This window comes from Pseudomonas sp. Van50 (genome assembly GCF_055390755.1).
In genome coordinates, this window is sequence record NZ_AP024343.1 from 518554 (window position 1) to 576224 (window position 57671).

Sequence of the window (57671 nt, forward strand, 5' to 3'; positions counted from 1 at the left end):
GGAAATCCCTTACCAGGAAGCCAGCTCCAGCGGCGCCACCTCGGTGTCGTTCAAGGAGGCCTCGCTGTCGCTGGAGGTGACCCCGCAGATCACCCCGGACAACCGCATCATCATGGAGGTCAAGGTCACCAAGGATGAGCCGGACTACCTGAACAAGGTGCAGGAAGTGCCGCCGATCAAGAAAAACGAAGTCAACGCCAAGGTCCTGGTCAATGATGGCGAGACCATTGTGATTGGCGGAGTTTTCTCAAATACTCAGAGCAAGGTCGTAGATAAGGTGCCATTTCTTGGCGATGTGCCGTATCTTGGCCGCCTTTTCCGGCGTGATGTGGTTTCGGAGAAAAAATCCGAGCTGCTGGTGTTCCTCACTCCGCGTATCATGAATAACCAGGCGATTGCTGTGAGTCGTTGATTCTGTGCGAAATTTGATTCTTGTTGGGCCGATGGGCGCTGGAAAAAGCACCATCGGCCGTTTGCTGGCCAAAGAGCTGCGCCTGCCGTTCAAAGATTCCGACAAGGAAATTGAATTGCGCACGGGTGCCAATATCCCATGGATCTTCGATAAGGAAGGCGAGCCGGGCTTTCGTGACCGTGAGCAGGCGATGATCGCCGAGCTGTGCGCGTTCGAGGGCGTGGTGTTGGCCACCGGTGGTGGCGCGGTGATGCGCGAGGCCAATCGTCGGGCGCTGCATGCCGGCGGACGAGTGGTCTATCTGCACGCCTCTGTCGAACAGCAGGTCGGCCGCACCGCCCGGGATCGCAACCGGCCACTGTTGCGCACCGCGGACCCCGCCAAGACCCTGCGGGACCTGCTGGAACTGCGTGATCCGCTGTATCGGGAGATCGCCGACCTGGTGGTGGAAACCGACGAGCGGCCGCCGCGGATGGTGGTGCTGGACATTCTCGATCGCCTGCAGCAACTGCCGCCCCGTTAATGCGCCTGGCGAAATGCGCTATCCTCGACGTCCCGTCATGGCCCGCCTGGGGCGTGGCGGATGGCCATCCCGTGGTGTCATGGCAAGCACCGGGACCTGTGGCGAGGGGATTTATCCCCGTTGGGCACTTTCGTTAATTGCAGGCAGGACGCCTGATTCCATCTTCACTGTGGGGACACATGCAGACACTTAAGGTCGACCTGGGCGAGCGCAGCTACCCGATTCATATTGGCGAAGGCTTGCTGGACCAGCCCGAACTGCTGGCGCCGCATATCGCCGGGCGGCAAGTGGCGATCATTTCCAATGAAACCGTCGCGCCTCTGTATCTGGAACGTCTGACCCGCAGCCTGTCGGCTTTCTCGGTCATTTCCGTGGTGTTGCCCGACGGCGAAGCCTTCAAGAACTGGGAAACCCTGCAACTCATTTTCGACGGCCTGCTGACCGCACGGCATGATCGCCGCACCACGGTGGTTGCCCTGGGCGGTGGCGTGATCGGCGACATGGCCGGTTTTGCCGCCGCTTGTTATCAGCGCGGTGTCGACTTCATCCAGATCCCCACCACGCTGTTGTCGCAGGTCGACTCGTCGGTGGGCGGCAAGACCGGGATCAACCATCCGCTGGGCAAGAACATGGTCGGTGCGTTCTATCAGCCCAACGTGGTGCTGATCGACACCGCCACCCTCAATACCCTGCCGGCCCGCGAACTGTCTGCGGGGCTGGCGGAAGTCATCAAGTACGGGCTGATCTGCGACGAACCGTTCCTGGGCTGGCTCGAAGAGCACGTCGACCGCCTGCGTGCGCTGGATCAAGCGGCCCTGACCTACGCCATCGAGCGCTCCTGCGCCGCCAAGGCCGCGGTGGTCGGTGCCGATGAGCGTGAGTCGGGGGTGCGCGCCACGCTCAACCTGGGTCATACCTTCGGCCATGCCATCGAAACGCACATGGGCTATGGTGTCTGGCTGCACGGTGAAGCGGTTGCGGCCGGTACGGTCATGGCCCTGGAGATGTCCGCGCGCCTGGGCTGGATCAGCGAACAGGAACGCGATCGCGGTATTCGTCTGTTCCAGCGCGCCGGGCTGCCGGTGGTTCCGCCCGAGGAAATGAGCGAGGCGGATTTTCTTGAACACATGGCAATCGACAAAAAAGTGATCGACGGTCGTCTGCGCCTGGTGCTGCTGCGCCACATGGGCGAAGCGGTGGTGACCGACGATTATCCGAAAGAAGTTCTACAGGCCACGCTGGGAGCGGACTACCGCGCCCTGGCTCAGCTTAAAGGTTAATAAGATTCCGATGACTAGTTTGCATGCCGACGAGGCTTTCCTCGGCCATTTCCAATTGAGTCATGACCCTTTTGCCCCACGGGTCCCGGGCTTCAAGTTCTTCCCCGCCCAGCGCAAGCCGGTGCTGGGCCAGTTGCATCACCTGGCGCGCTACAGCCAGTTGCTGTTGGTGGTCACCGGTCCCCAGGGCAGCGGCAAGACCTTGCTGCGCCAGGCCCTGGTGGCCAGTACCAACAAACAGTCTGTGCAAAGCGTGGTGGTCTCGGCCCGTGGCGCCGGCGATGCCGCCGGTGTGTTGCGCCAGGTGGCCCAGGCGCTGAACGTCGCCCAGGCCGAAATCGGTGCAATCCTCGATCAGATCGTGCAACTGGCGCTGACCGGGCAGGAAGTCTATCTGCTGGTGGACGATGCCGAGCAACTCGACGAATCGGCCCTCGAAGCCCTGCTGGCCTTGGCGGCCGGTGCGCCGGAGGGCCGGCCCCACGTGTTCCTGTTCGGCGAGTCGTCGCTGATCGCCGACCTGGACCAGCTGAACCTCGAGGAAGAGCGCTTCCACGTCATCGAGCTGGCGCCCTACACCGAGGAAGAAACGCGTGAATACCTGGCCCAGCGTCTTGAGGGCGCGGGCCGGGGTATCGAACTTTTCACCGCCGATCAGATCTCTGAGATTCACGAAAGCTCCGAGGGTTGGCCTGGCAACATCAACCAGGTTGCCCGCGATGCTCTGATCGAAGTCATGATTGCCAGCCGCTCAGCGGTGAAGCGTCCAAGTATGGGGTTCAACATGCCGAAGAAACACGTATTGGCAATTTCCGCCGTCGTCGTGGTCGCGGTGGCCGCCGCCTGGCTGATGCCGGGTCGCACCAAGGCACCTGCCACGGGTGCCCCTGCCAACGAACAGGCGCAACTGCCCCTCGGCCAAGGTACGCCGCAACCCAACGGTGGCGCGCCGGCCGTGGAATTCGCCGGTAACACCCAACCGATGCCGCTGCCGCTGGTCGGCCAGTCGCAGCCGGTCATGCGCGGCCCGCTGGCCGAAGCGGCCGGCGGTATCACCGAAGGCGACGACGGCGCAGCGCCACCGATCGACGACAGCAGCGACACGCCGCCGACCGTGACCACCACCGCTCCGCCTGCGGGCGTGCCGGCCGGCCCGGCGCCAACGCCTGCCCCGACTGCCAAGCCGACCCCGGCGCCGACCCAGGTGGCCACCGCCAAGCCTGCACCGGTTCCGGCGCCTGCGGCCAAGCCAGCAGCACCGGCGGCCAAGCCTGCTGCTACCCCAGCCAAGGCCACCGGCGGTAGCTGGTACGCCGGCCAGGCGCCGGGCAACTACGTGGTGCAGATCCTCGGCACCAGTTCCGAAGCCGCGGCGCAGAACTTCGTCAAGGAGCAGGGCGGCGAGTACCGTTATTTCAAGAAAGTGCTCAACGGCAAGCCGCTGTATGTCATCACCTACGGCAGCTTTGCCAACCGTGATGCGGCTGTTTCCGCCATCAAGGCCTTGCCAGCGAAGGTTCAGGCTGGTAAACCTTGGCCTCGCACTGTCGCCAGCGTCCAACAGGAACTGGCAGCAACTCGCTGAAGATTCGGCGGCCTTACCCAGGCCGCCTCTCCCGGCAACCTCAAAATTTCCGCAAGGGCGGGCGACCTTTCAGGCCGCGCGCCTTGTGGTGTCTGCGTCACAGTAGCGTTTGAGTCGTAGCGGTCAAACCCAAAAAAGTTTTGACTAGCACAGCATATAGCTTTAAACCTTTCACAAATGCGACATGGATTTGCGACAATTCGTCGTCAAATTTGTGAGCCTCTGTGTCGGTGTGTACAATGACCTCCCTTTTGCCCCCGCAAAGCTGGCGTACGTTCGGCGCGGCATGCAACTGGTTGAATTGAAAAGAAATTTGCCTCGATTAGAGGCAGCCTGGTGAGAAAGTGTCTATGAAAGCAGGTCTGTACCAACCAGATGAATTCAAGGATAACTGCGGTTTCGGCCTGATAGCTCATATGCAGGGCGAGCCCAGCCATACCCTTTTGCAAACGGCCATTGAGGCCCTGACCTGCATGACCCACCGCGGTGGGATCAACGCCGACGGCAAGACCGGCGACGGTTGTGGCTTGCTGATTCAAAAGCCCGACGAGTTCCTGCGTGCCGTAGCCCAGGAAACGTTCGGCGTGACCCTGCCCAAGCAGTACGCCGTGGGCATGGTGTTCTTCAACCAGGACCCGGTGAAGGCTGAGGCGGCTCGCGAAAACATGAATCGCGAGATCCTGGCCGCCGGCCTGCAACTGGTTGGCTGGCGCAAAGTGCCGATCGACACCAGCGTCCTTGGCCGCCTGGCGCTCGAGCGCCTGCCGCAGATCGAACAGGTGTTCATCGCTGGCGAAGGCCTGAGCGACCAGGACATGTCGATCAAGCTGTTCAGTTCCCGTCGTCGTTCGTCCGTGGCCAACGCCGCCGACACCGATCACTACATCTGCAGCTTTTCCCACAAGACCATTATCTACAAAGGCCTGATGATGCCGGCGGACCTCACCGCCTTCTATCCGGACCTGAGCGACGAGCGCCTGAAAACCGCGATCTGCGTGTTCCACCAGCGCTTCTCCACCAACACCCTGCCGAAATGGCCGCTGGCCCAGCCATTCCGCTTCCTCGCCCACAACGGCGAGATCAACACCATCACCGGCAACCGCAACTGGGCCGTGGCCCGTCGCACCAAGTTCGCCAACGACCTGATGCCGGACCTCGAAGAACTCGGCCCGCTGGTCAACCGCGTGGGTTCGGACTCCTCGAGCATGGACAACATGCTGGAACTGATGGTGACCGGTGGCATCGACCTGTTCCGCGGCGTGCGCATGCTGGTGCCGCCGGCGTGGCAGAACGTCGAGACCATGGACCCGGACCTGCGTGCCTTCTACGAATACAACTCCATGCACATGGAACCGTGGGACGGCCCGGCCGGTATCGTCATGACCGACGGTCGCTACGCCGTGTGCCTGCTGGACCGTAACGGTCTGCGTCCGGCGCGCTGGGTCACCACCACCAATGGGTTCATCACCCTGGCGTCGGAAATCGGCGTCTGGAACTACCAGCCCGAAGACGTCATCGCCAAGGGCCGCGTAGGCCCGGGCCAGATCTTTGCCGTGGACACCGAAACCGGCCAGATCCTCGACACCGACGCCATCGACAACCGTCTCAAGTCCCGTCATCCGTACAAGCAATGGCTGCGCAAGAATGCCCTGCGCATCCAGGCGACCATGGAAGACAACGACCACGGCTCGGCTTTCTACGACGTCGACCAGCTCAAGCAGTACATGAAGATGTACCAGGTGACGTTCGAAGAACGTGACCAGGTGCTGCGTCCGCTGGGCGAGCAGGGCTACGAAGCGGTCGGCTCCATGGGCGACGACACGCCGATGGCCGTGCTGTCGCAGCGCGTGCGCACGCCGTACGACTATTTCCGCCAGCAGTTCGCCCAGGTGACCAACCCACCGATCGACCCGCTGCGTGAAGCGATCGTGATGTCCCTGGAAATCTGCCTGGGCGCCGAGCGCAACATTTTCCAGGAGTCGCCGGAGCATGCCTCGCGGGTGATCCTCAGCTCGCCGGTCATTTCCCCGGCCAAGTGGCGCTCGCTGACCAACCTCGACCGTCCGGGCTTCGCGCGCCAGGTCATCGACCTGAACTACGACGAAAGCGTCGGCCTGGAAGCGGCGATCCGCAACGTCGCCGATCAGGCTGAAGAAGCCGCGCGCGCCGGGCGTACCCAGATCGTCCTCAGCGACCGTCACATCGCCCCGGGCAAGCTGCCGATCCACGCCTCGCTGGCCACCGGTGCGGTGCACCATCGCCTGACCGAAAAAGGCCTGCGCTGCGATTCCAACATCCTGGTGGAAACCGCCACCGCCCGCGATCCGCATCACTTCGCGGTGCTGATCGGTTTCGGTGCCTCGGCGGTGTATCCGTTCCTGGCCTATGAAGTGCTGGGCGACCTGATCCGCACCGGTGAAGTACTGGGCGACCTCTACGAGGTGTTCAAGAACTACCGCAAGGGCATCACCAAGGGCCTGCTCAAGATCCTGTCGAAGATGGGCATCTCGACCATCGCCTCGTACCGTGGCGCGCAACTGTTCGAGGCCATCGGCCTGTCCGAGGAAGTCTGCGAGCTGAGCTTCCGTGGCGTGCCGAGCCGCATCAAGGGTGCGCGTTTCGTCGACATCGAAGCCGAGCAGAAAGCCCTGGCCGCCGAAGCCTGGAGCCCGCGCAAGCCGATCCAGCAGGGCGGCCTGCTGAAGTTCGTCCACGGTGGCGAATACCACGCCTACAACCCGGACGTGGTCAACACCTTGCAAGCGGCCGTGCAGCAGGGCGACTACAGCAAGTTCAAGGAATACACCTCGCTGGTGGACAACCGTCCGGTGTCGATGATCCGCGACCTGCTCAAGGTCAAGACCCTCGACACGCCGCTGGACATCAGTGAAGTGGAACCGCTGGAATCGGTGCTCAAGCGCTTCGATTCGGCCGGTATTTCCCTGGGCGCCTTGTCCCCGGAGGCCCACGAAGCCCTGGCCGAAGCCATGAACCGCCTCGGTGCGCGTTCCAACTCCGGCGAAGGCGGCGAAGACCCGGCGCGCTACGGCACCATCAAGAGTTCGAAAATCAAGCAGGTGGCCACCGGCCGCTTCGGTGTGACGCCGGAATACCTGGTCAACGCTGAAGTGCTGCAGATCAAGGTTGCCCAAGGCGCCAAGCCCGGCGAAGGCGGCCAGTTGCCCGGCGGCAAGGTCAACGGCCTGATCGCCAAGCTGCGTTATGCGGTCCCCGGCGTGACCCTGATCTCGCCGCCGCCGCACCACGACATCTACTCGATCGAAGACTTGTCGCAACTGATCTTCGACCTCAAGCAGGTGAACCCCAAGGCACTGGTCTCGGTGAAGCTGGTGGCGGAAGCCGGCGTCGGCACCATTGCGGCCGGCGTGGCCAAGGCCTATGCCGACCTGATCACCATCTCCGGCTACGACGGTGGCACCGGCGCATCGCCGCTGACCTCGATCAAGTACGCTGGCGCGCCGTGGGAACTGGGCCTGGCCGAAACCCACCAGACCCTGCGCGGCAACGATTTGCGCGGCAAGGTCCGCGTGCAGACCGACGGTGGCCTGAAAACCGGCCTGGACGTGATCAAGGCGGCCATCCTCGGCGCCGAGAGCTTCGGCTTCGGCACCGCGCCGATGATCGCCCTGGGCTGCAAATACCTGCGCATCTGCCACCTGAACAACTGCGCCACCGGCGTGGCGACCCAGAACGACAAGCTGCGCAAGGACCACTACATCGGTACCGTCGACATGGTGGTGAATTTCTTCACCTACGTGGCCGAAGAGACTCGTGAGTGGCTGGCCAAGCTGGGCGTGCGTTCCCTTGAAGAGCTGATCGGCCGTACCGATCTGCTGGACGTGATCGAGGGCCAGACCGCCAAGCAGCAGCACCTGGACCTGACTCCATTGCTGGGCAGCGATCTGATCCCGGCGGACAAGCCACAGTTCTGCCAGGTCGACCGCAACCCGCCATTCGACAAGGGCGAGCTGGCCGAGAAGATGGTCGACATGGCCGCTGCGGCGATCAACGACCTGAGCGGCGCCGAGTTCGACCTGGATATCTGCAACTGCGACCGTTCCATCGGCGCGCGGATCTCCGGCGAAATCGCCCGCAAGCACGGCAACCAGGGCATGGCCAAGGCGCCGGTGACCTTCCGCTTCAAGGGCACCGCAGGCCAGAGCTTCGGCGTCTGGAACGCCGGTGGCCTGAACATGTACCTGGAAGGCGATGCCAACGACTACGTGGGCAAGGGCATGACCGGCGGCAAGCTGGTCATCGTTCCGCCCAAGGGCAGCGTCTACAAGACCCAGGACAGTGCCATCATCGGCAACACCTGCCTTTATGGCGCCACGGGCGGCAAGCTGTTCGCCGCCGGCACCGCGGGCGAGCGTTTTGCCGTGCGTAACTCCGGGGCCCACACTGTGGTGGAAGGCACCGGCGATCACTGCTGCGAGTACATGACCGGTGGTTTTGTCTGCGTGCTGGGCAAGACCGGTTATAACTTCGGCTCTGGCATGACCGGCGGTTTCGCCTACGTGCTCGACCAGGACAACACCTTCGTTGACCGGGTCAACCACGAACTGGTGGAAATCCAGCGGATCAGCGGCGAGGCGATGGAAGCCTATCGCAGCCACCTGCAAAACGTGCTGAACGAGTACGTCGCGGAAACCGACAGCGAGTGGGGGCGTGAACTCGCCGAAAACCTCGATGACTACTTGCGCCGTTTCTGGCTGGTCAAGCCCAAGGCTGCCAACCTGAAATCGTTGCTTTCCAGCACTCGTGCCAACCCGCAGTGATATGCGCCTGAAGAGTTTGATGAGGTTTTAACAATGGCTGAACGTCTGAATAACGACTTCCAGTTCATCGATGTCGGGCGCAAGGATCCGAAGAAGAAACTGTTGCGTCAACGCAAGAAAGAGTTCGTGGAAATCTACGAGCCTTTCAAACCCCAGCAGTCGGCCGACCAGGCCCACCGCTGCCTGGGTTGCGGTAACCCGTACTGCGAATGGAAGTGCCCGGTGCACAACTTCATTCCCAACTGGCTGAAACTGGTGGCCGAGGGCAACATCCTCCAGGCCGCCGAGCTGTCCCACCAGACCAACACCCTGCCGGAAGTCTGCGGCCGTGTGTGCCCGCAGGATCGCCTGTGTGAAGGTGCCTGCACCCTCAACGACGGTTTTGGCGCGGTGACCATCGGTTCGGTGGAGAAGTACATCACCGACACCGCGTTCGCCATGGGCTGGCGCCCGGACATGTCCAAGGTCAAGCCGACCGGCAAGCGCGTGGCGATCATCGGTGCCGGCCCGGCGGGCCTGGGCTGTGCCGACGTGCTGGTACGCGGTGGCGTGACCCCGGTGGTGTTCGACAAGAACCCGGAAATCGGTGGCCTGCTGACCTTTGGCATCCCCGAGTTCAAGCTGGAAAAGACCGTGCTGAGCAATCGTCGCGAAGTCTTCACCGGCATGGGCATCGAGTTCCGCCTGAACACCGAGGTGGGCAAGGACGTGACCATGGAGCAACTGCTCGAGGAATACGATGCGGTCTTCATGGGCATGGGCACCTACACCTACATGAAGGGTGGCTTTGCCGGTGAGGACCTGCCGGGTGTCTACGATGCGCTCGACTTCCTGATCGCCAACGTCAACCGCAACCTGGGTTTTGAAAAGTCGCCGGAAGATTTCGTCGACATGAAAGGCAAGAAGGTCGTGGTGCTTGGCGGTGGCGACACGGCGATGGACTGCAACCGCACGTCGATTCGCCAGGGCGCCAAGTCGGTGACTTGCGCCTATCGTCGTGACGAAGCGAACATGCCCGGCTCGCGCAAAGAGGTGAAGAACGCCAAGGAAGAAGGCGTGAAATTCCTCTACAACCGCCAGCCGATCGCCATTGTCGGTGAAGACAAGGTCGAAGGCGTGAAGGTGGTCGAGACCCGTCTCGGCGAACCGGACGCCCGTGGCCGTCGCAGCCCCGAGCCGATCCCCGGTTCCGAAGAGATCATCCCGGCCGACGCCGTGGTCATCGCTTTCGGCTTCCGCCCGAGCCCGGCGCCGTGGTTCGAGCAGTTCAGCATCCAGACCGACAGCCAGGGCCGCGTCGTAGCGCCGGAGCAGGGCCAGTACAAGCACCAGACCAGCAACCCGAAGATCTTCGCCGGTGGCGACATGGTCCGGGGTTCCGACCTGGTGGTGACGGCGATCTTCGAAGGCCGCAATGCGGCGGAAGGGATCCTGGATTACCTGGGGGTCTGATCACTTCCTAACGCTGGAATGCGATCAAAATGTGGGAGCGAGCTTGCTCGCGATAGCGGTGGATCAGTCGACGAGCGTGTTGAATGTGACGCCCTCATCGCGAGCAAGCTCGCTCCCACAATTGTTTTGTGGGGTCGCTGAATATTGCATGGCACCGCGACAAATTGCCCCGATAGATAAAAGGCACGGCTCTTGCCGTGCCTTTTGCGTCGCGCTCTGAGAAAATGCCCGCACTTTTTTTCCGGATGCCGACATGACTGCCCTGAAGAACGACCGTTTCCTTCGCGCCCTGCTCAAGCAACCCGTGGACGTCACCCCTGTATGGATGATGCGCCAGGCCGGTCGCTATCTGCCGGAGTACCGCGCCAGCCGCGCCAAGGCCGGTGACTTCATGAGCCTGTGCATGAACCCCCAGTTCGCCTGCGAAGTCACGATGCAGCCGCTGGACCGTTATCCGCAGTTGGACGCGGCGATCCTGTTCTCCGACATCCTCACCATTCCCGACGCCATGGGGCAGGGCTTGTACTTCGAGACCGGCGAAGGCCCGCGCTTCAAGAAAGTCGTCAGCACCCTGGCCGACATCGAGGCCCTGCCGATTCCCGATCCGCAGAAGGACCTGGGCTACGTCATGGACGCGGTCAGCACCATTCGCCGTGAACTCAACGGGCGCGTGCCGCTGATCGGTTTCTCCGGCAGCCCCTGGACCCTGGCGACCTACATGGTCGAAGGCGGTTCGTCGAAGGACTTCCGCAAGACCAAGGCGATGCTCTACGACAACCCCCAAGCCATGCACCTGTTGCTGGACAAGCTGGCCCAGTCGGTCACGTCCTACCTCAACGGCCAGATCCTGGCCGGCGCGCAAGCGGTGCAGATCTTCGATACCTGGGGCGGCAACCTGTCGGCGGCGGCATACCAGGAGTTTTCCCTGGCCTACATGCGCAAGATCGTCAGCGGCCTGATCCGCGAGCACGAAGGTCGCACAGTCCCGGTGATCCTGTTCACCAAGAACGGCGGCCTGTGGCTGGAAAGCATCGCCGAGGCCGGCGCCGACGCCTTGGGCCTGGACTGGACCTGCGACATTGGCAACGCCCGCGAACGTGTCGGTCACAAGGTCGCCCTGCAAGGCAACATGGACCCGACCGTGCTCTACGCCAAGCCTGAAGCCATCCGCGCTGAAGTCGGACGCATCCTGGCCAGCTACGGCAGTGGCAGCGGGCATGTGTTCAATCTCGGCCATGGCATCACCCCGGAAGTCGACCCCGAACACGCCGGCGCCTTCCTGCGGGCGGTGCATGAGTTGTCGGCGCAATATCACGTCTGATTGCTGCCCCTGTCACCCAGCCTGTCCGGACCTGTGCCGGACAGGCTTTTTATTGCTCGCGTGTTTAACGATCCGCCATAAACCCAGCCGGTAGTTATGCCTGATGTGTTTGTTTGTGTTTATTTATCTTTTTTTTCGATAGTTATTTCTATTCGTAAGAAGTTTCTCAAGTTATGTAGGGGAAATTGATTCAGAGATCATTCCTTCTAAGTTGAGAGATTTGTCCTACACATGAAATATTCAACTTTCTATAAGGTTCCGGGCACTTGCAAGGGCAGGCGCTGAGCGGTCTGGCGCACCTTTCAAGAGGACGGTGATACGTCTTTCATTTTTGATGACTAGTCTGGAATTTTATATGAAGAACAACTTCAAAAAGAGCAATGTGTTAACGGGGTGTGCGTCCTCGCTAGTTCTGTTGTCGGCCATGGCGGCATCCCAAAGTGTGCTGGCCCACGGTTTCGTCGAAGTACCGCCTTCTCGTGCATTGTTGTGCCAGAGAGGTGTCAACCAGCACTGCGGCGACGCGCAATACGAGCCGCAGAGTACCGGCGAAACCTTCAAGGGTTTCCCGAATGGAGCCGGTGGCGGACCACTGCAAGGCCCTGTCGATGGCAAGATCGCCAGCGGCGGCAGCGCCCTGTTTTCTGCCCTTGATGCGCAATCGGCTTCGCGCTGGCACCTGACTGAAATCAAGGACCGCAACATTGTCTTCCAATGGCAATACTCCGCAGCGCACCCGGCGACCAAACATGAGTATTTCATTACCCGCGACGGTTGGAACCCGAACGAAGTGCTCAAGCGTGCCTCGTTCGACACCACGCCGTTCTGTACGGTGGATGGCGGTAATCAAGTTCCGGTAGCAGGTGCCCCGCACAACTGCGTCATTCCCGACAGCAAGACAGGTCATCACGTCGTCCTGGCGGTCTGGACGGTGGGCGATACCGACAACGCGTTCTACAACCCGATTGATGTGAACATCCTCGCCGAAGCCGCGTTGCCGGGCGGCTGGTCGGCGGTGGGCAGCATTGCGCCATCGACCCCGTTGCTGGTGGGCGACAAGGTCAAGGCCCGGGCATTCTCCGCCAGCGGCGAAAATGCCGAGTACAGCCTGGAAATCAGCATCGACAACGCTGAGGAAGGCAAGGCGGAAAACTGGTCGTTCAAACTGGCCGAGGCCCTCAACAAGGCTTATCCGCTCATTCGTGCCGGTGTTCGGGACGAGGACGGCAACATCGCGCCGGCCAAGGGCGCCAACAGTCTGTATGCCCAGAAAGAAAGCGCTGTGACGCGCTACGAAGTGCAACTGGACATGCGCGAAGACGCCAGCGCCAGCATGGAGATTTCCTCCCTGCAGCCCGAGTACGTCCTCGACAAAGGGCGGGTCAGCATGGCGTTCACTGCGCAGACAAACCGCAGCATGAATCTCGAAGCCACTCTGTTCGATGAAAAGAACAAGCAGGTGGGTGTCGTGAGCCAGACCGTGGGCGCAGGCAGCACCGGCCTGAACCTGGACGTGCGCAGCGCCCCAGGCGCGCACACCCTGACGCTGGTGGGGACTACCGTAGACGGCCGTACCACTCGCCAGGAGACCCAAGCGGTCACCCTGACCGGCGAGGGCGTAGGCATCGAGTACGACTTCGAATTCCCTAATGGCATCAGCGAGTACACCGCCGGCACGAAAGTGCTGCAGCGCGCGACTGACGAAGTCTTCGAATGCAAGCCGTTCCCAGCGTCCGGCTACTGCAAGCAATACGCCCCGACGTCGAACGGTTTCGAGCCAGGTGTCGGTGCGTCGTGGCAAAGCGCCTGGGACAAGCTGTAAGTCCTGACAGGCACGGCCCCGGGCGACTCGCAAGGTTGCCTGGGGCCTTCAGACGAGAACGCAGTGATGTCTATCAATTACTCAAGGCGGCGGGTGCTGCTGCACTGGCTGTCGGCGGTCATTATCCTGTGGGCGTTGGCGTCCGGTTTTTATGTGGCGTTCAACCCGGTGTCCGCTTCGACCCAACAATGGGTTGGGTCATTCAATGTGTCGCTGACCACGCTGTTCATTCCGTTTTTCGTATGGCGGACCTGGCTGTTCGTGTGCGAACGGGAGCCCCAGGGGACGGCGCTTTCCTTGAACAAGAGGCTGGCCTTGGCGGTGCACGCGCTGATCTACCTGGTGATCGGCGTCGTGCTGGTGACCGGCGTGCTGATGATGAAAAGCGCCATCAGTGTCTTCGGCCTCGTTCGATTTCCTCAGCCATTGGCTGATCCGGTGTTGATCGAACTGGCCAGCACGATCCACGTGCAGTCTTGCATGGTGCTTTCGATGCTTGTCGCGTTGCACCTGTGCGCGGTGCTCTGGCATGAGTTTTCCGGGCGTAGGGTGGTGCGCCGGATGTCCTTCGCCAAGCCGGCGGTCACCCTCCCGCGAGTGCAAAGTTGAGCCTGCCGGTGCGGGTCGGCAGCCGTTTGCCGACGCTGGCGCTGGTGCTCGTGCCGCTGCTCTATGGGGCATTGCTGGCCGGGCAGGAGTGGCGTTTTCGCCAGGCATTGGGCCGTGACGTACCGGTGGTGAGCGACTCGCCGGTGGCGCCGCATCGTGACTTGCCCAATGTCCAAGCGGTGGCGACTGTGCTCGGCCTGGCGCCTGAAGGTGCCCAGGCGCCAAGCGCCGAACCGATCACGTTGCAAGCCAGTTTTGTCGCTGGCCAAGGTTTGTCGCGGGCCTTGCTGGCGGACGCCGCCGGCCCGCGCATTTACCAGGTGGGCGAGCGTTTGCCGGGTGGCAGCGTGCTGCGCCGGGTCGAGGCCAGCCATGTGACGTTGTGGCGTAACGGACGTGAAGAGCGCTTGGCCCTGCAACCCGCAGCCAAACCCCTGCTGCGCCGGCTGAGCCTCGAAGACGGGGGCCATGCCGCGCCGCATTCCTCGCAATACCTACGCCCGGTGGCCGGGCAATCAGAGTGATCGAATTCATGAACAGCTTTATCCGGGGCCGTGTTTCGCGTGTCCTGTTCTGCCTCGCCGCGTCTTGCCTGCTGACGCCCGCCGGTTTGTTGCAGGCCGAAGAGGCTCAGTGGCAACTGGCGATGAACAACGCGGAACTGCGCGATGTGGTCGAAGAGTTCTCCGCGATCCTGGGCAAGACCGTGGTGCTCGACCCCCGAGTGTCGGGGCGCATCACGGTCATGTCCCGTGAGGCGCTGGACCGCGAAGGGGTGCGGCGGTTGTTCTATTCGGTACTCGATGCCCATAACTTCACCGTGATTGACGAAGGCGAGCGGATCCTGATCACGCCGGTCAGCGATGCCAAGACGCGTGCCGGTGTCGCCGATGAACACAGCGCCACACCGTCGCAGTTCGTCACCCGGGTCCTCGACCTGCAATCGAGCATCGCCGCCGATGTCGCCGGGCTGATCCGCCCCTTGGTATCGGCCAATGGTTACGTCGGTCCTTCGGTATCGTCCAACGCCCTGGTAGTCACCGACACCGCCGCCAACGTCCAGCGCATCGCCGGCGTGGTGCAACGGTTGGATTCAGGACGCAACCGCAATCACGTGGTGGTGCGCTTGAAGCACGCCCAGGCCGGGGACATCGCCCCACTCGTGGAAGCCTCCGGCGGCAAGCGCGAGGGGGATACGGCGGGCGTGGTGATCGCCGACGGCCGCAGCAATCGGCTGGTGATCATCGGCGCGCCAGCGGTGCGTCAACGCCTGGTCGACCTGGCCCGGACCCTGGACGTGCCGGCAGCCGCTTCCCAGGACAACGCGCGGGTCATCCGGCTGCGTCACAGCGATGCCAAACAGTTGGCCGAGGTATTGGAAGGTGTCGGCCAGGATAGGAAAACCACGCCGGCCCTCGCTGGCCAACGGGAAACCGCGGGGGCCAGCCCCTTCAGGATCAAGGCCGATGAAAGCCAGAATGCCTTGGTCTTGATCGCCGAGCCGGCCCAGGTCCGCATCATCGAGAACATCGTCCGGGAGCTGGACCAACCCCGGGCCCAGGTGCTCATTCATGCAGCCATCGTCGAGGTGAGCGGAGATATCTCCGAAGCGCTGGGGGTGCAGTGGGGACTCAAGAGCGGCAGCGCGACAGGGAGCATCAACTTCCCGGGAACCGACATCCCGATCATCGGCCTGGACTTTAACAAGCTGGATAAAACCAAGGAAAGCGCATTCCTGCGCCTCGGTGGCGATCGCTTCAGTGCACTGGTCTCGGCGCTGGCGAGCAATGCCCACAGCAACCTGCTGTCCACCCCCAGCCTGCTGACCCTGGATAACCAGGAAGCGGAAATCATCGTGGGCCAGAACGTTCCGTTCAAGACGGGTTCCTACGCCACCAGCGGCAACGGCGCGGACAATCCGTTCACCACTGTGGAGCGCAAGGACGTGGGTATCAGCCTCAAGGTCAAGCCTTACATCAACGAAGGCTCGACCTTGCGCCTTGAAGTCGAGCAGGAGGTGTCGGACATCGCGCCGTCGGTCTCCGGTGTGGACTCCTCGGACCTGATCACCAACAAGCGCGCCTTGAAGAGCACGATCCTGGCGGACGATGGCGAGATCATCGTGATCGGCGGCCTGATCCGCGACAGTGTCCGCAGCCAGCAAAGCGGTGTGCCGCTGCTGCGCAGTATTCCCTACTTGGGCGCGTTGTTTCGCTGGAACCGCGACACCCAGACCAAAAGCAACTTGATGGTGTTCCTGCGCCCGACCATCGTGCGCAGCAGCGAAGACCTGGCCGATGTGAGCCGGCAACGCTACGACGCGCTCCGGGAGTTGAGCAAACCCGGCTCGCGGAAAAACAATTCGCTGCTGCTGCCCCGGGACGCCCGCCAGTTGTTCGAATCGTCTGCGCAGGAGCCGGTGGTCGACCTGCTTGCACCGCAGCCGGAGGGCCTGTGAGCGAGCCGTTGCCCTTTGGTTTCGCCAGGCGCCTGGGCGTGCTGCTGGAAGGCGCGGGGCCGACCTTGAGCCTGGCGATGCGCAGCGACACGCCCCTGACTGCCGTGGCTGAAGTCCGGCGCCTGTGTGGGCGGGATCTACCTATCCAGGTCCTGGCGCCGGCGCAGTTCGCCGCGCGCCTGGCCAGCGTCTATCGCCAGGGCCAAAGCGCTGCCGAGCAGGTGGCCCAAGGCCTGGACGAGGAACTGGACCTGCTCAGCCTGGCCGACCAGATGCCGCAGACCACCGACCTGTTGGAGCAGCAGGGTGATGCGCCGATCATTCGCCTGATCAATGCGCTGCTCAGCGAGGCGGTCCGCGAGCACGCCTCGGATGTGCACCTGGAAACATTCGAGCAATACCTGTCGGTGCGCATGCGCATCGATGGGCAGTTGCAGGAAATGCTGCGCCCGCGCCGGGAACTGGCGAACCTGCTGGTGTCGCGGATCAAGGTCATGGCGCGCCTGGACATCGCCGAAAAACGCGTGCCCCAGGACGGCCGGATGGCGTTGCGCCTGGCCGGGCACGAGGTCGATGTGCGGGTCTCGACCCTGCCTTCGGCCCATGGCGAGCGGGTGGTGTTGCGCCTGCTCGACAAGCAGGCCGGGCGTCTGGATCTGCAACGCCTGGGCCTGCCCGACGACACCCTGGCGAGCCTGCGCCAGTTGCTCGGCAAGCCCCATGGCATCGTGTTGGTCACCGGGCCCACGGGGTCGGGGAAGACCACCAGCCTGTACGCGGCGCTGAGCAGCATCAACGACCAGAGCCGCAACATCCTCACGGTCGAAGACCCCATCGAATATCACCTGCCGGGTATCGGCCAGATGCCGGTCAACCCGAAAGTCGACATGACCTTCGCCCGCGGCCTGCGGGCCATTTTGCGCCAGGATCCGGACGTGGTGATGGTCGGCGAAATACGCGACCGCGAGACCGCCGAAATCGCCGTCCAGGCGTCGCTGACCGGGCACCTGGTGCTCTCGACCCTGCACACCAACACCGCCGTCGGCGCGGTCACGCGGCTGGTGGACATGGGCGTGGATGCGTATCTGCTGGCGTCGTCCCTGGCCGGCATCGTCGCCCAGCGTTTGTTGCGCTGTCTGTGCCCCTCCTGCAAAGCCCCTTATGTGGCCGACGCCGCCACGTGTCGGCGCCTGGGCCTCGACGCCGATGCCGCGCCCAAGTTGTTCAAGGCCCAGGGCTGCGAGCAATGCCAGAAAGGCTATCGCGGGCGCTTCGGCATCTATGAGCTGGTGCATGTCAACGCCGCCCTGTCGCAGTTGATTCACCAGGGCGCCACCGAGCAGGCGCTAGCCGCCGAGGCCCGCAAGACCTCCCGGAGCCTGTTCCAGGACGGTCGCCAGCGCGTGCTGGAAGGCCTGACCAGTGTCGACGAACTGCTGCGCATTACCCAGGAGGATTAGCGCCATGCCGACCTTCGATTATCGGGCCGAAAACCCCCAGGGCCGACGCTGCAAGGGCCGCGTGGAAGCCGACAGCCCCCGTCATGCTCGCCAATTGTTGCGCGAGCGTGGCTTGCTGCCCAGCGAGCTGGCGCAAGCCAAGGACCAGCGAGTCCTGGGCGGGCGCCATGCCGGGGGCGTTTGGGGCCGGCGGATCTGGCGTTGCTGACGTTGCAGCTGTCTACCTTGATCCAGGCCGGCCTGCCCCTTGAGGAGTCCCTGGGGGCGGTGGCGCAACAGAGCCAGAAACGCCGCGTTGCCCACCTGCTGGCGGCGGTGCGCAGCCGGGTGATGGAAGGCCACGCGCTGGCGACGGCACTGAGGGCCTTCCCTCAAGCGTTCCCCGAACTGTTCTGCGCCACGGTCGCGGCGGGCGAGCAGTCGGGTCACCTGGGCCAGGTGTTGGAGCAACTGGCGAGCTACACCCAGGCGCGCCAGGCCTCGCGCCAGCGTATTCAACTGGCGTTGGTGTACCCGCTGATCCTGATGCTGGCCTGTGTCGCGATTGTCGCGTTCCTGCTGGGTTATGTGGTGCCGGATGTGGTGAAGATTTTCATCGACAGCGGTCAGCCGTTGCCCTGGCTGACCCAGGCGCTGATCGCCGTGAGCGATGGCTTGCGCCGCCATGGCCTGGTGCTGCTCGGTGCCCTGGCCGGGCTGTTCGGGTTGTGGCGCTGGAGCCTGCGCCAACCGGCGTGGCGCCTGCGCTGGCATCGCTTGTTGCTGCGGCTGCCGCTGCTGGGCGAGGTGCTGCGGGCGATGGAGGCGGCGCGATTCGCCAGCACCTTGGCGATCCTGAGCAAAAGCGCGGTGCCGCTGGTGGAGGCCTTGCACATCGCCGCCCAGGTGATCGGCAACCTGACGATCCGCGCCCGCATGGCGGACGTTGCACGTTCGGTACGTGAGGGCGGGACCCTGACCCGTGGCCTGGAGCAGGGCGGTGATATTCCGCCGCTGATGCTGCACATGATCGCCAGCGGCGAACGGGCCGGCGAACTCGACAACATGCTGGCCCGGGCCGCCGAACAACAGGAGGCCAGCCTCGCGGCGCGCATCGCGCTGGTGGTGAGCCTTTTCGAACCGGCCATGTTGGTGCTGATGGGCGGCGTCGTGCTGCTGATCGTCATGGCCATCCTCCTCCCCATCCTGAGCCTCAACCAATTGGTGAACTGACCGATGAAACTCCAAAGCAAGCGACCCGCACGCCAGCAACAACGCGGTTTTACCCTGATCGAAATCATGGTGGTGGTGGTCATCATTGGCGTACTGGGCGCTATCGTCGTGCCGCAGTTCATGAGCCGACCCGACCAGGCCAAGGTCACGGCCGCCCGCACCGATATCCAGGCGATCGCCACGGCCCTGGAAATGTACCGCCTCGACAACTTCCAGTACCCCTCGACCCAACAAGGCCTGGAGGCGTTGAGCAAACGCCCGTCCGGTACCCCCGCAGCCAGGAACTGGAACCCCCAGGGTTATCTGAAAGGCTTGCCGGTCGACCCTTGGGGCACGCCCTACCAGTACCTCAACCCCGGACACAAATCCCTTGATGGCGGCTATGACCTCTACTCCCTGGGCGCCGATGGCGTGTCGGGTGGTGAAGGGATGGCGGCCGACATCGGCAATTGGGCCGAGTGAACATGCCGCGCCGTTGCCGGGGCTTCACCTTGTTGGAGCTGATGGTCGTTATCGTCTTGATCGGCGTCCTGGCGGGCATGGTCCGCTTCGCCACCGGGCCGGGCCCGGCGCGTGAAGCTCGCCAGCAAGCCCGGGACTTCGTTGCGCTGGTGCAGCAGTTGCGCGAGTGGGCGGTACTGGACGGTCAGGAATATGGTGTGCACGTGCAGCCCGGCAGTTATCAGCCGTTGCGACTCGAAGTCCAGGGCTGGACGGCGGTGTCGGTGCCGCATCGATTGCCCGAGGGCTTGACGCTCGGGTTGGAGCTGGACGGTCATGCCCTGTCGCTCGATGCCGTTCAAGGCTCACCCCAGTTGCTGATGCTCAGTAGTGACGAGATCAGTCCGTTCAAGCTGTTCATCAACGTCGCAGGGCAAGCGGTTGCCCGGGTATCGAGCGATGGCCTGGCGGAGCCGCTGACCGATGAGTAACGCGCGCAGGCAGGCCGCCAGTTGCCAGGGTTTCACGCTGTTGGAAGTCATGATCGCCCTGGCGATTTTCGCGACGCTGGCGGCGGCCGTACTTTCGGCCAGCCAGTTCGTGCTCAAGCAAAGCGTCACACTTGAGGACCGTCTGTTCGGCGCCTGGCTGGCGGACAATCAACTGAGCGAACTGCGCCTGGAAGTCATCACGTCGCCCGGACAACAGCGACTGAACCGGCACCTGGACCGCCGCGCTTGGGTCTTGCAACAGCGTATCGCCCCGGCCCGTGATGGACGACTGTTGCAGGTCGAGATCCAGGTCAGCCGCGACGACAGCGCGGCCGTCGCGCACCGCACCATCGGCTGGATCCGCAGCCATCATGAATAGGCAAGCGGGTTTCACCTTGCTGGAGCTGGTCATCGCCATCGCCATTTTTGCCTTGCTCGGCCTGGCCAGTTGGCGGTTGTTCGATGGGGTCGTGCGGACCCAGCAGGGAGTCGCTCAACATGAGCGCGACATCAGGGCCTTGCAGCGCGCTGTCGGCGTGATCGAACGGGATGTGTGGCAGGCGGTTGCCGACTCGGTCGTACTCGCGCCCGGGCATTTGCAGTTGCAGCGCAGCCATTGGCGCAACCCACTGGACCAGCCTCGCAGCGAACGGCAGACAGTGAGCTATCAGCTCAAGGGCGGCACGTTATGGCGCGAGAGTGTCGGCGAAGGCATGACGCTTGTGCAGCGGCAGATATTGCTCGACGACGTCCGCAGCCTGAGCTGGCGCGTGTTCGACCGGCAACGGGGCTGGCGCAGTGAAACCGCGAGCGGCACCGTGTCGTTGGCGTTGGAGTTGAGCGTGTCTGCGGGGCGTTTCGAACAGATCCGCCGGGTGCTGCTATTGCCGGAGGCGTCGCCATGAAGCGCCAACGTGGCGTGGCGCTGATCAGCGTGCTGCTGGTGTTGAGCCTGGCATTGCTGCTGGTCGGTGGGCTGTTGCGCAGCCATCGCCTGCTGTTGCATAGCAGCGCGCAGCAACTGCAACAGGTCCAGTTGCGGCAATTGGGATTGGCTGGGGAAGACTGGGCGCGGGTGGTGTTGGAAAGCAGTGGGATAACGCCGTCCGGGCCCGTTGACCTGAGCCAGGGTTGGGCCCGGCTCGGGCCTGCCATGGAAATGGACGGCGCCGCGCTGCACATCGGTATCGAGGATTTGTCTGGGCGCCTGAATCTCAATGGGCTGCTGGCCCAGGGGCAAATCGATCAGGTCAGCCTCGGTCGCTGGACCCGCTTGCTGGCCTCGCTGGATCTGCCGTCGCTGTCGTTGCCCCAGGTCGGACCGATACAGGAGTTGAGTCAACTGCGCCTGTTGCCGGGCATCGATGGCCCGACGCTACAGCGCCTGGAGCCCTGGGTGGCGTTGCTGCCCAAGGACGCGCGGATGAACATCAATACCGCCCCGCAGCGCGTGCTGATGACCCTCGAGGGCATGGAGGCCGGGGCCGCCCAGGCGTTGGTCAACCAGCGTCGCCACGCGCCATACCCCAGCGTGCAGGCGTTTACCAACGACCCGTTGCTGTCCGGCATGGGCCTCAGCAGCCATGGGCTGGGGGTGGGCAGTCGCTGGTTTCGAATCACCGTGAGCGTGATCCATGCCGACCGCCGTCTGCGCCTGGCCTCGGATATCGAGCGTGATTCTGTCAGCGGGCGCTGGACGGTTCGTCAGCGACGTTTCTTACCTTTCAGCCCCAGTGAGCTTCCTTGATGAAAACCTGGCTTTACCTGACCGCCGAGGGCCTGACCGCGCCTTGCGCCAACTGGCCGTGCTGCGTGTGGTCGCCCAGCGGCGAGCGTCGTCGCCTGCCGTTGCACGAGGCGGCCGGCGAGTTGAGCGGCCGGCCCGTCGATGTACTGTTGCCGATGGAAATGTGCAGCTGGTTGCGCAGCGATCCGTGGCCCTCTCGACGCCAGCCCCGGCCCCAGGCCCTGGCATTCGCCATCGAAGAACAACTGAGTGAAAACCTGGAGGCGCTGCACATCAGCGTCGGCCCGCGGGACCGTCAGCACCGCTATCCGCTGATGGTGACGGAACGCGCCCGGTTCCAGGCGCTGCTGGCGCTGCTCGTCGAGCAAGGCATCGATACGCGGGCGGTGCATGTCGATGCCGACCTGCTTGCCGATGACCAGGCACTGGGCGTGCGCTGGTTCGGGCGCTGGTTGTTGGGCGCAGGGCTGCCGGCGCGGCTGGCGTTGTCGGCACGGGCCCTGGCGACGCTCAAGCCCGGCTTGCCCGAGGACATTCACTGGCTGGACGAAGAGCGCGATTGCCCTGGCATCGATGAATGGCTGCTGAGCGCGGGTGGACGTCCCATCGACCTGTTGCAAGGTGAGTTCCGTCGACGTCGTCGACCGCTGCCATGGCGTGGCGCTTCGGCGGTGGCACTGGGCATGTTGGTGCTCACCTGGGCTTTTTGCGACGCCCGCGTACGTTTTCTTGAAAGCGAAACCCGGCTTTTGTATGCCCAAAGTGAGCAGCGGTTCAGGTCGCTGTATCCCGGGCAGGAGCGGATTGTCGACCTGGCGGCGCAGTTCCAGGCATTGCAGAGTCGGCGCGGGCAAAGCCACGACACTCAGGTCGCGCGCCTGGCCCGTCTGACCGAGCAGGTCATTGGCGCCAGCAACGTCGAGGTGCAGCGCATCGATTTTCGTGAGGGCGAAGGCTGGAAGATCCAGTTGACGGCGAACAGTTTCGTCGAACTTGAACAACTGCGTGAACGCGGGCAGCAAAACGGCTTGCCCGTCACCCTGGGCAGCGCGAGCAAACAGAACAATCGGGTGCAGGCCATCCTCACACTGGAGAACAGTTGATGAACGTCGATCGATGGCGGGTCTTGAAACAGACGTGGGGAAGCCTGTCGCGCCGAGAGCAAGGGCTGTTGCTGGGGCTTGCCGGGGCGTTGTCGGTGGCGCTGGCCTACACCGCGATTTGGCAACCGACCTGGCAACGACGGGAGGTTGCCGAACGCCAGTATCAACAACAGGCCGAACTGAACGCCCGGATCCAGCGTGCCGAACCCACCCGGGACATGACTGTCGCCACGCGACCCTTGTCGGTGCGGGTCAATGAAAGTGCGACAGCGGCGGGGTTGGACATGGCGCAAATGGAGGTCGACGGCGACTCGTTGCGACTCGCCGTCAGTGGTGAGGCGAGTGCGTTGCTGCGTTGGTTGGATCAACAGGAGCGAGAGGGCGCGGTGCTGCAGTCGCTGACGTTGGAAGTGGAGAATGGTGTGTTGGGCGCGCGAGTGGTTTTGCGCCAATGACACACGGCAGTTTTGATCAGGGCACGAGTGGCCTTTGTGGCGAGGGAGCTTGCTCCCGCTCGGCTGCGCAGCAGTCGTAAACGGGTTTACAGGGTTTACCTGTTGCACCGCGGTGGCTGGTTTTGGGGCGGCTGCGCCACCCAGCGGGAGCAAGCTCCCTCGCCACAAAGTGTCCACTTTGTTTCCAATGTGGATAGCGATGGCTAGACCTGCACATTCCCCGGCAACAACGGCAATTTCGCCAGCTTCACCGCCACCCACAACGCAATCACCAGCAAGCCACCGATGAACAGGCCGATCCCGTTCCAGCCGCCCAGGTGCCAGGCCACGCCGCCGGCCGTACCCGCCACGCTGGATCCGGCGTAGTAGCTGAACAGATAAAGTGACGAAGCCTGGCCCTTGGCCCTGAGGGCGCGGCGGCCGATCCAGCTGCTGGCGACCGAATGGGCGCCGAAGAAACCGAAGGTGAACACCAACATGCCCAGGACCACCAGCCACAGCGGGGTGGCCATGGTCAGCACGAGGCCGGACAGCATCAGCGCGATGGTCGCCCAGAGCATTTTGCGGCGACCGAGTCTGTCCGCCAGTGCGCCGACTTTGGCCGAGCTGTAGATGCCCGACAGGTACACCACCGACAGCAACCCGACGAAGGCCTGGTCCAGATGATAAGGCTCGGCCAGCAGGCGGTAGCCGATGTAGTTGAACAGCGTCACGAACGCGCCCATCAGCACGAAGGCTTCGAGAAACAGCAGCGGCAACCCGGCGTCGCGAAAGTGCAGGGTGAAACCCTCCAGCAGACTGCGTGGGTGCAGCGAACGGGGACGGAAGTTGCGTGACTCGGGAAGAATCCGCCAGAACACCGCCGCCGCGATCAACGCCAGGCCGCCAATCACCAGCATCGCGGTGTGCCAACTGACGAAGTCGATCAAGACCCCGGTGATCAGGCGCCCGCACATGCCGCCGATGGCGTTGCCAGCGATATACAGCCCCATCGCCAGGCCGATGTGCTTGGGATGAATCTCTTCGCTCAGATACGTCATCGCGACCGCCGCCAACCCGCTCAACGACAGCCCGACCAAGGCGCGCAGCAGCAGGACGCCTTGCCAGGTCGGCATCATGGCGCTGGCGATCGTGCACACCGACGCGGCGAACAGCGCCGTGACCATCACCGATTTGCGGCCGATGCGGTCGGAAATCGGGCCGGTGATCAACAGGCCGATGGCGAGCAGGCCGGTCGCCACCGACAGGATCAGGCTGCTCTGCGCCGCGTTGATGGAAAACTCCTTGGACAACAGCGGCATCATCGGTTGCACGCAATACAGCAGGGCAAAGGTCGCAAAGCCACCGCAGAACAGTGCCAGCACGGTGCGCATGAACATCGGCGTGCCTTTCTCGATGTAGATGTCCTTGAGTTCGGCGACGGTATCGTCCTGCGCACGCGACGGGATTTCATGGGCCAATGGAGCGACAGCAGTTTTCACGGTGGACCTCGCAAGGACACGATCAGGCAGGCAATGAAAAAAGCATATAGCCAGCTAATGTTTCTATCCAATATATTATTCGACCTGTTTAAGACGTTTAGCGACCTATTGGATAACCCATGGAACTGCGTCACTTGCGTTACTTCATCGCCGTTGCCGAAGAACTGCATTTCGGCCGCGCCGCGCTGGCCCTGGGCATCTCCCAACCGCCGTTGAGCCAGCAGATTCAGGCACTGGAACAGGAGATTGGCGCACGGTTGTTCGAACGCACCAATCGTCGAGTCGAATTGAGCGAGGCCGGGCGGCTGTTCCTTGAAGAAGCGCGACGGGTGTTGGTCCAGGTCGACAAGGCCGCCGACGTGGCCCGCCGTGCCCAACTGGGGGAACTGGGTGAGCTGAAAATCGGTTTCACCTCCTCGGCGCCGTTCAACTCCACCATTCCCCAGGCGATCTTCTCGTTCCGTCAGCGCTTCCCGGCGGTGCACCTGAACCTGCGGGAAATGAGCAGCACCCAAGTGGCCGACGCACTGCTGGATGAGGCGATCGAAGTCGGCATCATGCGGCCCTTGCCGCTGCCCGACGCCCTGAGGGAAATCGAACTCAGCCGCGAACCCCTGGTGGCCGTGCTCAGCGCCAAGCATTCCCTGGCCCAGGGCGATGAAAAGGGCCTGTTCCTCTCGGCGTTGGCTCAGGAACCGTTCGTGTTTTTCCCGCGCAGCTACGGCAGTGGCCTCTACGCGCAATTGCTGAGCCTGGCCCGCGACGCCGGCTTCAGCCCGCACTTCGCCCAGGAAGCCGGTGAGGCCATGACCATCATCGGCCTGGTCGCGGCAGGGCTGGGCGTCTCGGTATTGCCGGCGTCCTACCAACGCATGCGCATTGATGGCGTGGTCTATCGACCGCTGCTCGATCCGGCGGCGGTCTCGGCCGTGTGGCTGGTGCAGCGCAAGGAACAGCGTTCGCCGATGGCGAAGGCGTTTGTGGATTTACTGACGCAAGGCACTGGCTGTTGATCGCCAACCACTCGACCTCGATTCGATCGACCTATCCTTCCCAGACCGTCGCGGGCTTATTGCCGTGGTAATCATAAAAGCCCTGGAGTATCCAGGTGTCGCCCTTGCGTTCGAACGCGGCGCGCCATGCGCCTTTGCCACCGCCGGGGGACAGTTGGGCCATGGTGTACCAGTAGTACCGATAGATTCGCTTGGTGGTTATCCTGCCGGCGCGGATATCTGCCAGGATTTCCCCGACCTTGGCTTCAGCCTCCTTGGGAAAGCTGGCGTATGACATCTGTGTTTCGGCCAATGGGCTGGTGCGGGTCTGGAATTTATCCGGTACAAGCTCCGGGGCGGGTAAAACCATGGGGGCGGTGGGTGGGGGTGTCCCTGTCACTTTGTTGGACTTGGCCTGTATAACGATTTCGATGTCGAAGGGTTCATAGTTTGCGAGCGAACTGGTGAAGTTTGTAATGTCTTCGCTGGTGAGCAGCATGGTATTTCGCTGGGTCTTGCCTTTGTTGACAATGAGATAAGGCACTCGATTGTTCCTTATTTCCGTCAACAGGCCAGGCTTGTGCATGCGCTGCTTCTCTTCCCGAAGCGCAGTGATCATCTCGTTGTAGTAATCCTCCGAAGCCATGTAGTTTCCTCGGGCGGCTTGCTCTTGCGGCCCGTCCCCCGGATGTAACGCCTGGGCCTTGGCATTCAGTTTGGCTTCCACGGCGTGCAACATGGCCCGGGTGTCTTTGGATATCTTGTCCATGGCCACTCTTTTCCGGCCTTTATGAGGCGTGAAGGTCATGAAGACTGCGCCGGTCAGGTTGTCGGTGATGATGGTGGTGTGCACCTGGATTCGATCTTCGGTAAAGAACACGTTTTTGTGCGAAATGATCGTGTCATATATTTTTATTTTTTGTGTTTCGCTCAGTTCGACGTCAGGCGCGTTGGCTTCGATGTCTTTATAGCTAAGGGTCACGATTCGCCAAGTGTTCATCTTGTCCAGCAGATCGTCGTGGGCGGCCTGATGCCGGGACAGATTGCCCCGGCCCTGGGTCAGGTCCCTTATTTTCGAGAGATAGGCGTTGAGGTCGAGCGCGCCTATGTCGGCCATGCTTTCATCGAGTATGCGTCCGAGCAGCGCGTCGGGCATGGTGTGGAAAATCTCCTTTGCCGTGTTCACGGCTTCGAGGGTGGGGTAGCGATTGTTGACCAGCACCCCTTCCACCAATGCATTGAAAGCTCGCTCTCGCGGCGTCTGCGGGGCTCGTCTGAGCAGGCTCTGGAGCGCGCCGCCTCCGCGTAGACGCTGACGTTCTTCAACCTGCCAACGATCATTTTCCCAAATGACGGTCCGTTGGTTGGAGCGGTTGTCGGGCGCGTAGATGATTTGCTCGCCTGCCTGGACCGCGGTCTTGTAATAGCCGCTCCCCAGCATCAGGTAGCCTTGCCCGCTTGCATCCCGGTACCGGTGGCGACCCTCGTGGATCAATCCGTGGCCGTCGAACCCTTTGAGCCGGTACGGCTCCAGCTCCGGGTCCGTCATGGGGGGGAGCGCCGATAGCACCGGGCGTGCTTGCCTGCGACGGCGTCCGGCGCGGGCCATGATCAAGTCCTGCCCCGCCTCGGCGATGACCTCCCCCAGCCCGCCGATAAAATCAAGGGTCCACTGCTGCAGGCTGCCGTTCTCATCGTCTATCGCCGACACCGCGGCACCGCCGGCCATGGTCGGCAGGATCGCGCGTCCCAGCAGGCCGCCCAGCCGGCCTGCCGGGAATATCGACATCGCCCCCGTCAGCAGCAGGACGGCGCTGCGGCGTCCCTCTTGGGCGTAGGTGCTGTCGCGCTCGGCATGGGTCACTGTCAACATGTCTGCCGTCTTGAGCCCATGGGCGATTTGCGTCTCATGCAACGCTTTGAACACATCCCCCTCGACGATGGGCGAAGCGATGGTCTTCGCGAAATCGTCCTGTGCCCTGTCCTGGGCCCACGCGAAGACAGACAGTGTGACTTTCTTGATTTTTTCCTCGAGCGCCAGGTCCTCCGAGGTCGGTGCCATGCTGGCAAGTTGCTTGGCCTGTTCGAGCAGCGGCAGGTGCGAAATGAGCCAACGGGTCATCTCCGACGTGGCAGTGAGTGTTTGCACCAAGGTTGTTTCCAACGCCCGCGCGCTTGGTGCATCCACGTCCCTGAACGTCTTGCCGTCGGGGGCGCCTGGGGTGTAAAGCGTCAACGAAGGGCGGCTCGCCGTCGCCTTCACCCCAAACGCCAGCACTTCCCTCAGCACGCTGTCGCCCCATTGCAGTTGGCGGACCACCACCTGGTGCCCGTTGACCTTGTCGCGTGCCGCTGCGGTCGGGCCGTCCAGTGCGGCCAGCACCAGCTTCAAGCCGATATTGTCCCGGTCGTGCCGCAAGTCTCCCGAAATATGCGCGGCCCACACTTGGGCGCGCATCTGTTGCGCTTTCAGGGCCATCCACTGCGCCTGTTGTTCCCGGGCCACGCGTTGCAGCTCGACCGGGAGCCGGGCGCCGATGTTCGCCCTCTCAATGACGTCCACAATTTGCGCGAAGCTCAGCGGCCCTTCCACGGCTGGGTGAGAGGCATTGCGTTCGTCCTGGGTCAGGTTGGACATCGCCCACTGTGTCAGGGAGCGACGGTCATCGACGATTCCCCTCACGCTGCCTTGCGAGACCCCGGAGCCAAACGGCGAGCTACCCGTCGGTGCGTGGGGATCGACCACGGTTCTTCTGATGCTCAGGGACACGTCCTCAGGGTCGACCGGCGGGTATTTCGCCTTGATGACATCGGCGAGCAACTGACGGGTCCGGTCTCGAAGAGCGTCCATGGTGGCCAGCGTCACCGGGTCCGGCGGCGGGGGCTGATCCGTCAGGGCGTTGTGCAGGGCCCGCGTCGCCGCCCACCATGCCAGGCGATCGCTGGCGGTAACGTGCGGGTTGCCGTGCAGCCAGTCATTGAGTCTCTTGAGGTTTAGCCGCAGTTCGCGCTCCTCCATGGCGTTCGCCAGGTCCAGCTTGTGGCCGATGTCCGCCGCCGCATCGACCCTGTTCATCCAGGCGGTGATTTCTTCCGATGCCGCGGGACCGTCCAGCACGGCATCGCGCACGGCGGTTTTCTGCCCTGTCCGCAGTTCCGTGACCAGGCGAGCGAGGAAGTGCTCGGTGACAGGCGCGATGTCGACTTCATCCCCAGCGTTGCCGTCTTGCGCCAGGCCGGCCTTGAGCGCCACCAGGGTGTCGTACAGTTGCAACGGCTGGCCCGGGCGGTACAGCACGGCATGTCCCGAATCGCTGACGTTGTCATACCGCGACAAGGCCACGGCGCCCGACACCGGTACGCTGAAGCTCCAGCGGCGGGGTGTGATCCCCAGGCTGAACACCCCGGGTCGGACCCGTTCCGCCAACTGTGCACGAGATGCTGCGTCCGGCGCCGACAACGCATAGTCGGTCAGCGCCTGGTGCATTTGCGGGCTCAATGTCGTGTCCAGCCGATGCAGATCGGCCTGGGCCTTGAGTTGCCTGGCGAGTTCGTCCGCCAGCCAGTCGCCGACCTTGCGGTCCTGGCTGAAGTCGGCCGGCTTGTTCCAGAACTCATCCAATGCACGGGTGAGCAGTCGTTCATAAAGCGCCGGCGTGGCGCTGATCAGCCGCTTGATTTCAGTTTTTGCGGCGCGCTCGTTCAGGGCGACGGGCGCTGCGGCGGTGCTGTCCCGATGGGTGACAATCTCGATGTCGTCCAAGTCACGGAAGAACGCCCGCGGATCGATCCTGCCAGCGACGACTTGCAGCAAAAGCGTTTCGAGCAAGCGGGTGTCCGTCACCGTCTTACCGGTTGCCGGGCCATCGGCTGTGCGCTGCGCAGGCGCAATCGTCTCTTCGCGCAGCGTGCGCACGGACAGCTCGTGCACCGTCATGCTGCCCGCCAAGGCCGGGAAGGTTCTCCTGAACCAATAATCCAGGTGTTGCCTCATCACATTGGAAGGCCGTGGGATGGCGTCGTTCAGGCGGATCATCTGTTGCTGCGCCGCCTTGAGCTGGCTGACCAGCGGGGCATCCGGCAGCGCGGCGCTGTCGGCGAACGGTAAGTCATGGGACGTTGTAAGGGGGGTGTGTTCCACTGCTTTTCTTCCTGGAGGAATGTTGGCAGTACAACCTATTCAGGAAAAACTCGGGTGGGTGGTATATAGGTACCGCATGCGGGGAGGGGCGATAGCGTAAGAAGATCTCTATCTCTGTTCCCAGTATCTGCCTATTTCTCAAAATGGATGACTCGTTAAAGCTATGGTCAAGCACATCGATCCAGATTTGACGTTGTTGAAAATGCCTTCTCTCAAGGCCGTCAAGTCCTTCGTGGCAGCCGCCAAATACCAGAGCTTCACCCGTGCCGCAGAGGCGCTGTGCGTGACCCAGGCAGCGATCAGCCGGCAAATTCGCGAGCTTGAAACGTATCTTGGCGTAGAGCTGTTCAGGCGAGTAGGTCGAGCGGTCGAGTTGACCGAAGCAGGCGCCATTTTCTTCGACGCAGCGCAAATGTCATTCGTAAATATCTCCCAGGCGGCTGAGCGCATCCGCACCCATAACGCCGGGAAGCGCGTGCTGACCCTGTGCTGCTCTCCCGCATTTTCGGCGCTATGGCTGGCGGCGAAACTGCCTACCTTTTTCAGCCAGAATCCCGATATTGATCTCAACCTGATCACCACCCAGAACTTTCTGTCGATGGAGCCTGGCATTCGCCCGGACATTTTCATCACCAAGATGGCCCGGATTCAGGATGGTTACCGCAGCTATCCGCTGTTTCACGACGTGATCTATCCGGTCTGTACCCCGCAATACCGAGACGCCCACCCGGAGTTGTCGAGCCTGGAAGGGCTGCGCAACGGCGTGCTGCTCAATCTCAGCCCCTACGGCCGTTCGCAGGTGGCGGAACATGTGGACTGGAATGTGTGGTTCGCCTTCCATAACGTCAATCTTGACGAGCGCCCGCACGACAGCCCTCACGTGCTCAATGCCAACGACTACAACCTCATCATCAGCATGGTGCTGACCCATCAGGGCGTGTCTCTTGGCTGGAACCACTTGGTGACAAAGCTGATTGACGACGGGTTGCTGGTGCGGCCGGTCGCTGAAGAAGTTGTGCTCAAGGAAAGCCAGCACTACCTGACGTTCAGGGAAGACCGCGAGCACGACGAGGCCTGTTGCCGGTTCAGGGACTGGGTGCTGTCGCAGTTCGAATGAGCCGGGCATCCGCGACGGGAACGACATCCTGAGCGTCCAATCGATAACATTTTTTTATGCATTGCCCAGTGAAAAGGTTTCTTGTTGGCAAGCGCGTTCGACACGTAATCTTCACACAAGCCGCCAGTAATCCTCGGGTCGATGCAAGAGGATTCGAGGCATGCAAAAGCCGATGGAGACCTTCCATACGTGCTGAAAATAAGAAACCGTCGTCACTGCCAATTGGGATAGATACGGTCTGACTATGTTGATTAAAGCGATTGCTCATCTGCCCTGTGTCGAACAGTGTCTGCCTGAGGTAAAGGCCGTGTCTCGACCGAACGTATTCTAAAACTTTAGCGTTTTTTCTGCGGCCTGCTCGATGTACTTGAGTGGGTCTGGAAATGTGTCGCGCTGGGCGATTGCGAAAGAACATTGAAGTTCTGCGTTGATAAAGGTTCAGGATTAAATCCTGAGTCAACGTCATCCTCACACCTGCGGTATTTGTTTTTACATCGGGGCACATCCCGGAAATCAGATGGACTTTATTTCGTGTTCCAGGGCTTCGGCCGCGTACGTTTTGCTGTTGTTAATTGGCCGTTTCTTTTTAAGCGCCACGGCCATTCCTATTCGGAGAATATCGTCTTGAAATTCGAAGGCATTTATACACCGGCGGTCACGCCGCATACGCCTGATGGTGAAATCGACTGGAGCGTCTTTTCCGAGGTTCTCGAATCTCTGATCGAAGCGAAAGTGCACGGGATCATCATTGGCGGTTCCACCGGCGAATATTATGCGCAGACTGCCGAGGAGCGCCTCAAGCTCGCCGCACATGCCAGGGAAGTCATCGGCAGCCGCGTACAGTTGATCATCGGCACCGGTGCCATTCGCACCGAAGACGCGGTGTTGTTTGCCGAGGATGCCAAGCGGATCAAGGCCGACGCGATCCTGGTGACCACACCGCCCTACGCGCTGCCGACCGATCAGGAAAACGCCATCCACGCGCTGACCATCGACCGCGCGGCCAATATGCCGATCATGTTGTACAACTATCCGGGTCGCATGTGTGTGCAAATGAACGAGGAATACCTCGCTCGGGTCGGCAAGTCCAAAAACGTAAAAGCCATTAAAGAAAGTTCTGGCGATATGGGCCGCGTTCATTTATTGGCCCGTGAATTTCCCCATATCGCCTTGTCTTGTGGTTGGGATGACCAGGCACTTGAGTTCTTTGCCTGGGGCGCCAGGAGTTGGGTGTGTGCCGGTTCAAACTTTCTGCCAAAAGAGCATGTTGCGTTATATGAAGCCTGTGTCGTCGAGAAGAACTTCGATAAGGGCCGCCAGATCATGTCCGCGATGATGCCGCTGATGAATGCGCTGGACGGCGGCAAGTTCGTGCAGTGCATAAAGTTCGGTTGTGAATTGAACGGGCTTGCAGTCGGTGACGTACGTGCGCCATTGCGTCCGCTCAATTCGGACGACAAACGCAGCCTGCAGACCGTCATCGCCAACGTGAAACGTACCGTCGCCCACATCACCTCGGGAGCCAACAATGCGTGATCTTCTGACTGCGGCCGAATATGCCGCCATCGCAAAGTCGATGTCGTTTCCGAACACCGCCTTCATCAATGGCGCCTTCAAGCCTGCGATTTCCGGCAATACCTTTGCCACCGTCAATCCGGCTACCGGCGAGCTTTTGACCGAGGTTTCGGCCTGTGCTGCCGAAGACGTGGACTATGCCGTCAGCAAAGCCAGGGAAGCCTTCGAAGATGGCCGCTGGAGGCTACTGCCCCCTGGCGAGCGCAAGGCCGTGCTCCTGAAGTTCGCCAAGCTGCTGGAAAAGAATCGTCACGAACTGGCGGTGCTGGAAAGCCTGGACAGCGGCAAACCGGTGCGTGAATGCCAACTGGTCGATGTGCCAGACACCATTCACACCCTGCGCTGGCATGCCGAGGTGATCGACAAGCTTTACGACCACACCGCGCCGGTGGGCAACGATGCCTTGACCATGGTGGTGCGCGAGCCGATTGGCGTTGTGGGCTGTGTGCTGCCGTGGAACTTCCCGCTGTTGATGCTCGCCTGGAAGATCGGCCCTGCGCTGGCCGCCGGTTGTTCGGTGATCGTCAAACCCGCTGAACAAACCACCTTGACCACACTGCGTGTCGCCGAGCTGGCCTTCGACGCGGGTGTGCCCGCTGGCGTGCTGAACATCGTCACGGGTACCGGCAAGGACGTGGGCGAACCCCTCGGCCTGCACAAAGATGTCGACATGGTGAGCTTTACCGGCTCAACCGCAACCGGTCGCCGTTTTCTGCATTACGCCGCCGATTCCAATCTCAAGCGTGTAGTGCTCGAGTGTGGCGGCAAGAACCCGGCCGTGGTCATGGACGACGCCGAGGATCTCGACCTGGTCGCCGAGCAGGTGGTCAACGGCGCGTTCTGGAACATGGGCGAAAACTGCTCGGCGACTTCGCGCCTGCTGGTTCACGCATCGGTCAAAGACGAACTGCTCGAGCGCATGGGCGCCTATATCCGCGAGTGGAAAATGGGCGACCCGCTGGACCCGCAGAATCGCGTGGGCGCACTGGTCAGCAGCGACCATTTCGAGAAAGTGAAGTCCTACCTGGATTACGCCAGCGCGAGCAATCTGGAAGCCGTGTATGGCGGCGATACTCATGACGGCGCCTTTATTCAGCCCACCGTAATCGACGGTGTGGATCGCCACAGCCGCCTGTTCCAGGAAGAGATTTTCGGCCCGGTGCTGTCGGTCACGACCTTCAACTCGATCTGTGAAGCCATTGCCCTGGCCAATGACACTCACTACGGGCTGGCCGCTTCGGTGTACACCGGCAACCTGCGCCGGGCGATCAAGCTGGCTCGCGAAATCCGTGCCGGGATCGTCACCGTCAACTGCTTCGGCGAGGGCGATGCATCGACACCGTTCGGTGGTTACAAGGAGTCCGGTTTCGGTGGTCGCGACAAGTCAGTGTTCGCCCACGACCAGTACACCGAAATCAAAACCATATGGATCGATGTGTCTGATCGGTCGGTTGACGAGACCGTAAAATGAGCGATCACACCATCAAGCGGCTGCCGGTAGACACCGGTGTTTCAGGCTGGGAGGCGATCTCCACGCGTTCTGCCCCTGTGCGAATGCTTGATGGAAACGTGTCGGCGGACTGGCTGATCATCGGTGCGGGATTCGCGGGTCTGTCGGCGGCGCGTCGGCTGTCCCAGCTACGTCCCGACGACACCATCGTGGTGGTCGACGCCCATGAAATCGCCAAGGGCCCTGCGGGGCGCAACTCCGGTTTCATGATCGATGTGCCCCACAGCCTGTCCTCCGGCGAATACTCGGTGGCCGGTGAGTCCGCCACTGCGCAGGAGATCGCACAGAATCGCTTTGCCATCGACTTTGCGGCTCAGGCTGCGGTTGAGTACGGCATGTCGCGGCAGACCTTCGACCCCTCCGGGAAGATCAACGCGGCAGCCACCGAGCGCGGCTTGAAGCTGAACCTCAAGTACGCGAAATCCCTGGCGAGGATCGGCGAGCGGCATGAGTTGTACGACGCCAAACAGATGCTGGAAATCACCGGCTCGAATTACTACCACGGTGGGTTGTATACCCCCGGCGCGGTGATGATTCAGCCGGCGCAGTACATCCGCGACCTGGCGCAGGGGCTGGGGCAGAAGATCAGCCTCTACGAGCGCTCGCCGATTGTCGAGCTGTCGAAGTCCGGGGCCGGCTGGGTGGCGAAATCCCACAAGGGCCGGGTCTCGGCGCCGAAAGTCATCCTTGCGGTCAATGGCCACATCGAAGACTTCGGGCATTTCAAGGGGCGGCTGCTGCACGTCTTCACCTACGCCTCGATGACCGCCGGATTCAGCCACGACGAATTCAAACGCAACGTGACCGGTCACGACCGCTGGGCGCTGCTGCCCGCCGATCCGATGGGCGCAACGGTGCGCAAGATCACCTCGAACGGGCAATCGCGCATCGTCATTCGCACCAAGTTCACCTACGACCCGACCATCACCGTGACGCCGATGCGTGTTGCGGCGGTGGCCGAAGAACAACGGCATTCGCTCGACGCACGCTTCCCGGAGTTGAAATCGACACCCATCGAATTCAGCTGGGCAGGGCGCCTGTGCCTGAGCCGCAACAGCGCGCCAGCCTTTGGCGAAGTGGAAGAAAACCTCTACGCCGCATGCTGCGAGAACGGTCTGGGCACGGTGAAGAGCACCCTGGCCGGGGTCATGGCCGCCGAGTTGGCAAGCGGTACGCAGTCGGAGTTTTTGCAGCGCTACAGCCAGGCTCCAGGGCCGAGCAAGTTGCCACCGAAGTTGTTGACTCAGTTGGGCGTCAGTTCAGTCATTCGCTGGCAGGCACTTAGGGCCGGTCGGGAAGGTTGAGGTCGAGTCGCAAGACCGAGGTTCGTTAAACATCCATAACCAGTTTTATAAACGTAGATCGGGGAACGCCATGAAGAAAATCTGGAAGGCAGTCTGTGCGGTTGCGGTAGCAGGCATGATGAGTCTGCCGGTTCACGCCGAAGAGAAAACCATCACCATGGGCACCATGAACTGGGAGGACTTGACCCCCATCACCGGCATCACCAAGAAGGTGCTCGAGGACTCTGGCTACACGGTCAAAGTGGTGGAGTTTTCGGAGTGGGGCATTGCCTATGCAGCCCTGACCAAGGGTGATGTTCAGGTTCTGGCCTCCCAGACCGATTACGCCGCCTCCGATTACTGGAACAAGAATAAAAACAGGCTCGAAAAACTGTCGCCGGTCTCGTTCGGTCTGTACCAGGGGCTGGCGGTGCCCAGCTATGTCGACATCGATTCGATCGATCAACTCAATGCCAACGCAGACAAGCTCGGCGGCAAGATCATTGGCATCGAGCCAGGGTCAGGCTTGATGAGCGATGCCAACAACGTGGTCAAGGCCTATGACCTCAAGCTGAAACTGGTCGAAGGCAGTACCGCTGCGATGACCGCCGCGCTGAAGTCTGCTGTGGACCGCAAAGAGTGGGTGGCGGTCACGGTGTGGGATCCGTCCTGGATGACCAAGAAATTCGACCTGAAGTTTCTGAAAGACCCCAAAGGCATCTTCCCGCCGCTGCAAGGCTATTACTGGATCGGCCATAAAGGTTTCGCCGAGGGCAATCCACGTGCCCGTGAGCTGATGGCCAGTGTTTACGTGCCTATCGCCGACATCACCGCCATGAACGCCGAGGTCAAGGACGGCAAGACCATGGATGAGGCCGTCAAGGGCTGGACCGACAGTCACGCCGATTTGTTGAAGCGCTGGGAAAACGTCAAGAAGTGAAACACAACGCTTTTTTTGCCACTGCCGCCTTTTGATCAATGAGAGAAGTCAGCCAAAACTGACTCGACGGGTTACGACATGACAACGGCTAAAATTGACACTAACGAAGTGCTGGTAGATTGCCAGAATGTCTGGAAAATCTTTGGGGAAAGCGCACCTGCCGCGATGCAAGCTGTCGTTCAGCAGGGGCTTACCAAGACCCGGATTCTGCAAGATTACAGCTGCGTGGTCGGGGTCTCGAACGTCAGTCTCCAGGTCCGCCGTGGAGAGATCTTTTGCATCATGGGATTGTCCGGCAGTGGCAAATCCACCCTGATCAGGTTGCTCAACAAGCTGATCACCCCAAGTTCCGGAAAGGTCCTGGTCAAGGGCAAGGATCTTTCTACGCTTTCAGCGGCACAATTGCGCGAAGTACGCGCCCGGCACATCGGCATGGTCTTCCAGAGCGTGGCCCTGCTGCCCAACCGCACGGTGCTGGAAAACACCGCGTTCGGCCTGGAAGTGCAGGGCATCGGCAAGGCCGAGCGCTACAAGGTGGCTGAGCGTGCGCTGGCGAAAGTGGGCCTGAGCGAATGGTCGCAGCGTTACCCCAGCGAGTTGTCCGGGGGCATGCAGCAACGTGTCGGCTTGGCCCGGGCGATCACTGCCGACCCGGAAGTGATTCTGATGGACGAGCCGTTCAGCGCCCTCGACCCGTTGATCCGCCGCCAGCTACAGGACGAGTTCCGCCAGCTGACGAAAGAGCTCGGCAAGTCTGCGGTGTTCATTACCCACGACCTGGACGAAGCCATCCGCATCGGCGACCGCATCGCGATCATGAAGGACGGGGTAATCATTCAGGTGGGTACCGCCGAAGAAATCGTCCTCAAGCCTGCCGATGATTACGTGGCCGAGTTCGTCGCGGGCATCTCGCGCCTGCATCTGGTCAAGGCCCACTCGGTGATGACCCCGGTCGCGCCGTTCAAGGCGGCCAACCCCGGCTGTGATATTGCGCGACTGATCAAGACCAGGCTCGATGCGGACATCAACGAGCTGATTGGCCTGACCGTGAAATCCGAGCGCGATGCGTTGGCGGTGGTCGATAACGACGTGGTCGTAGGGATCATCACGCCTCGTGATCTGCTGCGCGGTGTGCAGGGAATTGCGAATGAATTCTCAGCCTCGTCAGCGACCGCTGCGCTGGAGGCTTCGGCATGAGCACTCCCGACTTTTCCAGTCAGTTCGATTCGGCCATCGATTCCAGCCTGGAGTGGCTGGCCGATCACGGCGAGTTCCTGTTCAGCGCGGCCAACGATGCGCTGACAGCGGTCTACAAAGGCGTGCTCTGGTGCATCGCCTTGCCGCCGTTTTACGTCATTGCGCTGCTGTTCGCGTTGATCGGCTGGCGCTTGATCGGCCTTCGTTTCGCGATTCTGTCGGGGCTGGCACTGATGTTTTGCGCCTTTATCGGGCTGTGGCCGGAGACCGTGAGCACCCTGGCTCTTGTCCTCACCGCGACCTTTCTGGCGCTGTTGGTTGCAATCCCGTTGGGCGTGGTCGCGGGGCTCGCGCCTGCATTCGACCAAGTGGTCGATCCGTGCCTGGACCTGGTGCAGACCATGCCGCCCTACATTTATCTGCTGCCCGCCATTGCGTTGTTGGGATACGGCCCTGCCACGGCGTTGTTGGCGACTTTCATTGTCGCGCTGCCACCGGCCTTGCGCCTGACTTCGCTGGGCATTCGCATGACCCCCAAGGAGTTCATCGAACTGGGCGACGCCAGCGGTGTGACCGGGATGCAGATGTTCTTCAAGATCCGCCTGCCATTCGCGATGCCCAGCATCATGGCCGGCGTCAACCAGAGCCTGATGATGGCGTTCGGCATGGTCGTGATCGCCGGGATCGTCGGTTCCGGCGGCCTGGGTGAGTCGATCTACGGCGCGGTGCGCACGCTGGACATCGCCAAGTCGATCAACGCGGCCATCGCCATCGTCATCCTGACCATGATCCTCGACCGCCTGGCGCAGAGTGCAGCGCGGCCTCGTATGGGAGAAAGCCAATGAGCATCGCCGACCTGCGTTTTTCCCCCGGTGAGTTTCTAGCCCCCGTCGTGGACTGGCTCAACGCCAATCTGCATGGTTTGTTCGTCGCCATCAGCCAAGTGGTAGAGGCTGTGCTGGGGCTGGTCGAGCACCTGTTGCTGGCGCCTCATCCCTACATGATGATCGCCATCGTCTTTGTTGCCGCGTTCATCTTCGCCACCAAACGTGTGGCGGTGTTCGCGGCGTTGATGTTGGCGTTCTGCCTGTTCTCTGGCCTGTGGGTCGCGTCGATGCAGACCATCGCGCTGGTGTCCGTGTCGGTGCTGATTTCGGTGGCGATAGCCTTCCCGCTGGGTGTTCTGGCCGCTCGGGTCAAGCGCGTAGACGATGCGTTTCTGCCAATCCTCAACATCATGCAGACCGTGCCGCCTTGGGTGTATCTGATTCCGGCGGTGATCCTGTTCAGCCTGGGGCGTGTTCCGGCGATCATCGCCACCATCGTCTACGGCATTCCGCCGATGCTGCGCCTGACCACGCTGGCGTTCAAACAACTGCCCAAAGACCTGCTGGAACTGGGGCAAGCGTCCGGTGCGTCGCCGAAGGACATTCTGTTCAAGATCGAATTGCCGACCGCCGCACCCACGCTGCTGGTGGGCCTGAACCAGTGCATCCTGATGTCGCTGGCCATGGTGGTACTCGCCGGTCTGGTGGGGGCGGGTGGCCTGGGGGCTGAAGTCACCAGGGGGCTGTCGCGGATGGAAATGGGCCTGGGCCTGCGTGCCGGTCTTGCCATCGTCGCCATCGCGTTGCTGCTCGATCGCCTGTCTCGCGGCGCGCTGCAGCGCCATTCTCCCAGCAAAATGGTTTAACAGGATGGCACCATGAGACGCAGTTTTTTCTGTATCGATTCCCACGCCTGCGGCAATCCGGTTCGCGTTGTCGCAGGTGGCGGTCCGTTGTTGCCGTCGGTTTCCATGGCCGAGCGACGAGAGATATTCGTCCGCGATCACGACTGGGTACGCACCGCGCTGATGTTCGAGCCTCGCGGCCACGACATCATGTCCGGCGTGATCATCTACCCCTCGACTCGCGAAGATTGCGACTTTGGCGCGTTGTTCATCGAAGTCAGCGGCTGCCTGCCGATGTGCGGCGCGGGGACCATCGGGCTTTCGACGGTGGTCATCGAAGAGGGGCTGGTGACGCCGAAAGAACCGGGCAAGCTGGCGATCGAAACCCCGGCCGGCCGTGTCGATGTCGAGTACACCCTGGAGGGTGAATACGTCGAGTCGATCAAACTGTTCAACGTCGCCAGCTACCTGCACAGCGCGGATGTCGTGGTGCAGGTGCCTGGCGTCGGGCAACTGACTGTCGACATCGCCTACGGCGGTAACTTTTACGCGGTGGTCGAACCGCAGCAATGCTGGCCAGGCCTTGATGGACACAGCACCGCCGATATCGTCGGTCTGAGTGTGAAACTGCGCGCGGCGCTGGCCGGAATCTGTAATCCGTTGCACCCGGAAAATGAGCGGATCACTGGCGTGCATCACGTCATCTGGTGCGAAAAACCGCAGAACAGCACAGCGGATGGTCGTTGCACGGTGTTTTACGGTGACAAGGCCATTGATCGTTCTCCTGGTGGCACCGGAACTTCCGCCCGGATGGCGCAGTTGTTTGGCAAGGGGCGGCTGAGAGTCGGCGACACCTATCGACACGAGAGTCCGATTGGCACGCTTTACGAAGGCAAGGTCGAGGCGGCGATAAAGGTTGGCGAATTCGCCGGCATACGCCCGAGCATCACCGGTTGGGCCCAGGTGACAGGCTATAACACCCTTTTTGTCGATGACAGAGACCCGCTCGCCCACGGGTTCCAGCTCGCGTAAGCGCTTCTCCAGGGGGCATCGCTTCGGGCGATTGAAGCCAAGCGTAACGAATCGCCAGATAAACATTCTGGGCTGTAGGAAAACGCGCATTTCTAGTTGAGACACTTCCTATTCGTTCCAGGTACCGCGCCGTTGGGATTGCCACTCACCTGTGCTGCGACGTCTTATTCATCATTCCGAATCCTCCGGCTCGGTGCTCCTTCCCAGCGGCAAGGGGCGCAGCCTGAAGCCCATGAATAAGGCCCCTGGAAATGCACTCACCTTTGGATGCCCTCTACACCAACGAAATTTCCCGTGAAGCGCTCTGTCATTTGGATGACTTGTACTTGGAGCAACGCCACCTGGAGGGTTACGGCGAAGAAGTCGCGGCATTCGTCAATCGACAAAAAGCATTCGTCCAAGCGCATCCGCCAATCGCTATTTATCGAGTGGCCACCGAGGGCAGCCAGACGCGGTACGGCGGAACGATCCAGCAGGTGTCATCGTCATTGACGTTCACCTTGGATAATGGCTGGAAAGTGCGGGCCGCGCAGAAAGGCGACCAGGTGGTGTATGCCGATGGCAGCACGGCACGGATCATCACCGGCGCGGGGGAAGCCAATAGCAATATCGCGCTGGTCGGCAGTCGTTTGAGCAATGGCGACGAAATCATCAATACGCTTCAGAAACGTTTCCTGATCATCGTGCGTGAAGGCGTGCCGATGGCGGAGGATTTCCTGCCTGCTCTTAAACGGGCGGATGTTCATCGCCTGCACTCGAATGGGATGAAGGAAGACATCCAATGAACGAGGGTCTGCTGCGCAGCCCAGCGGGAGCAAGCTCCCTCGCCACAAGGTTCGTGCTGGACACTCGGACGGCTGGTGGGCTCCAGACAGCGTGCTGGCAGTATCCAGGTACGCCACCCAACCCAGTGGGAGCGAGCTTGCTCGCGATGACGGCAGTACAGCCCGCATCTCAGGTACTGACCCAGCGCTATCGCGAGCAAGCTCGCTCCCACAGTGGAACTGTGGTGTTCGCAATATCCGGGTACGCCACCCAACCCTGTGGGAGAGGGCTTGCTCGCGATGACGGCAGTACAGCCCGCATCTCAGGTACTGACCCAGCGCTATCGCGAGCAAGCTCGCTCCCACAGTGGAACTGTGGTGTTCGCAATATCCGGGTACGGCACCCAACCCAGTGGGAGCGGGCTTGCTCGCGATGACAGCAGCACAGCTCGCATCGCCGGTACTGACCCAGCGCTATCGCGAGCAAGCTCGCTCCCACAATGGACTGCGTGTACGCAATATCCGGGTACGGCACCCAACCCTGTGGGAGCGAGCTTGCTCGCGATGACGGCAGCACAGCTCGCATCGCCGGTACTGACCCAGCGCTATCGCGAGCAAGCTCGCTCCCACAATGGACTGCGTGTACGCAATATTCGGGTACGCCACCCAACCCTGTGGGATGGCCTGGCATCAATTGCCAGGCCTCTCTAATGGCCCAAACGGCGCTTTTTATTGCACCTTCGCCAAATCCCCTTTCAACGCAACACCGGCCATGATCGCGCCGGCGTGGCATTCGTAGGTGGTGGGGTCTTTGCGTTCGTTGCTCTTGTAGAAGCTGACGATGTTGGTGACGGCGTTGGCGCCGGCGTTCTTGGCGGCCTGGTGCAGGCTGATCAGGGCTGATTGCAGCACCCATTCGCAGGCCACTTCATCGGACTTGTTGAAGGCGTTGGTTTTCTTGTTGGTCACGGCGCCGGGGCTGACCACGGTGACGTTGCCAGCCGGTTTGTTGCCGGCCAGGTAGAACTTCACGCTGCCGTCGATCTTGCCGGTGCGGATGGCTTCGGCGACGACCTTGTCGAACGGCAGGAACAGCGCGGTATCACGGGCCTGGCTGAGGCTTGGCAGGGTGCTGAGCAACAGGGCGGCGGTCACGGCGATTTTCTTCAACGACATCATGGTCTCCTTGACGTAGGGGTAACGGGTTTTGAATCCGATTCAGCGCCAGCGGCGGAAGATCAACGAGGTGTTGACCCCACCAAAGGCGAAGTTGTTGTTCATCACGTATTCGTTGCTCATCGACCTGAACTCGCTGCGCAGGTAGTCGAGCTGGCCGCATTGAGGGTCGACCTCATCGAGGTTGAAGGTGTGCACGTACAGGTCGCTTTTCAGCATTTCGATGCTGAACCAGGATTCCAGCGCCCCGCAGGCACCCAGGGTGTGGCCGAGGAAGCTCTTCTGCGAGCTGATGGGCATGTGCTCGCCAAACAGGCTGCTGGTGGCCAGGGTTTCGGCGATGTCGCCCTGTTCGGTGGCGGTGCCATGGCCATTGACGTAGCCGATGGCCGAGGGTTCGAGGCCGGCATCTTCCAGGGCCAGTTCCATGGCCCGGCGCATGGTGACCAGTTCGGGGCGGGTGGCGTGCTGGCCGTCGGCGTTGCTGCCGAAGCCCACGATCTCGGCATGAATCCGTGCGCCACGGGCCAGGGCGTGTTCCAGTTCCTCAAGCACGAGCATGCCGGCACCTTCGCCGATCACCAGGCCATCGCGGCCTTTGTCGTAGGGACGCGGGCTGGTTTGCGGCGCATCGTTTTTCAGGCTGGTAGCGTAGAGCGCATCGAAGACCATCGCTTCGGTCGGGCACAGTTCTTCCGCACCGCCGGCCAGCATCAACGGCAGGCGCCCGAACTTGATGGCCTCGTAGGCATAGCCGATGCCGTGGCTGCCGCTGGTGCAGGCACTGGAAGTGGGGATCAGGCGTCCGGTCAGCCCGAAGAAGATGCTGATGTTGGCCGCCGTGGTGTGGGGCATCATGCGCACATAGGAGTTGGCGTTCAGGCCTTCGGCCACGCTGTTGAGCAGCATGTTGCCGAACGCCTTGATCTCATCGGTGCTGCCGGTGGATGAACCGCAGGACACGCCCATGCGCCCGTCCTTGATCGATTCGTCGCCCAGCAGGCCGGCGTCGGCCAGGGCCTGTTCCGCCGACGCGACTGCCAGGCGCGAGACCCGCCCCATGCTGCGCAATTGCTTGCGGGTCCAGTGGGCCGGGACCTGGAAGTCGTCGATGGGGCCGGCCAGGCGCGTGTTCAGTTCGGTGAAACGGTCCCACTCATCCATGCGCCGGATGCCGCTGCGGTTGGCGGCGAAGTTGCTGGCGATGGTTTCCCAGTCGCTGCCCACGGAGGTGATGCCGGCCATGCCGGTGACGACGACGCGCTTCATCAGCACAAGCCTCCGTTGACGGCCAGGACCTGCCGGGTGATGTAGCCGGCTTCGGCGGACATCAGGAAGTTCACCGCGCCAGCCACTTCTTCCGGGGTGCCCATGCGCTGGGCGGGGATCATTTTCATCAGTTCTTCCACGGGTACGTTTTCATCGAGCATGGCGGTGTCGATCAACCCCGGCGCGACGCAATTGACGGTGATCTTGCGCTTGCCCAGCTCGATTGCCAACGCCTTGGCCGCGCCGATCAAACCGGCCTTCGAAGCACTGTAGTTGACCTGGCCGCGATTGCCGATCAGCCCGGAAACCGACGTGATGCAGACGATCCTTCCGGCGGCGCGACGACGGATCATCGGCATCATCACCGGGTGCAGTACGTTGTAGAAACCGTCGAGGTTGGTGCGCATCACCACATCCCAGTCGTCTTCGCTCAGGGCCGGGAAGGCGCCATCGCGGGTCAGGCCGGCATTGAGCACCACGCCGTAATAGGCGCCGTGGGCTTCGACATCGGCTTCGAGAATGGCCTTGCAGGCGGCGCGGTCGGCTACGTCGAATTGCAGCACCCGGACGTTGCGGCCCAGGGCCTGGATTTGTGCCTGGACCGCCTCGGCCTCGGCGCGACCGCTGCGGCAGTGCAGCACGATGTCGTGCCCGGCCTGGGCCAGGCGCAGGGCGATGGCGCGGCCGATGCCACGGCTGGAGCCGGTGACCAGTACGGATTCAGTCATGGCGGGGTTCCTGTTGCGGACGGTTCATGAAGGTAATGGGCAGCCTGGGGCGGACGGAATACATTGAGCCGGGCCGTGGCATGGATGCCGGGGGCGTGGATGTGGCATTCGAACACGCCCATGCCGTTGTCGTCTTCCAGGGAGCGCACGCCATGGATGCTCAGCTCGGTGCCGACGGGAAAGCAGTCGACGTTGCATTCGAACTTGCGGGTGCCGAGCAAAAAGCCCAACTCCACGGCATCGCCGCGTCGGCGCGCGTGGCAACCGGCAAACGCCGCGACACTCTGGGCCATCAGCTCGATGCCGACCCAGGCCGGCAGTGCGCCGTCGTCGCGGTTGAACAAACCGCCGGGCTTGACGGTGGCGTGGGTGTGGATCTGTTCGTCATCGAACGACAGGATCCGGTCGATGAGGATCATGTCGCCGGCATGGGGCAGCAGTTCGGCGAGCGGCCAGTCAGTCATGGGGCGTCTCCGATAATCAGGCTGACGTTGTTGCCGCCGAAGGCAAATGAATTGCTCATCAGGCGGCGCGCGGTGGCGGGTTTCAGGCGGGTGTTGGCGGTGACCCAGTCGAGCGCTGGCAGGGCAGGATCGGCCTGGCCGTCCCAGATGTGCGGCGGCAGGGCCTGGGCGGTGTTTTGAGTGCTCAGGGCCAGCCAGCAGAACGCCGCTTCCAGCGCCCCGGCCGCGCCGAGGGTGTGGCCGGTCATGGGCTTGGTGGACGAGCAGGGCACACCGGCCGGGAACAGCCCGGCCACGGCCTGGCTTTCCATGGCGTCATTGTGTTGCGTGGCGGTGCCATGCAGGTTCAGGTAGTCGATCTGGTGGGCGTCGAGGCCGGCGCAGCGCAGGGCTTTTTCCATGGCCTGGCGTGCGCCGCGACCGCTGGGTTCGGGCGCGGAGATATGGTGGGCATCGGAACTGGCGCCGTCGCCGAGCAAGGCAATCGGTGTGCCCTCGCCTGGCGTCTTGCTCATGAGAAACAGCACCGCCGCTTCGCCAATGTTGATGCCGCTGCGGTTCACCGAGAACGGATTGCAGCGTTCGTTCGACACCGCCTCCAACGCGGAAAAACCGTTGAGGGTCAGTTTGCACAGGCTGTCCACGCCACCGCACAGCACCGCATCGCACAGGCCCAGGTCCAACAGGCGCCGGGCGCTCATCAAGGCGCGGGCGCTGGAGGTACAGGCCGTGGAAATCACGTAGGACGGGCCGCTCAGGCCGAGCCAGTCGGAAAGAAAGTTGGCCGGCGCGCTGAGTTCCTGTTGCTGGTAGTCGTAGCCGTCGGGGAAGCGCTGCTCGCGCAGGTAGTGGGCAATGCCCTGGCTGGCCTCATCGATGCCCGACGTGCTGGTGCCCAGGACGATGCCGATGCGAGCGCGCCCGTAGGCCTGGATGGCCTGGTCGATCTCCGCGCGAATCTGCAGCCCCGCTTCCAACAGCAGTTGATTATTACGGCTGCGTTGCGCCGCCAGGGCAGGGGGATGGGCGCGAGTTCACCCGGTACCGCGGCGACCGGCAAGGCCCGTTCGGCCACCCAGCCATCCTCGCAACGCACGCCCGAGCAGTCGCCGGCAAACAGGTTGCGCGCGACAGTGTGCTTGTCGCGGCCCAGGGCGCAGATCACCCCGAGGGCATTCAGGTAGGCGGTCATGGGGCGTTCTCGGTCAACGGTGTGATGCGGTAGCGGGGGCCTTGGGGCAGGCTCATTTCGAAATCCAGCGGCTGCGTGTAGCGCACCTGCCAGCGATTATCGAGGGTCCGTTGCGACGCTTGTCGCCGGGCCGCCGGATAGTTGCCGGACAGCTCGGCGTCGGGGGTCAGGGCGAACAACAGCGCGGCGAATAATTCTCGGGCCTCGGCATTGGGTGGCAGCAGACCGTCGGCCTGCCACTGGCCGTCGACCAGGCGCTGGCGGGCCACGGGAATGCCCAGCGGATCCATCATCGACCAACGGATGCCGGTGTCTTCGCGCTGGATCACCAGTAGCCAGTCCTGGCGTTGGTCGGCCAGGGTCCGCTCGATGTGCAGTTGCATTGGCAACGCCAGGGTCGGCGTGCGGGCGGGCAGTGGCGCCTGGCTGGCGCAGGCGCTGAGCAGCAACACGCAGGCGATCAGCAGGCCACGGATCATCCGGCAGCCCCTTCGCCAGGCTTGCGCGCCACCACATTGACCAGGGTTTCCTCACGCTCGCCAAATGGCTTGGGCCGGCGCAGGCCAAAGCGCTCCAGCAGGCCGAAATCCTTGGCGCGGCTCCACCACAGGTACGGGTAGGAGACGTTGCGGTCTTCGAATCGGAACCCTTGATCGCGGATCATCTGCAGGTACTGCGCGGCACTTTTCTGCACGTGCATGGGATGGCGGAACAGCCAGCGGATCACCCAGGTATCGATGTAGGCTTCGGTGGATTCGGCGAACATCAAATAGCCGCCGGGCTTGAGTACGCGGTAGAACTCGGCGAGGGCTTTTTCCTGCTCCACCAGGTGATGGAACGTCTGGTGGCAGAACAGCAGGTCGACGCTGGCGTCGGGCACCGCCAAGGTCGCGCAGTCGCTGCCGATCAGTTCCACGCTCATGCCTTGGCGCGCGGCTTCCTCCCGGCTCAGGTCCAGGCTGTGAGGGTCGGCATCCACGCCGATCAGGCGTTGTGGCGCGAACACCTGGCGCAGGTACTGGAATGATTTACCCTGGCCGCAGCCGGCGTCCAGCAGCACCGGGTTGGCCGGAAGCGCGGTGCTGAACAGGCTGCGCAGGTCGTTGATCGCCACGCGCAACACGTGGTGCTGCCAGGTGTGGCTGCGCAGGAACCAGAAGCCGAAGCGGGTTTCTTCGACGTAGTTGTCGCTCAGGTAGCTCATGGTTGCTGACTCGGCGCCGGGCTTGCGCAGATTTCCGAGAGCATGCGCAGGCGCCGCTTGGGTTCACTGACAAACGGGTTGCGTTGATCCCAGGCGTAGCCAGCCAGGATCGAACTGATCATGCGCCGGATGTCGTCCGAGCCTTCGGTGTAGAAAATCACGTCCTGGAAGGTACCGGCGTACCAGCCCTCGACATAGCAGCGGAAGGTGTCGACGCCGCGCTTGAGCGGCTCGGCAAACTCGCTTTGCCAATCGACGCTTTCACCTTGGAGCTGGCGGTGGAGTACATCGGCGGCCATGCTCGCCGAACGCATGGCAATGGTCACGCCGGAGGAGAACACCGGGTCGAGGAATTCCGCGGCGTTGCCCAACAGGGCAAAGCCCGGGCCGTGCAGGGTCTTGACGTTGGCCGAGTAGCCGCCGATGGTGCGTGCCGGGGTGTCCCACAGCGCATTTTGCAGCACGCCGGCCAGGCTCGGGGTTTCGTCGATGAAACCACGCAGGCAGGCATCGAGGTCGTCGGTGCGACCGGCGAAATGTTCCGCCGCCGCGACCACGCCCACCGAGCAGCGCCCGCCGCTGAACGGAATGGTCCAGAACCACACGTCACGTTTGCTCGGGTGGGTGGTGATGAGGATCTTTTCCCGGTCGAACGCCGGAGTGTCGATACGATCCTCGATGTGCGTGAACACCGCCTGGCGCAGCGGGAAGTTCGACGGTGCCTCAAGGTCCAGCAGGCGCGGCAGGACGCGACCGTAGCCGCTGGCATCGAGCACGAAGTCAGCTTCGACGCAGTACTGGCTGCCGTCTTCACGCTGCACGCCCAGTCGTGGTTTGGCGAGGGTGAAATCGGCACTGGCAATCGCTTGGCCGTAGCGGATCTCCACGCCTTGCAGGGCGGCCTGGTCGGCCAGCAATTTGTCGAAGTCGGCCCGTTGTACCTGGAAAGTGGTGGGCTTGCCGTTGCTGAAGGTATCGCCGAAGTCGAAGGCGCTGTAGCGCTCGCCCCAGGCAAACGCGGCGCCGTTCTTGCGCTGGAACCCGGCGGCATTCACCGCGTCGAGCATGCCGGCTTCTTCAACGAAATCCAGGCAGTGGGACAACAGGCTCTCACCGATGGAGAACCGTGGGAAATGCTGGCGTTCGATGACCAGCACATCGTGGCCCTTGCGCTTGAGCAGCGCGGCGGCGATGGCCCCGGAGGGACCGGCACCGATGATGACGACCTGGCGATGTTCCGTTTCAGTGACAGGCATTGGGATTCCTTGAATATCCGTAATCATCGTTGGTCTTCTTGAGCGGATGCGGGGTGTTCGTGATGCCCGGCCCACGGCGCCAGCATGAAACTGAAAGCCAGCCCCAGGCTCACCGCCAGGCCGAAATTACTCACTGCCGGTGTGCTGGAAAGCGCCAGCAGGCCGAACGACAGCCAAGTAGTGATCGCTGCCAGGAAAGTGCCCAGCAGGCTCACCGCCGCGCCACCAATCTGCTCGCGCATCAGGATCGCGTAATCGACGCCGATGGCCGTCACCAGCAGCAGGCCGAACAGGCTGAACAGGGTCAGTGGCTGCCCCAGCCAGCCGAGGCTCGCCAGGCTGCACAGCGCGGCCAGCAATGGCAGGGCGACGATGCGCAAGGCCGCACCGACCCCGAACGGCCAGATCAGCACCAGCACGATCAGCACGCAGGAGGCCAGTTTCAACTCGGCGGCGCTGACCTGCGTGGCGGCGAAGACCCGGTTCAGGTCGCCCAGGCGATCCACCAGTTGTACCCCCGGCAGGTCCACGGCTTGCACCCGCAGCAGCGCGGCATCGTTCAAGCCTTGCAGGCTGATCATGGCGGCCACGCCTTGCGCGGTGGGGCCGAGCCAGAGCGTGCGGTACGGCTCGGCCAGGGGCCCGGCCAGCGCGGCATCGATGTCGGTCACCGGCAAGGCCTGCAATTGCGCCAGTTCCGCTTGCAGCGCGGCGACCGGCACGCCCAGGTCCAGCAACGGCTGCCAGACAGCCGGCAAGCGGGCCAGGGCCTCACGCACTTTCTGCTGGTCGGCGGGCGGGCTTACCAGTTGGTTCAGCGACAGGTAGCCCTGGAGTTTTTCCAGGGCGATCAACTGATCCAGCCGCTCGTTGAGGGCGGTCTGGCGCTCCAGCAGTTGAGACTGATTGTCGGCGCGGATCAGGAAGAACTGGCTGGTGGGCTGGAAACCGGTGATGCGCGCGATCTCGCGGGCTTCGTCGGTGAGGTGCTGAGGCGTGCCGATCCACTGGCGGATGTCGTTTTTCGTGGTCAGGTGCCAGAGGCCGCCCGCGCAGAAACTCAGCAGCAACACCAGCAGCACGGGCGTCGGCACCCGTGCCAACAACGCCTGGCGGATCTGGAGCAGGCATTCGCATAGCCGCAGCGGCCATTGGGCCGGACGCAAATCCGCGCCGTTGAGCAGCGCCGGCAACAGGCACACCGCGGTCAAGTAGGCACCCACCAGCCCGGCGGCGGAAAATATCGCGATCTGGGTCAGGGCCGGGAACGGCGTCCAGGCCAGGGCCAGGTAGCCGATGCAGGTGGTCGCCAGGCTCAGGCTCAGCCCCGGCAGGGTCAGGCGCAAGGCCGGCCAGCTGCGCCATGGCTTGAGGCTCCAGCTCTTGGACAGGTAGTGCAGGGGGTAATCCACCGCGACGCCGATCAGGCTGGAACCCAATACCAGGGTCATCACATGCATGCGTCCGAACAAGGCCACGCACGCTACGGCACCGAACAGCATGCCCACCAGCACCGGCACGAACGCCAGCCACACGCGCAAGCGTCGGAAGGCCAGCAACAGCAGCAGCAAAATGCCGACCGTCGCGCCACCGCCGACCCAGGTGATTTCCCGTGACGCCTGTTGCTGGCCGCTGGCGGCGTACAGCAGGCCGCTGGCCGCCAGCAGTTGCCCTTGGGCCTGGCCCGCCTGGTCGCGGCTGCGTTGCAGCAGCTCGGCCACTTGCAGCGGCAGGTTCATGTCGAAGGCGGTGCCCTGGGCACGGGCCCGCAGCATCACCCAGCTTTTACCGTCGGCATCGGCGACCAGGGCCCCGCTGCCGATGTCGAATTTGATCGCGCCGCGTTGGGGCTGGCTGTTCTGGATGCGCCCGGTCAGGCCCAGCCAATCGTCCTGGTTCGGCACCAGGCTGAAGCCGCTGAACGGGTCGAACAGGGCCTGTACTCGTTGCTGGATGAACGCCTGGGGCTGTTCGATCAGTTGCTGCTGGTCCGCCGCCGAGAGCATCGCCAAGCGCCCGTTGAGCAGTTGCGTACGCAGCGCCGGCAAGTCGGCCTGCAATGTCCACTGCACCTTGTCGAACAGGCCGCTGGCTTGCCATTGCTCGCCCAGGGTTTGCGCCAGGGCGATGGCTTGCTGGCGATCGGCATGACCGACCAGCACCAGCACCTCGCGATTCAACGGTTCCTGCATGCGCTGTTCGGCGATCAGTTCCAGGGCATCGGGCGACGTGCCCGGCACCAGTTCCATGAGATTGGCCGACAGCGGCGCGCCGTTGCGCCACTGCCAGCCGGCGAGCGCGAGCACGGCCAGCAGCAGGATCAGGAACAGCCGGGGCAGCATCCGTTCACTCGGCAAAGTCATGTTGCTCCGCTTCGCTCAAAGGTTGCGCGCTGGTGGCGTCCTGCATGCGCAGCACGGTGCTGTCGCCCTGGGTTTCCAGCAGTTCGATGCGCTGGACCAGTTCGCCGCCGTCGATGTTGATCTGGTTGAAGACCTGCTTGAGCAGCACCGAACGCGGGGTCAGGGTGAGTTTCCACTGCTGTGGCTCGCCCGACAGGCTCAGTTCGAAATCCCGTTGCAAGCCACTGCTGTCGCCCTGCAATACCGCCAGGAACAGGCGGTTCTGCTCGGCGCCGGCGCTCTTGTTCGGCAGCATCTGCCAGGCATTGCCGTCCCGTCGGGCAATGCCATGGGCGGTGATGCGGTAGTCCTGTTGCAGTGGGGTTTGCAGCAGCCACAGCAGGCCGTGGTTTTTCGCCAGCACGAAGCGGCCCTTGCTGGTGAGCGGCTGGGGCAGCGCACGCAGGTGTTTTTCCTGGATGAACTGGCCGTGGATCACCTCCGGGCGGGCCAGTTGGTCGCTCAACTGCTGCAGGTCGAAGGCCTGGGCCAACGGCGCCAGGCAACACAGCAGCAACCAGATCGACAAACGTTTCATGGCAGTTTCCTTTCGACGGCTTCGACAAAGACCCGGGGCGAGGCCAGCAGCATTTCGCGGCTGGCGATGTCCACGGCCACTTGTACCGAACTGGCGCGGGTCAGGCGCTCGCCGGTGGCTGCGTCGCTGATCAGGTAATTGATCTTCAGCCGGTTTTCCCACTCCACCAGGCTGGCACGCACGGTCAGGGCCTGGCCGAACACGGCGCTGCGCACGTAGCGCAGTTGCAGGTCGATGACCGGCCAGGCATGGCCGGATTCGAGCATGTCGTTGTAGTTGTGGCCGATCAGGTCGAGCAGCGCACAGCGGGCCACTTCCAGGTATTTGACGTAGTGGCCGTGCCAGACCACGTTCATCGAATCGACGTCGAAAAACGGCACCACGATGTGGGTGTCGACGTGCAGAACGCCTTGGCTACGCATGCAGCCTCCAATGTTGTTCGGCAATGCGTTGCAGGCACAGGCGCAATTCGCCTTCCAGGGCGCGGTCTTCGATGACCGGGGCGAAATCCTCGGCCAATTGCTGGTGCATGGCGGCCAGGGCCGGCGGCAGCGGCCGCGCGTCTTCGGCACGACTGCGCAGCCATACGCCCTGGTTGGCCGCCAGCAACGTGGCGGCGGCGACCTGTTCGGTCAGTTCCAGCACGCGGATCGCGTCCCGGGCGGCGATGGTGCCCATGCTCACCTTGTCCTGGTTGTGACATTCGGTGGAACGCGAGAACACGCTGGCCGGCATGGTGTTTTTCAACGCCTCGGCGGTCCAGGCGCTGGTGCCGATCTGCACGGCCTTGAACCCGTGGTTGAGCATCGCCCGCTCGGCGCTGGCGCCGGACAGGTTGCTCGGCAGGCCGTGGTTGTAGCGCTCGTCCACCAGCAAGGCAAGTTGCCGGTCGAGCAGGTCGGCGACGTTGGCCACCAGGTTCTTCAGGCTGTCCATGGCGAAGGCGATATGCCCGCCGTAGAAATGCCCGCCGTGGAGCACGCGCTCGGCTTCGGCGTCGATGATCGGATTGTCGTTGGCGCTGTTGAGTTCGGTCTCGATGAACGAACGCAGCCAGCCCAGGCTGTCGGCCAGCACGCCGAGTACATGGGGCGCGCAGCGTAGGGAATAGCGATCCTGCAGGCGATGCAGCGGCGCCGTCGGAGCATCGATCGCCAGGTCCTTGCGCAGCCACGCGGCGACTTGCATCTGCCCTGGGTGTGGCTTGGCGGCGAACAGGCGCTCGTCGAAATGTTCCGGGTTGCCTTGCAGGGCGACGACGTTCAACGCGGTGATACGGGTCGCCAGTTGCAGCAGGTAGTCGGCCCGAGCGAAGGCCAGGCAGGCCAGGCCGGTCATCACAGCGGTGCCGTTCATCAGCGCCAGGGCTTCCTTGGGCCGCAGCACCAGTGGGGTCCAGCCCAACTCACGGTGCACATCGGCGGCCAGGCGCCGCTCGCCACGGAACATCACTTCCCGTTCACCGGACAGCGTGGCGGCGACGTAGGACAGCGGCGTCAGGTCGCCGCTGGCGCCCACTGAGCCTTCTTCCGGAATCAGCGGCAGGATGTCGTGTTCGAGAAAGGCCTGGAGCCGCTCCAGCAGTTCCACCCGCACCCCCGACACGCCGTGGCACAGCGACTGCAAGCGCGCCGCCAGCACCGCGCGGGTGGCCTGGGCGTCCAGCAGTTTGCCCAGGCCACAGCCGTGGAACGTGTACAGGTGACGCGGCAGGGCCTCGACGTGGTGCAGTGGTACCGCGACCACGCAAGAGTCACCGTAGCCGGTGGTCACGCCGTAGATCACGCCTTCCTTGTCCAGCAAGGAGTCGAGGAATTGCGCACCCTTGGCGATGCGCTGGCGGAACGCCGGGTCATCCTGCAACTGCGTCGGGGCCTGACGGTTGGCCAGGGCCAGCACATCTTCGATGCGCAGGGGGCGTTCGCCGAAGGTTACCGGCTCAAGAGTGGGCATCGTCATCGGTCTTCCAGAAAGGGTAAAAGTTGAACCACTGTTGGGGGCCCTGGAGGCAGTACTGCGCCAGGCGCTCGGCATAGTGGCCGGCCCAATGGGCGATCACTTGTTCGCGCTCGTTGCGTTTCCACACTACGGCATCGGCGAAGGGTTCGAGCGTGACGCGATAGCGCCCCTCGTGCTTGAGGCACATCAGCAGGTTGACCGGGCATTTCAGCAGGCCGGCCAGCAGCCAGGGGCCCTGGGGGAATGCCGCTGGGTGGCCCATGAAGTCCACGGTCACGCTGCGTCCGCCGTGCAGTGGCACGCGGTCGCCGGCAATCGCCAGCCACTCGCCGCGCTCCAGGCGCTCGCTCAGTTGCAACATGATCACCGGGTTCAGCTCACTGACCTGGATCAGCCGCAAGTGCGTGGCACCGGCCTCGCCCAGCAAACGGTTGAACTGCTCGGCGTGCTTGGTGTGCACCAGCACGTTCATGGTCACTTTCTCGCCCAGCTCGGCCAGGGCCCGGCACATCTCCAGGTTGCCCAGGTGCGCGCCCACCAGCATTTGCCCACGGGCATCGCGCAGGTGATTGCGCAGCAGCGCCGGGTCGACGATTTCGATCTGGTCGATGCTCAGCTTGCCGTTCCAGACGTCGAGCTTGTCGAGCAAGGAGTCGGCGAAGGCCATGAATTGCCCGAACACCCGCCAGCGGGTCGGGCGCAGTTCGGCGCGTGCGCTCCAGTCGGCCAGGCGTTGCTGGTATTGCCAGGCCGCCTGGCGCGCGCTGCGGCCGAAAATGAAAAAGTACAGGACGATGCCGTACAGCACCGGGGTCAGCAAGCGTCGGCCGAGCACCTTGGCGGCGAGCGCGGTGAGTTTCATCAGCCAGAAACTGCCGCGCTCCTGGCGGTCGGCCCAATGTTGCTTGTCTGCCTGAAGGCTCATGTCCGCCACCGTCGCCAGAGGATCAGGGGCGCGCGCACCAGCATGCCGAAGAACAGCCGGGTGTGCATGCTGGAAATCAGCACGTTGTCGTGGAACAGGCGAAAATGCGAAACGCCGTCCTGAGGGTAATGGACTCGGGTGTGCAGCCAGTGCATCGGCTGATTGCGCCAGGCCAGGCGCACCAGGATGTCCGAGTCGAAATCCATGCGTTTGCCGATATTGGCCGAGTCGATCAGCGCCAGGGTCGGTGCCAAGGGGTAGACCCGAAAACCGCACATCGAGTCGCGGATTTGCAGGGACAGGCTGTTGATCCAGACCATGACGTGGGTCAGGTAGCGCGCGTACAGGCGACCTTTCGGCACGCTGGCGTCGTAGTGCGGATAGCCGCAGATCACTGCGTCCGGGTGGGCGCGGGATTGCTCGATGAAAGTCTTCACGTCGCCCAGGTCGTGCTGCCCGTCGGCGTCCACCTGCAAGGCGTGGCTGAAACCCAGGCGCGACGCTTCCCGCAAGCCGGTCATCACTGCGCCGCCCTTGCCCTGGTTGACGGCCAGCCTGACCAGATGCACCTGCTCGCCCTCGGCCAGCCGTTCCAGTACGGCGGCACATGCCGGGTTGCTGGCGTCATCCACCAGCACGCAGGGCAGGCCGTTGGCGAGCAACGCCTGGACCACCGCCGGGATGGCGGTTTCGTGGTTGTAGACCGGGATGACGGCGCAGGGGTTATGCATGCGGCATGTCTCGGTGGCTAAGGTGCATTTTGTGGCGAGGGAGCTTGCTCCTGCTGTAGGAGCTGCCGAAGGCTGCGATCTTTTGATGTTGATCTTTCACTTGCGACTCAACTGTCTGGGACAAGATCGCAGCCTCGTTGCACTCGTCAGCTCCTACGCCGCCCAGCGGGAGCAAGCTCCCTCGCCACAGGAGGGCAGTGTGAGCATTAATCATTCGCCATCCCCAACACAATCCGCCCACTGGAACAGGCCGCCGTGGCATTGCGGTAGGCAAAGTACAGCTTGCCGCGCTCGCGGTCGAAGCGCAGGTGCAGTTGGATGTCGTCACCGGGGCGAACCAGTTGCTGGAATTTCAGCACCTCCATGCCGACGAACCGCGGCGGCAGGTCCAGCAGTTGGCGGCCCAGGCTCAAGGCCCAGTCGACCTGCACCACGCCGGGCAGTACCGGCGCGGTGGGGAAGTGGCCGCTGAAGTACGCGAGGTCAGGCGGCACGACCAGGCGCAGGCTCCACTCACCGTCGGTTTCGACCTGTTCCAACACGTCGGGGGCTTTGGGGCGTGGCGCCATCAGCAGCGTCTCGACCTCGGCCTGGGGCAGCTTGCCCTGGGCGTTGAGCGGCAACTGCCGCAGCCAGCGCCAGCGCCGTGGCAGGGCGAGGGTTTCGCAATGTTCGCTCAGGTGCCGGCGCAGGCCCTCGGTCACGGCCCGCCGACCCTGGTTGCGCAAGGCCCGCAGGCCAGCGTCGCTCAGCACCAGCAGCGCGCCGAGGGAGGCGCGGTTCTCCTGCACCACGCCCAGCCGCGCTTCGCTGACCCAGTCGTGGGCCACCAGCGCCTGTTCGAGCATGGGCAGGGAGATGCGCTTCTCTTCGAGCTTGACGATACGGTCCAGTCGCCCGAGCAGCTCGAAGCGCCCATCTTCGGCGATTCGCGCCGCGTCGGCGGTGTGTTCCACATGCCCGGCGGGCAGATAGGGCGAAGCGATCAGCAAGGCGCCGTCGCTGTCCTGGCGCAGCTCGACGTCGGCAAAGGGCTGCCACCATGGGTCACCCTGGCGCCAGGCGATACCGCCGGTTTCCGAGCTGCCGAAAATTTCCGTCGGCCATTGCCCCAGCCGTCGCTGCAAGCTTTGCGCGGCCTCGGCCGGCAAGGCGCCGCCGGAGGAGAACACCCGGCGCACGCTGCTCAGGGCCGGCCAATCGAGGTTATCGCCCATGCGCTTGAGCAACGCCGGGCTGGCGACCCAGGCGAACACCGGCTGCTCGCGGCTGGCGCGTTGCAGGTCTTCGGGGAACGCCAATTGCCTGCGCCCGAACGGACGCCCGGCGCACAGCGGCCACAGCACTCGGAACAGCAGCCCGTAGATATGCTGGGTGGCAACGCTGCCGATCATGCAGGCCGGGCCCAGGTCGGCGCCCCACAGCTGTTCCAGGGCCTGGACTTCGTTACTCAACTGCCGCAGGGTTTTCTCGATGCGCTTGGGCTCGCCGCTGGAGCCGGAGGTGCACAGGCTCAGCCAGCAGTGATCGAGGTCCAGTTCGACGGCGTCCATCGGCGCGTGTTGCAAGTCGTCGGGATGGGTGTCGCCGGGCTGGTCGGTCAGCCACAGGTCCACCTCCGACGCCCAGCGCTGGCGTGTCTGCGCTTGCAGGTCGGCGGGAAGCAGGACGCGTGTGCCGGCGTGCCAGGCACCGAGCAGGGTGATGGCCAGGTCGGCTGCATCTTCCAGGTGCACCGCCACCTGGCGTACGCCCCGGGCTTGCAGGCCGGCCGCCAGGCGCAACGCCGCGTCCCGCAGTTGCGAATGATCCAGCGCCGGAGTGACCGCGACGGTGCGTTCCGGCTGAGCCCTGAGCAACATCCGCTCAAGTGTTATCCAATTCATGGGCGGCCTCTTACCCGTTGTCGTATGAGCCATTCAATGGCAAACAGCAGCCCCATCAATCCGTAGGAAATCAGGCCGGTGTACAACATCCACCAGCTCAGCGGCGCCCAGAGGGTCAGGGCGGCGGCGAGCAAACCGTTACACAGGAAAAACACACTCCAGGCCACCGTGACCTGACGCGTATAGACCACCGCCTTGGCCGGCAGCTGCGGTTCGCGCAGGCGGGCCAGGCGTTCGATCATTGGCGGGCCGTATTTCAGGCTCAGGGCAAACAGCCCGAGCATGAACCCGCTGATCAGCACCGGGTACCAACGCAGCAGGAGCGGGCTGTCGAACAGCGCAAGCAACACGCAAAACACGATCGCCGTGGTCGCCATCCAGCGGCTGCCGTCACCGCCCTTGCCTAGCAACGCCCGGGCCAGCCACAGGCTACCCAGCAGCAGCCCGAACTGCCACGGGGCGAAATGCTCCATGCCGAAATACACCGCAAAGGGGTACAGCAGGCCTGCCAGCAGCAGGCCGAGGCCAATCAGCCGGGTCATGCGGCCGGTTGAACCAGTCGATAGACCGCCTCGACCACGTCATTGACGGTGCGCACCGACTTGAATTCCTCGGCGGCGATTTTCTTGCCGGTCTGGCGCTTGATGTGGTCGATCAGGTCAACCGCATCGATGCTGTCGATTTCCAGGTCCTGGTACAGGTTCGATTCCAGCGTCACGCGCTCTGGGTCCAGCTCGAAGAGCTCGACCAGGGCGTCACGCAGGGTGTTGAAAATGTCGTCACGAGTTTGCATGGTCCGGTCTCAGGGGCGTTTTGCAGTGACGAAGGCCGCAAGGCTTGCCACATTGCTGAAATGGTTACGAGTGTCCTTGGCGTCGGCGTCGATCTTGATGCCGTACTCCTTCTGGATCGCCAGGCCTAGCTCCAGGGCATCCACCGAGTCCAGGCCCAGGCCTTCGCCGAACAGGGTCTGGTGGTCGCCGATGTCGTCGACTCCAATATCCTCCAGGCCGAGGGCGTCGATGATCAGCTGTTTGATGTCACGGTGCAGATCGCTCATCTTCGGC

At 62.8% G+C, this 57671-nt stretch carries 49 protein-coding genes and 3 pseudogenes (2 of these 52 only partly in view); 31 read left to right on the forward strand and 21 right to left on the reverse strand.

The features are described 5' to 3' along the window. The 20 genes and pseudogenes from pilQ to gspM form a co-directional block, all read left to right on the forward strand. Nucleotides 1-412: the 3' end of a type IV pilus secretin PilQ gene (gene pilQ / locus ACZ5M5_RS02250; protein ID WP_464738517.1), read on the forward strand. The gene continues 1676 nt to the left of window position 1, outside the view; 412 of the gene's 2088 nt are visible here — the last part of the coding sequence; its start codon lies beyond the left edge, outside the window; the stop codon is at nt 410-412. A gap of 4 nt (nt 413-416) precedes the next feature. After that, entirely contained in the window at nt 417-935 is a 519-nt protein-coding gene (gene aroK, locus ACZ5M5_RS02255) for a shikimate kinase AroK (RefSeq protein WP_060739556.1), read from the forward strand. 179 nt (nt 936-1114) lie between these two features. After that, nucleotides 1115-2215, forward strand: coding sequence for a 3-dehydroquinate synthase (gene aroB, locus ACZ5M5_RS02260; RefSeq protein ID WP_060739555.1), 1101 nt, complete (start codon nt 1115-1117; stop codon nt 2213-2215). 10 nt (nt 2216-2225) lie between these two features. After that, nucleotides 2226-3800, forward strand: coding sequence for an AAA family ATPase (locus tag ACZ5M5_RS02265; RefSeq protein ID WP_464738518.1), 1575 nt, complete (start codon nt 2226-2228; stop codon nt 3798-3800). 350 nt (nt 3801-4150) lie between these two features. Then, nucleotides 4151-8599: a glutamate synthase large subunit gene (gltB, locus tag ACZ5M5_RS02270; protein WP_060739553.1), complete on the forward strand. Its 4449-nt coding sequence runs from the start codon at nt 4151-4153 to the stop codon at nt 8597-8599. Between the two features lie 33 nt (nt 8600-8632). After that, nucleotides 8633-10051 (forward strand): FAD-dependent oxidoreductase, encoded by a 1419-nt coding sequence (locus ACZ5M5_RS02275; RefSeq protein WP_039592434.1) that lies wholly within the window; start codon nt 8633-8635, stop codon nt 10049-10051. 253 nt (nt 10052-10304) lie between these two features. After that, the gene (gene hemE, locus ACZ5M5_RS02280) at nt 10305-11372 is read left to right on the forward strand and encodes a uroporphyrinogen decarboxylase (RefSeq protein WP_060739552.1); all 1068 of its coding nucleotides are present in this window, start codon (nt 10305-10307) and stop codon (nt 11370-11372) included. Nucleotides 11373-11727: 355 nt separating this feature from the next. Further along, a complete protein-coding gene (gene gbpA, locus ACZ5M5_RS02285; protein ID WP_464738519.1) occupies nt 11728-13194 on the forward strand; it encodes an N-acetylglucosamine-binding protein GbpA in 1467 nt (488 codons plus the stop codon). Nucleotides 13195-13260: 66 nt separating this feature from the next. Continuing rightward, complete coding sequence (locus ACZ5M5_RS02290; RefSeq protein WP_464738520.1) at nt 13261-13803, forward strand: cytochrome b; 543 nt, start codon at nt 13261-13263, stop codon at nt 13801-13803. After that, nucleotides 13800-14327, forward strand: coding sequence for a type II secretion system protein N (locus tag ACZ5M5_RS02295; protein ID WP_060739549.1), 528 nt, complete (start codon nt 13800-13802; stop codon nt 14325-14327). The genes ACZ5M5_RS02290 and ACZ5M5_RS02295 overlap by 4 nt, the downstream gene beginning before the upstream one ends. A gap of 8 nt (nt 14328-14335) precedes the next feature. Continuing rightward, nucleotides 14336-16261, forward strand: coding sequence for a type II secretion system secretin GspD (gene gspD, locus ACZ5M5_RS02300; protein WP_464738521.1), 1926 nt, complete (start codon nt 14336-14338; stop codon nt 16259-16261). Next, entirely contained in the window at nt 16258-17721 is a 1464-nt protein-coding gene (gene gspE / locus ACZ5M5_RS02305; protein ID WP_464738522.1) for a type II secretion system ATPase GspE, read from the forward strand. Before gspD ends, gspE begins: the two co-directional genes overlap by 4 nt. Nucleotides 17722-17725: 4 nt before the next feature. Then, nucleotides 17726-18933 (forward strand): annotated as a pseudogene (gene gspF / locus ACZ5M5_RS02310) (type II secretion system inner membrane protein GspF). Nucleotides 18934-18936: 3 nt separating this feature from the next. Then, nucleotides 18937-19395, forward strand: a complete 459-nt coding sequence (gene gspG, locus ACZ5M5_RS02315; RefSeq protein ID WP_464738523.1) for a type II secretion system major pseudopilin GspG — start codon at nt 18937-18939, stop codon at nt 19393-19395. A gap of 2 nt (nt 19396-19397) precedes the next feature. Beyond that, complete coding sequence (gene gspH / locus ACZ5M5_RS02320; protein WP_464738524.1) at nt 19398-19865, forward strand: type II secretion system minor pseudopilin GspH; 468 nt, start codon at nt 19398-19400, stop codon at nt 19863-19865. After that, a complete protein-coding gene (gspI, locus tag ACZ5M5_RS02325; RefSeq protein ID WP_464738525.1) occupies nt 19858-20244 on the forward strand; it encodes a type II secretion system minor pseudopilin GspI in 387 nt (128 codons plus the stop codon). Before gspH ends, gspI begins: the two co-directional genes overlap by 8 nt. Beyond that, nucleotides 20237-20770, forward strand: a complete 534-nt coding sequence (locus ACZ5M5_RS02330) for a type II secretion system protein GspJ (RefSeq protein WP_464738526.1) — start codon at nt 20237-20239, stop codon at nt 20768-20770. The genes gspI and ACZ5M5_RS02330 overlap by 8 nt, the downstream gene beginning before the upstream one ends. Further along, a complete protein-coding gene (locus ACZ5M5_RS02335) occupies nt 20767-21612 on the forward strand; it encodes a type II secretion system protein GspK (protein ID WP_464738527.1) in 846 nt (281 codons plus the stop codon). Before ACZ5M5_RS02330 ends, ACZ5M5_RS02335 begins: the two co-directional genes overlap by 4 nt. Continuing rightward, nucleotides 21612-22715: a type II secretion system protein GspL gene (gene gspL, locus ACZ5M5_RS02340; RefSeq protein WP_464738528.1), complete on the forward strand. Its 1104-nt coding sequence runs from the start codon at nt 21612-21614 to the stop codon at nt 22713-22715. Before ACZ5M5_RS02335 ends, gspL begins: the two co-directional genes overlap by 1 nt. Next, nucleotides 22715-23170: a type II secretion system protein GspM gene (gspM, locus tag ACZ5M5_RS02345; protein WP_464738529.1), complete on the forward strand. Its 456-nt coding sequence runs from the start codon at nt 22715-22717 to the stop codon at nt 23168-23170. Before gspL ends, gspM begins: the two co-directional genes overlap by 1 nt. A gap of 203 nt (nt 23171-23373) precedes the next feature. Here gspM and ACZ5M5_RS02350 read toward each other — a convergent pair whose 3' ends face one another. After that, on the reverse strand, nt 23374-24630 hold the full coding sequence (locus ACZ5M5_RS02350; protein WP_464739321.1) for an MFS transporter: 1257 nt from the start codon (nt 24628-24630) through the stop codon (nt 23374-23376). 140 nt (nt 24631-24770) lie between these two features. On the opposite strand from ACZ5M5_RS02350, the gene ACZ5M5_RS02355 reads away from it, so the two are divergent. Next, nucleotides 24771-25664, forward strand: a complete 894-nt coding sequence (locus tag ACZ5M5_RS02355; protein ID WP_464738530.1) for a LysR family transcriptional regulator — start codon at nt 24771-24773, stop codon at nt 25662-25664. Nucleotides 25665-25695: 31 nt separating this feature from the next. Here the strand turns inward: ACZ5M5_RS02355 and ACZ5M5_RS02360 are convergent, their stop codons facing one another. Further along, nucleotides 25696-29784, reverse strand: coding sequence for a dermonecrotic toxin domain-containing protein (locus tag ACZ5M5_RS02360; protein WP_464738531.1), 4089 nt, complete (start codon nt 29782-29784; stop codon nt 25696-25698). Nucleotides 29785-29947: 163 nt separating this feature from the next. On the opposite strand from ACZ5M5_RS02360, the gene ACZ5M5_RS02365 reads away from it, so the two are divergent. The 10 genes from ACZ5M5_RS02365 to ACZ5M5_RS02410 all read left to right on the forward strand — a co-directional run bounded on the left by ACZ5M5_RS02365 (nt 29948) and on the right by ACZ5M5_RS02410 (nt 40895). Continuing rightward, the gene (locus ACZ5M5_RS02365) at nt 29948-30901 is read left to right on the forward strand and encodes a LysR family transcriptional regulator (protein ID WP_464738532.1); all 954 of its coding nucleotides are present in this window, start codon (nt 29948-29950) and stop codon (nt 30899-30901) included. 624 nt (nt 30902-31525) lie between these two features. Then, nucleotides 31526-32437, forward strand: a complete 912-nt coding sequence (locus ACZ5M5_RS02370) for a dihydrodipicolinate synthase family protein (RefSeq protein WP_464739322.1) — start codon at nt 31526-31528, stop codon at nt 32435-32437. Continuing rightward, nucleotides 32430-33947, forward strand: coding sequence for an aldehyde dehydrogenase (locus ACZ5M5_RS02375; RefSeq protein WP_464738533.1), 1518 nt, complete (start codon nt 32430-32432; stop codon nt 33945-33947). The genes ACZ5M5_RS02370 and ACZ5M5_RS02375 overlap by 8 nt, the downstream gene beginning before the upstream one ends. After that, nucleotides 33944-35290, forward strand: coding sequence for an NAD(P)/FAD-dependent oxidoreductase (locus ACZ5M5_RS02380; RefSeq protein WP_060739533.1), 1347 nt, complete (start codon nt 33944-33946; stop codon nt 35288-35290). The genes ACZ5M5_RS02375 and ACZ5M5_RS02380 overlap by 4 nt, the downstream gene beginning before the upstream one ends. Nucleotides 35291-35360: 70 nt before the next feature. Beyond that, nucleotides 35361-36209 carry a glycine betaine ABC transporter substrate-binding protein gene (locus ACZ5M5_RS02385; RefSeq protein WP_060739532.1) on the forward strand — a complete coding sequence of 283 codons (849 nt, stop codon included), beginning with the start codon at nt 35361-35363 and terminating at the stop codon, nt 36207-36209. Nucleotides 36210-36287: 78 nt separating this feature from the next. Further along, entirely contained in the window at nt 36288-37406 is a 1119-nt protein-coding gene (locus ACZ5M5_RS02390; RefSeq protein WP_060739531.1) for a quaternary amine ABC transporter ATP-binding protein, read from the forward strand. Then, nucleotides 37403-38251 (forward strand): ABC transporter permease, encoded by an 849-nt coding sequence (locus tag ACZ5M5_RS02395; RefSeq protein ID WP_060739530.1) that lies wholly within the window; start codon nt 37403-37405, stop codon nt 38249-38251. The genes ACZ5M5_RS02390 and ACZ5M5_RS02395 overlap by 4 nt, the downstream gene beginning before the upstream one ends. Continuing rightward, the gene (locus tag ACZ5M5_RS02400; RefSeq protein WP_464738534.1) at nt 38248-39099 is read left to right on the forward strand and encodes an ABC transporter permease; all 852 of its coding nucleotides are present in this window, start codon (nt 38248-38250) and stop codon (nt 39097-39099) included. The genes ACZ5M5_RS02395 and ACZ5M5_RS02400 overlap by 4 nt, the downstream gene beginning before the upstream one ends. Before the next feature lie 12 nt (nt 39100-39111). Then, on the forward strand, nt 39112-40110 hold the full coding sequence (locus ACZ5M5_RS02405) for a 4-hydroxyproline epimerase (RefSeq protein WP_464738535.1): 999 nt from the start codon (nt 39112-39114) through the stop codon (nt 40108-40110). Nucleotides 40111-40361: 251 nt separating this feature from the next. After that, a complete protein-coding gene (locus ACZ5M5_RS02410; RefSeq protein WP_060739527.1) occupies nt 40362-40895 on the forward strand; it encodes a PAAR domain-containing protein in 534 nt (177 codons plus the stop codon). 708 nt (nt 40896-41603) lie between these two features. On the opposite strand, the gene ACZ5M5_RS02415 is transcribed toward ACZ5M5_RS02410, so the two are convergent. The 19 genes and pseudogenes from ACZ5M5_RS02415 to ACZ5M5_RS02505 all read right to left on the reverse strand — a co-directional run. Then, complete coding sequence (locus tag ACZ5M5_RS02415; protein ID WP_003197008.1) at nt 41604-42050, reverse strand: hypothetical protein; 447 nt, start codon at nt 42048-42050, stop codon at nt 41604-41606. 42 nt (nt 42051-42092) lie between these two features. Beyond that, nucleotides 42093-43319 carry a beta-ketoacyl-ACP synthase gene (locus ACZ5M5_RS02420; protein ID WP_103308854.1) on the reverse strand — a complete coding sequence of 409 codons (1227 nt, stop codon included), beginning with the start codon at nt 43317-43319 and terminating at the stop codon, nt 42093-42095. Beyond that, the gene (locus ACZ5M5_RS02425; RefSeq protein ID WP_072407283.1) at nt 43319-44047 is read right to left on the reverse strand and encodes a 3-ketoacyl-ACP reductase FabG2; all 729 of its coding nucleotides are present in this window, start codon (nt 44045-44047) and stop codon (nt 43319-43321) included. Before ACZ5M5_RS02425 ends, ACZ5M5_RS02420 begins: the two co-directional genes overlap by 1 nt. Further along, the gene (locus ACZ5M5_RS02430; protein WP_092203402.1) at nt 44044-44511 is read right to left on the reverse strand and encodes a hotdog family protein; all 468 of its coding nucleotides are present in this window, start codon (nt 44509-44511) and stop codon (nt 44044-44046) included. The genes ACZ5M5_RS02425 and ACZ5M5_RS02430 overlap by 4 nt, the downstream gene beginning before the upstream one ends. Then, nucleotides 44508-45703, reverse strand: a pseudogene (locus tag ACZ5M5_RS02435) (beta-ketoacyl-[acyl-carrier-protein] synthase family protein). The gene ACZ5M5_RS02430 and the pseudogene ACZ5M5_RS02435 overlap by 4 nt, the downstream one beginning before the upstream one ends. Continuing rightward, nucleotides 45700-46182, reverse strand: coding sequence for a hypothetical protein (locus tag ACZ5M5_RS02440; protein ID WP_464738536.1), 483 nt, complete (start codon nt 46180-46182; stop codon nt 45700-45702). Before ACZ5M5_RS02440 ends, ACZ5M5_RS02435 begins: the two are co-directional and overlap by 4 nt. Further along, on the reverse strand, nt 46179-46907 hold the full coding sequence (locus ACZ5M5_RS02445; protein ID WP_060739521.1) for a class I SAM-dependent methyltransferase: 729 nt from the start codon (nt 46905-46907) through the stop codon (nt 46179-46181). Before ACZ5M5_RS02445 ends, ACZ5M5_RS02440 begins: the two co-directional genes overlap by 4 nt. Then, entirely contained in the window at nt 46904-48163 is a 1260-nt protein-coding gene (locus tag ACZ5M5_RS02450; RefSeq protein ID WP_464738537.1) for an NAD(P)/FAD-dependent oxidoreductase, read from the reverse strand. Before ACZ5M5_RS02450 ends, ACZ5M5_RS02445 begins: the two co-directional genes overlap by 4 nt. Nucleotides 48164-48186: 23 nt before the next feature. Further along, complete coding sequence (locus ACZ5M5_RS02455) at nt 48187-50526, reverse strand: MMPL family transporter (protein ID WP_464738538.1); 2340 nt, start codon at nt 50524-50526, stop codon at nt 48187-48189. Continuing rightward, nucleotides 50510-51103 (reverse strand): outer membrane lipoprotein carrier protein LolA, encoded by a 594-nt coding sequence (locus ACZ5M5_RS02460; protein ID WP_060739518.1) that lies wholly within the window; start codon nt 51101-51103, stop codon nt 50510-50512. The genes ACZ5M5_RS02455 and ACZ5M5_RS02460 overlap by 17 nt, the downstream gene beginning before the upstream one ends. Further along, on the reverse strand, nt 51100-51525 hold the full coding sequence (locus ACZ5M5_RS02465) for an acyl-CoA thioesterase (RefSeq protein WP_060739517.1): 426 nt from the start codon (nt 51523-51525) through the stop codon (nt 51100-51102). Before ACZ5M5_RS02465 ends, ACZ5M5_RS02460 begins: the two co-directional genes overlap by 4 nt. Beyond that, a complete protein-coding gene (locus ACZ5M5_RS02470) occupies nt 51518-53062 on the reverse strand; it encodes an HAL/PAL/TAL family ammonia-lyase (protein WP_060739516.1) in 1545 nt (514 codons plus the stop codon). The genes ACZ5M5_RS02465 and ACZ5M5_RS02470 overlap by 8 nt, the downstream gene beginning before the upstream one ends. Continuing rightward, nucleotides 53043-53987, reverse strand: coding sequence for an LpxL/LpxP family acyltransferase (locus tag ACZ5M5_RS02475; protein ID WP_060739515.1), 945 nt, complete (start codon nt 53985-53987; stop codon nt 53043-53045). The genes ACZ5M5_RS02470 and ACZ5M5_RS02475 overlap by 20 nt, the downstream gene beginning before the upstream one ends. Beyond that, the gene (locus ACZ5M5_RS02480; RefSeq protein WP_060739514.1) at nt 53984-54718 is read right to left on the reverse strand and encodes a glycosyltransferase family 2 protein; all 735 of its coding nucleotides are present in this window, start codon (nt 54716-54718) and stop codon (nt 53984-53986) included. Before ACZ5M5_RS02480 ends, ACZ5M5_RS02475 begins: the two co-directional genes overlap by 4 nt. 206 nt (nt 54719-54924) lie before the next feature. After that, on the reverse strand, nt 54925-56604 hold the full coding sequence (locus ACZ5M5_RS02485; RefSeq protein ID WP_464738539.1) for an ApeI family dehydratase: 1680 nt from the start codon (nt 56602-56604) through the stop codon (nt 54925-54927). Further along, entirely contained in the window at nt 56601-57146 is a 546-nt protein-coding gene (locus ACZ5M5_RS02490) for a COG4648 family protein (protein ID WP_072407257.1), read from the reverse strand. The genes ACZ5M5_RS02485 and ACZ5M5_RS02490 overlap by 4 nt, the downstream gene beginning before the upstream one ends. Beyond that, nucleotides 57143-57397: an acyl carrier protein gene (locus ACZ5M5_RS02495; protein WP_030140951.1), complete on the reverse strand. Its 255-nt coding sequence runs from the start codon at nt 57395-57397 to the stop codon at nt 57143-57145. Before ACZ5M5_RS02495 ends, ACZ5M5_RS02490 begins: the two co-directional genes overlap by 4 nt. Nucleotides 57398-57406: 9 nt before the next feature. Further along, on the reverse strand, nt 57407-57664 hold the full coding sequence (locus tag ACZ5M5_RS02500; protein ID WP_060739511.1) for a phosphopantetheine-binding protein: 258 nt from the start codon (nt 57662-57664) through the stop codon (nt 57407-57409). Beyond that, nucleotides 57645-57671, reverse strand: a pseudogene (locus ACZ5M5_RS02505) (lysophospholipid acyltransferase family protein); it runs 782 nt beyond the window's last position. Before ACZ5M5_RS02505 ends, ACZ5M5_RS02500 begins: the two are co-directional and overlap by 20 nt.

Bases quoted from the DNA above. Each gene is read 5' to 3' on its own strand.
- aroB (WP_060739555.1), top strand. From the start codon at position 1,115: ATGCAGACACTTAAGGTCGACCTGGGCGAGCGCAGCTACCCGATTCAT.
- ACZ5M5_RS02265 (WP_464738518.1), top strand. From the start codon at position 2,226: ATGACTAGTTTGCATGCCGACGAGGCTTTCCTCGGCCATTTCCAATTG.
- gltB (WP_060739553.1), top strand. From the start codon at position 4,151: ATGAAAGCAGGTCTGTACCAACCAGATGAATTCAAGGATAACTGCGGT.
- ACZ5M5_RS02275 (WP_039592434.1), top strand. From the start codon at position 8,633: ATGGCTGAACGTCTGAATAACGACTTCCAGTTCATCGATGTCGGGCGC.
- hemE (WP_060739552.1), top strand. From the start codon at position 10,305: ATGACTGCCCTGAAGAACGACCGTTTCCTTCGCGCCCTGCTCAAGCAA.
- gbpA (WP_464738519.1), top strand. From the start codon at position 11,728: ATGAAGAACAACTTCAAAAAGAGCAATGTGTTAACGGGGTGTGCGTCC.
- ACZ5M5_RS02290 (WP_464738520.1), top strand. From the start codon at position 13,261: ATGTCTATCAATTACTCAAGGCGGCGGGTGCTGCTGCACTGGCTGTCG.
- gspD (WP_464738521.1), top strand. From the start codon at position 14,336: ATGAACAGCTTTATCCGGGGCCGTGTTTCGCGTGTCCTGTTCTGCCTC.
- gspG (WP_464738523.1), top strand. From the start codon at position 18,937: ATGAAACTCCAAAGCAAGCGACCCGCACGCCAGCAACAACGCGGTTTT.
- gspH (WP_464738524.1), top strand. From the start codon at position 19,398: ATGCCGCGCCGTTGCCGGGGCTTCACCTTGTTGGAGCTGATGGTCGTT.
- gspI (WP_464738525.1), top strand. From the start codon at position 19,858: ATGAGTAACGCGCGCAGGCAGGCCGCCAGTTGCCAGGGTTTCACGCTG.
- ACZ5M5_RS02330 (WP_464738526.1), top strand. From the start codon at position 20,237: ATGAATAGGCAAGCGGGTTTCACCTTGCTGGAGCTGGTCATCGCCATC.
- ACZ5M5_RS02335 (WP_464738527.1), top strand. From the start codon at position 20,767: ATGAAGCGCCAACGTGGCGTGGCGCTGATCAGCGTGCTGCTGGTGTTG.
- gspL (WP_464738528.1), top strand. From the start codon at position 21,612: ATGAAAACCTGGCTTTACCTGACCGCCGAGGGCCTGACCGCGCCTTGC.
- gspM (WP_464738529.1), top strand. From the start codon at position 22,715: ATGAACGTCGATCGATGGCGGGTCTTGAAACAGACGTGGGGAAGCCTG.
- ACZ5M5_RS02355 (WP_464738530.1), top strand. From the start codon at position 24,771: ATGGAACTGCGTCACTTGCGTTACTTCATCGCCGTTGCCGAAGAACTG.
- ACZ5M5_RS02365 (WP_464738532.1), top strand. From the start codon at position 29,948: ATGGTCAAGCACATCGATCCAGATTTGACGTTGTTGAAAATGCCTTCT.
- ACZ5M5_RS02375 (WP_464738533.1), top strand. From the start codon at position 32,430: ATGCGTGATCTTCTGACTGCGGCCGAATATGCCGCCATCGCAAAGTCG.
- ACZ5M5_RS02380 (WP_060739533.1), top strand. From the start codon at position 33,944: ATGAGCGATCACACCATCAAGCGGCTGCCGGTAGACACCGGTGTTTCA.
- ACZ5M5_RS02385 (WP_060739532.1), top strand. From the start codon at position 35,361: ATGAAGAAAATCTGGAAGGCAGTCTGTGCGGTTGCGGTAGCAGGCATG.
- ACZ5M5_RS02390 (WP_060739531.1), top strand. From the start codon at position 36,288: ATGACAACGGCTAAAATTGACACTAACGAAGTGCTGGTAGATTGCCAG.
- ACZ5M5_RS02395 (WP_060739530.1), top strand. From the start codon at position 37,403: ATGAGCACTCCCGACTTTTCCAGTCAGTTCGATTCGGCCATCGATTCC.
- ACZ5M5_RS02400 (WP_464738534.1), top strand. From the start codon at position 38,248: ATGAGCATCGCCGACCTGCGTTTTTCCCCCGGTGAGTTTCTAGCCCCC.
- ACZ5M5_RS02405 (WP_464738535.1), top strand. From the start codon at position 39,112: ATGAGACGCAGTTTTTTCTGTATCGATTCCCACGCCTGCGGCAATCCG.
- ACZ5M5_RS02410 (WP_060739527.1), top strand. From the start codon at position 40,362: ATGCACTCACCTTTGGATGCCCTCTACACCAACGAAATTTCCCGTGAA.
- ACZ5M5_RS02415 (WP_003197008.1), bottom strand. From the start codon at position 42,050: ATGTCGTTGAAGAAAATCGCCGTGACCGCCGCCCTGTTGCTCAGCACC.
- ACZ5M5_RS02420 (WP_103308854.1), bottom strand. From the start codon at position 43,319: ATGAAGCGCGTCGTCGTCACCGGCATGGCCGGCATCACCTCCGTGGGC.
- ACZ5M5_RS02425 (WP_072407283.1), bottom strand. From the start codon at position 44,047: ATGACTGAATCCGTACTGGTCACCGGCTCCAGCCGTGGCATCGGCCGC.
- ACZ5M5_RS02430 (WP_092203402.1), bottom strand. From the start codon at position 44,511: ATGACTGACTGGCCGCTCGCCGAACTGCTGCCCCATGCCGGCGACATG.
- ACZ5M5_RS02440 (WP_464738536.1), bottom strand. From the start codon at position 46,182: ATGATCCGTGGCCTGCTGATCGCCTGCGTGTTGCTGCTCAGCGCCTGC.
- ACZ5M5_RS02445 (WP_060739521.1), bottom strand. From the start codon at position 46,907: ATGAGCTACCTGAGCGACAACTACGTCGAAGAAACCCGCTTCGGCTTC.
- ACZ5M5_RS02450 (WP_464738537.1), bottom strand. From the start codon at position 48,163: ATGCCTGTCACTGAAACGGAACATCGCCAGGTCGTCATCATCGGTGCC.
- ACZ5M5_RS02455 (WP_464738538.1), bottom strand. From the start codon at position 50,526: ATGACTTTGCCGAGTGAACGGATGCTGCCCCGGCTGTTCCTGATCCTG.
- ACZ5M5_RS02460 (WP_060739518.1), bottom strand. From the start codon at position 51,103: ATGAAACGTTTGTCGATCTGGTTGCTGCTGTGTTGCCTGGCGCCGTTG.
- ACZ5M5_RS02465 (WP_060739517.1), bottom strand. From the start codon at position 51,525: ATGCGTAGCCAAGGCGTTCTGCACGTCGACACCCACATCGTGGTGCCG.
- ACZ5M5_RS02470 (WP_060739516.1), bottom strand. From the start codon at position 53,062: ATGACGATGCCCACTCTTGAGCCGGTAACCTTCGGCGAACGCCCCCTG.
- ACZ5M5_RS02475 (WP_060739515.1), bottom strand. From the start codon at position 53,987: ATGAGCCTTCAGGCAGACAAGCAACATTGGGCCGACCGCCAGGAGCGC.
- ACZ5M5_RS02480 (WP_060739514.1), bottom strand. From the start codon at position 54,718: ATGCATAACCCCTGCGCCGTCATCCCGGTCTACAACCACGAAACCGCC.
- ACZ5M5_RS02485 (WP_464738539.1), bottom strand. From the start codon at position 56,604: ATGAATTGGATAACACTTGAGCGGATGTTGCTCAGGGCTCAGCCGGAA.
- ACZ5M5_RS02490 (WP_072407257.1), bottom strand. From the start codon at position 57,146: ATGACCCGGCTGATTGGCCTCGGCCTGCTGCTGGCAGGCCTGCTGTAC.
- ACZ5M5_RS02495 (WP_030140951.1), bottom strand. From the start codon at position 57,397: ATGCAAACTCGTGACGACATTTTCAACACCCTGCGTGACGCCCTGGTC.
- ACZ5M5_RS02500 (WP_060739511.1), bottom strand. From the start codon at position 57,664: ATGAGCGATCTGCACCGTGACATCAAACAGCTGATCATCGACGCCCTC.